Genomic DNA, 57671 nt, shown 5'->3' with positions numbered 1-57671 from the left:
TGAACACGTACGGCAGGTCCTCGGCCGCCCGCCGGTCCATGATCTCCGCGGCCTCCGCGCGCCGCTCTTCCTCCGGCCGGTCGTCGCCCGGGGCCCGGTGCGCGACGTGCAGGTCGATGACGTGCTGCCGGTAGTTGGCGCCGGACTGGAACACCTGGCGCGGCTCGACCGGTGCGTGCACCCGGAAGTCCGCCAGCGGCGCGCGTCGTGGCGCGCTGTCGCCGGCCAGGGCCGTCAACCGGGGCAGCACCGCCTCCCAGTCGTTCAGGAGGTCTCGCGCGCTCAGGTCGGCGTCGTCCAGGGCGTCTCGCAGGTCGATCACCTGGGCGTCGGAGGTGACGAGAGCGGGGAAGGCGGCCCCGTCGAGGGCCGAAAGGGTGGCGAGGGCGAAGGGTCCGGCGAAGAGGGCGGACGCGGCTTCAGGTTTCACGGACATGTCCTCCTGATTGCGATGGCACTAATCTGGACTCGCCACCCGCGATCAGGGAAATAGATTCCATGGATGACAGTCATCCATAAGTCAAATTTCCGCAGGTCATCGCCGAACAACGAGAAAAGTCGCCGTGAATCTCAGCCGCCTGGACCTCAACCTCGTCGTCGCCCTGCGCGCTCTCCTCGAAGAGCGCAACGTCACCCGCGCCGGACAGCGCGTCGGCCTCAGCCAGCCGGCGATGAGCGCGGCCCTGTCCCGGCTGCGCCGGCACTTCGACGACGACCTGCTGGCCCGGGTCGGCGGCCACTACGAACTCACCGCCCTCGGACAGGTCCTCCTCGACCGCGCGTCCACCGCCTATGACTTGCTGGAACGTCTCTTCGCCAGCCAGGCGGACTTCGACCCGGCCAAGGAGAGCCGTGAGTTCAAGCTCGTGGCGTCCGACTACGCGGTCGCCGTCTTCGGTGCCGAACTCGCCCGGGTCGTGCACCGGGAGGCCCCCGGTATCCGGCTGCGTTTCGCGCAGACGCCGACCACCGTGGTGGATGCCACGGACACCCTGCTGAGCACCACCGACGGTCTGCTCATGCCGCACGGCGTCATCAGCGACTTCCCCGCCACCGACCTCTACCAGGACCGCTGGGTCTTCCTCGTCGCCGACGACCACCCGAGCGTCGACGAACGGCTGACCCGGGAAGACCTGGCCCGGCTGCCCTGGGTCACCTACCAGCGCACCTACGACGCCCCGGCCGTGCGCCAGCTCGGCATGCTGGGCATCGAGCCCCGCGTCGAGGTCTCCGTCGACAGCTTCCAGATCATGCCACTGCTGGTCAGCGGAACCCGGCGCATCGCCCTGATCCAGGCACGCCTCGCCCGGCTCCTCGCCCCGCTCGCCGCCGTGCGCGTGGTGGAGCCACCCTACGAGGCCGTGCCGCTGAGGGAGGCGTTGTGGTGGCACCCGGTACACACCCACGACGCGGCCCACATCTGGCTGCGCGAGACTGCCGCCCGGGTCGGCAGGCGGATGGCCGACGATCCCGGGGGTGAGCGCCCCCGCCCGTGAACGGAGGACGTATTCACGTTACGGATGGAATCCATCCGTAACGTGAATGACGGTGGGGGTGGGCAGGGCCGCCCGGCAGGACGCATGCTCGGACGGATCCCGTCGGTGCGTTCTCGCTCGACGTCTCTCTCCGACAGCCGGAGATGATCATCATCTCCGCGGTCGCCCCTCCCGTACCGCCGGCCGGAGTTTCGCCGTGCTCATTTTCCATGCCGTACCCGTCATCGGTCCCACATACGTTCCCCACGGCCCCGAGCCGACCTGGTCAGCGCGCAGGAGCCGCCATCGTCGACCGGCGTACGACCAGTTCGGGTTGCAGCACGACGTGGCTGTGCGCGTGCCCAATTCCGTGGGCCGTGTCCTCGATGAGCAGGCGGCCGGCCTGCCGTCCCATGGCGGATGCCGGTCGTCGTACCGAGGTGAGCGGCACCACGGCCGACGCGGCGAACTCGATGTCGTCGTACCCGACCACCGCGATGTCGTCCGGCACTCCGAGGCCGGCCTCGTACAGGGCCTGCAGGACACCGAGGGCGAGCAGGTCGTTTGCGCAGAAGACGGCGGTGGGCCGCTCGGACAGGCCGAGGATGCGGTGCCCGGCGTCCTTCCCGGCCGTCACGGTGAGGGCGTCGCAGGGCAGTTCCCTGAGCGCGGTGGACGGCAGGCCGGCCTCGCAGATCGCGGCCAGCGCGCCTCGGCGACGGTCCCGTACCTGCTGGAGTCGGTCGGGTCCGCTGACATAGGCGAGGGAGCGGTGGCCCCGCTCGACCAGGTGCCGTACCGCGGCCCGTCCGCCCGCCACGTCGTCGATCCCGACGGAGCACGCCGCGGGCTGGGGCGCGTACTGGTCGGCCACGACGAAGGGCACGGCGTTGCGGCGGAAGGCCGCGACGGTGCGCCCGACTCCTTCACCGGAGACCAGCACGGCACCGCGAACCTGGTGCGAAGTGATCAGCGACAGGTGACGTGCCGCCTCCGCCGGATCGTGGGCGCCCGTGCAGACCATGACGCCGAGGTCCGCCTCGCGGGCGGCCTGTTCCACCCCGGAGGCGAGCGCAGTGAAGAACGGGTTCGCCATGTCGAGCACCATGACGGCGATCACCCGGGAGGCCCATCCGCGCAACTGCCGGGCGCCCTCGGCCCGGACGTAGCCGAGGGAGTCGATCACTTCCAGGACGCGCGAGCGCGTTCCCTCGGACACGATCTCGGGCCGGTTGAGGACGTTGGAGACGGTACCGAGCGAGACGCCTGCCTGCCGCGCCACGTCCTTGATACCGACCCGGGGACGTGGGCGGCCGACAGGTCCGGCCACCGCCGTTGCTCCGCCGGAGCTACGTTCGCGGTGAGCCGTGGGCGCGGCAGCCGGCCGCCGGTCCACGGCCTAGCGCCCTTGCGGTGCGCCGGTGGTGGAGCGCACCACCAGACGTGGGGTCATCGTGGTCTGCATGGGTCTGTCCCTTCGGCTTTCGACGCGCTCGACGAGCATGCGGGCGGCGGCGGAGCCCATGGTGTGTCCCGCCTGGTCCACGCTGGTGAGTTGCACGGGTGCCAGGGCGGCGAGCGCGGTGTTGTTGTAGCCGACGAGCGACAGGTCCTGGGGGATGCGCAGGCCGAGTTCGTGTGCGGCGCGGTAGACGCCCAGTGCCGCGACGTCTGCACCGGTCATCACGGCGGTCGGCGGGCGGTCGGCCGTCAGCAGTGTCATGCCCGCTTTGAAGCCGCCGTCGTCGGAGTAGGCGGTGTGGTGGACCCGCGCGAACCGGTCGAGTCCGTGCCGTTGCATCGCGTGCAGATAGCCCTCGCTCAGTACGGCCTCCGGTGTGCGCTTCCACTTGTTGGCCCGGGTGCCCGGAGCCGAGACCAGGGCGATGTCACGGTGGCCGAGCGAGACCAGATGATCCACCACCAGACCGGCGCCGAGGTCGTCGGCGTCGACGACCGAGTCGTAGGCGTCCGAGGCGTCGTGGTGCCCGATGACCACGGTCGGCGTCGAAGCGGCCGTGTCCAACACCTCCGCGCGTGGCGTGCCCGGGGCGATGAGGATCAGTCCGTCCATCTGCCGGTCCACCAGGGAACGGATGGTCCTGGCCTGTTCCTCGGGGTCGAAGCCGGCCGCGCCGATCAGCACCGTGTAGTCAGTGTGGCGCAGTTCGTCCCGGATGCCGTCGAGGATGTCGGCGAAGAACGCGTTGCGCACGTTGTCCAGCAGTACGCCGATGGTGTAGGTCCGGCCGCGCATCCCGCGTGCCGCGGCGTGCGGACGGTACCCCAGGTCGGCGATGGCCGCCTGGACCTTCTCCCGCATGGCTTCGCTCACGCCGTAGGCATTGCGCATCACCTTGGAGACGGCGGCCGTGGACACCCCGGCGTGCCGGGCGACATCGGTGATGGTCACGCGCTTGTTTGGCTTGGCTGCGGAAGCCCCGTCCATGGTCCACGTCCCGGAGTGAGTAGTCGTAGGTATAACGGTCTACACGCTACTCCCTGCCATCAGTCAAGCCCTTCACTCATCACCACGGTGTTACCTGCTTGTGTCTTGACGGTGGCGGGGGAGCGGTGCAGGGTGTTGCCCACTCGTTGTGAAGAACGTTTTACACGACTCTGCCGGGTCGCTGCCCGCGTGCTGCCAGGCCCCGTACTTCGCCCCTGGCGCTGTTTCCCGCACCTCGCCCGCTCGTCATGATCATTTGGGAGTCCTCCGTGCCCCTTCGTACCTCCCGCGCCCGTCGTGCGCGACTGAGCCTGCTCACCGCCGGTGCCGCCTCGCTCGCGCTCCTCGCCACCGCATGTGGCGGCAGCGGGGGCGGCGGCTCCTCCTCTGCACCCGAGAACTTCGACTACCTGAGCGTCACCGAGAACACCACCGTGAAGACGGCGCTGACCACCATGTCCAAGGGCCCCTGCAAGGCCGCGAACGACGCGCTGCCGCTGAAGGTGGAGACTGTTCCGCAGGCGAGCCTGGACCAGAAGCTCCAGTTGCTGGCCGGCCAGGACGCGCTGCCGGTGCAGTTCGCCGCGGGCAACGCCCCCGCGCTCACCCAGGAGCTGGCCAAGTCCGGCAAGGTCGCCGACCTGGAGGCCAAGCTCAAGGAGCTGGGCGTTCTCGACCAGCTGGAGCCGGCCGCCGTCTCGACCATCAAGGCGCTGTACGGCGGAGAACTCCAGGTCCTGCCGTACGAGTACAACATCGAGGGCATCTTCTACAACAAGAAGCTCTTCGCGGACAACGGCCTGAAGGCCCCCGGCACCTGGGAGGAGCTGGTCGCGGCCGCGGCGAAGCTGGAGTCGAAGGGCATCCAGCCGTTCTCCGCCTCCGGCCAGCAGGGATGGCCGCTGACCCGCCTGATCAGCGGCTACCTCTACCGCAGCCTGGGCCCCGACGCCCTGCAGAAGGTGGCCGACGGCAAGGCGAAGCTGACTGACCCGGAATACGTGAAGGCGGCCGAAGAGGTCGCCGCCCTCGGCAAGAAGGGCTACTTCGGCAAGGGCGTCGGCTCCATCGACTACGACACGGCGATGAACCAGTTCCTCACGGGCAAGGCCGCCATGTTCTACATGGGCAGCTGGGCACTGGCGAACATCTCCGACGACAAGCAGAACAAGATCGGCGCGCAGAACACCGGATTCATGCCCTTCCCGGCCGTGACCGGGGGCAAGGGCTCCGCCGACCAGTACCCGTCCAACGTCGGCCTGGGCATCACCTTCGCCTCGAAGTCCTTCGACGAGAAGACCGGCGACTGGGTCTCCTGCATCGCGAAGAACTACGGCTCCACCGCGCTGAAGGACCACGGCTCCATCTCCGGCTTCAAGGTGAACACCGAGGTCAAGGACGCCAACGAGGTCACCACCCAGGTGCGCGACACCATCAGCGCCTCGAAGCAGAACGTGCTCTGGTTCGAGGCCCTGTTCAGCACCAAGGCCACCACCGTCAGCCAGCAGAACGCGGCGGGCCTGGTCAGCGGCAGCACGAGCCCCGAGCAGTTCATGCAGACCGTCCAGGACGCACTGGCCGCCCAGTGACCGGCCGGGGGCGGCCCGCACGCTCCTGCCCGCCCCGCCGCGCGCGGGCCGCCCCCGTCCCTCCGAAGAAAGTGGACACCACCACCCATGCACCGCGTACTCGGTGACCGCAGGGCCATCGCGATCCTGCTCGGTCCCGCCCTACTCGTCTACTCCCTGATCATGCTGGTCCCCATGGTGTGGTCACTCGGGTACTCCTTCACCAAGGGCAACACGATCAACGGCTTCACTGGCAACGGTGTAGCCAACTTCTCCCGCCTCCTCGACGACCCGGCTGTCCACGACGCCCTCTGGTTCACCCTCAAGTACGCCGTCGTCGTCACCGCCGGCCAGGTGGTCGCCGGGTATCTGCTGGCGCTGCTCTACGTCTTCTTCCTCAAGCGCGCCTCGGCGCTCGTCCGCACCCTGGTGTTCTTCCCGGTCGTGCTGCCCACCGTCGCCGTCGGCCTGCTCTTCCAGAAGTTCTTCCAGGTGGCCCCGCAGACCGGCCCGGTCAACTCCCTCCTCAACGCCGTCGGCATGGACTCCGTCGACTTCTTCGGCAGTGCCGGCAGCGCCTTCTGGGTCCTGATCGCCATGGACATCTGGCGCTCCATGGGCTTCTACGCCGTCCTGCTCTTCGCCGGCCTGGTCGACATCCCCGACGAGGTCCTGGAGTCGGCCCGCCTCGACGGGGCCACGGGACTCAGGCTGGTCCGCCACATTGTGCTGCCGCTGTCCCTGCCCGTCCTGATGTCCTCGCTGATCTTCAGCATCAATGGCACGCTCAAGGTCTTCGACTCGATCGTCGCCCTGACCAACGGTGGCCCCGGCACGGGCACCACCCCGCTGACTCTGTACATGTTCCAGACGTCGTTCACCTACAGCGACTACGGCTACGGCAGCACCATCGCCCTGCTGCTGACCGTCGTGTGCCTGCTGGTGAGCCTGGTCGTCTACCGCGTCTCGCGGCGCGACCTCACGGAGGGCTGAACCACATGGCCACCATCGACACACCCGCGAAGACCTCCGCGCTCGGCTCCGGGCACGCGCCCGCACGCGCTCCCCGGGCCCGGCGCGGCCGTCGGGGAAGCCGCCTCTGGGTCAAGATCGTCGTCGCCCTCCTGCTGGTCGTCGAGATCTACCCGATGATCTGGATGTTCCTCACCTCCCTGAAGTCCAACGACGACTACCTCAACAACTCCACCTGGTCCCTGCCCACCACCTGGGAATGGGGCAACTACACCGAGGCGTGGACCACCGGCCACATCGGCCTCTACGTCCAGAACAGCCTGCTCGCCGTCGTCCCCGCACTCGCGCTGATGCTGCTGCTGGGCACCGCCGCCGGGTTCGCCCTGCAGGTCATGGTCTGGAAGGGCCGCAACCTCACTCTGCTGATCTTCCTCGCCGGCATGATGGTCCCGCCGCAGATGATCCTGCTGCCCCTGTTCACGGTGTACTTCCAGACCGGCCTGTCCGGCACCCTGTGGCCGCTGATCCTCACCTACACCGGCACCGGCCTTCCCCTGACCGTCTTCATGATGGCCACCTACTACCGCAGCGTCCCCCGCGAGCTGTTCGAAGCCGCCACCATCGACGGCGCCGGCATCCTGCGCGCCTTCTGGACCATCAGCCTCCCCCTGGTCCGCAACGCCCTGCTCACAGTCGGCCTGGTGCAGTTCTTCTTCATCTGGAACGACCTGCTCATCGCGCTGACCTTCACCAACAACCAGGATCTGCGCACCATCCAGGTCGGCCTGCTCAACTTCACCGGCGACTTCGGCGCCACCCAGTACGGCCCTCTCTTCGCGGCCATCTGCATCAACGTCTTCGGCACCCTCCTGATCTACCTCTTCCTCAACCAGAAGGTCATGAAGGGCCTCACCTCGGGAGCGTTGAAGGGCTGACCCAGTCATCGCCCCGGCCTGCCGTCTCCCCGGAACCCGGCTCCGGGGAGCTCGCCGCGCCCACCCGTCACGCTCCCGAATGTGACCACAAGTGAAAGAAGGGTCACCCCTTGCTCCCCCCTCAGCCCTCCCCGGTCAGCTTCGAACACCTGCCGGACGGACTCGGCATCGGAGTCGCCTCCCCCCGCCTGACCTGGACCCTGCCCGCAGGCACCGGCCGCCAGGTGTCGTACGAGCTGGAACTCGAACGCCGTGGCGGCATCCGCCGCACCGGGCGCGTCGACAGCGCCGAGCAGGTCCTCGTGCCGTGGCCCGGCGACCCCCTGACGTCCCGGGAACGCGCCACCGTCCGCGTCCGCGTCTGGACCCCCGACGCCGCCAGCCCCTCGGAGTGGAGCACACCGGCGGACGTCGAGGCCGGTCTCCTCGACGCCGCCGACTGGCAGGCCGTACCCGTGGGCGCCGACTGGGACGAGGACCCCGAGGGCGAGCGCCGCCCCGCCCGCATACGCAAGAACTTCCGTATCCATCGGCCCATCGCCCGCGCCCGCCTCTACGTCACCGCCCACGGCCTCTACGAGGTCGAGATCAACGGGCACCGCGTCGGCGACGAGGCCCTCGCACCGGGCTGGACCGTCTACCCGCACCGGCTGCGCTACCGCACCCACGACGTCACCACCCACCTCACCGAGGGCCCGAACACCGTCGGTGCCTGGCTCGGCGACGGCTGGTACCGCGGCAAGTACGGCTTCGACGGCGGAACCCGCAACATCTACGGCACCGACCAGTCCCTCATCGCCCAGCTGGAAGTGGAGTACGACGACGGCACCACCCACGTCGTCGCCACCGACGAAACCTGGAAAGCAGCACCCGGCCCGATCCTCACCTGCGGCCTGTACGAAGGGGAGACCTTCGACGCCCGCCTGCACGACCCCGCCTGGGCCACACCATCCGCGGCCGGCACGGGCGACTGGACCCCGGTCCGCACGGGCGTACGTGACCCTGCCACGCTCGTCGCGCCCCTCGGACCGCCCGTACGCTGCACCGAGGAGATAGCCCCGGTCGAGGTCACCCGCACTGGCGACGGGCGTCACCTGCTCGACTTCGGGCAGAACCTCGTCGGCCGTCTCCGCATAACCGTCGACGGCCCGGTCGGCACCACCCTCACCCTGCGGCACGCCGAAGTCCTCCAGGACGGCGAACTGGCCACCCGGCCCCTGCGCGAGGCGACGTCCGTCGACACCCTGATCCTCTCGGGGACAGGCCCCCTCACGTGGGAACCCCGCTTCACCCTGCACGGATTCCGCTACGCCGAGATCACCGGCTGGCCGGGCGATCTGGCAGCCGGTCAGGTCACCGCCCGCGTCTATCACACGGACATGCGCCGCACCGGGTGGTTCGAGTGCAGCGACCCGCTCGTCAACCGCCTGCATGAGAACGTCGTGTGGAGCATGCGCGGCAACTTCGTCGACCTGCCCACCGACTGCCCCCAGCGCGACGAACGCCTCGGCTGGACCGGCGACATCCAGGTCTTCGCCCCCACGGCGAGCTTCCTCTTCGACTGCGCCGGCCTGCTCGACTCCTGGCTCACCGATGTCGGCATCGAACAGCTCCCCGACGGCACGATCCCGTGGTACGTCCCCGTCATCCCGGGCGAGCCGATGTGGACGCCGATCCACCCCGGCGCCGCATGGGGAGACGTCGCCACCCTCACTCCCTGGACGCTCTTCCAGCGCTACGGCGACCTGGAGCTCCTGCGCCGCCACTACCCCATGGCCAAAGCGTGGGTCGAGCTGGTCGAACGCCTCGCCGGTCCTACCCGCCTGTGGGACACCGGCGTCCAGTTGGGGGACTGGCTCGACCCGGCCGCCCCACCCGACGACCCGGCCGCGGGCCGCACCGACCGCTACCTCGTCGCCACCGCCTACTTCGCCCACTCCGCACGGCATCTCGCCCTGGCCTCAGCAGAGTTGGGGTTCGACGCGGACGCCGAACGGTACGCGGCACTCGCCGCCGAGGCAGCCGACGCCTTCCGGCACCGGTACGTCCTGCCCTCGGCTCACCTCACCAGCGACAGCGCCACCGCGTACGCGATCGCCCTCGCCTTCGACCTGCTCACGCCGGAACAGCGCGGACCGGCTGCCGACCGCCTCGCCGAGATCGTGCTCGCCGACGGCGCGCGGATCTCCACCGGCTTCGTCGGCACCCCGCTCATCTGCGACGCCCTCACCGACCACGGTCACCTCGACGTCGCCTACCAGCTGTTGCTGCAGACCGAATGCCCCTCCTGGCTCTACACCGTGGCCATGGGCGCGACCACCATCTGGGAGCGCTGGGACAGCCTGCGCCCCGACGGCACCCTCAACCCGGGCGGTATGACCAGCTTCAATCACTACGCGCTCGGAGCCGTTGCCGACTGGCTGCACCGGGTGGTCGGCGGTATCAGCGCCATCGCCCCAGGCTACCGCCGGCTTTCCTTCCGCCCACGTCCGGGCGGCGGCATCAGCTGGGCCCGTGTCCGCCATGACACTCCCTACGGGACGGCCGCACTGTCCTGGGAGCTCACCGCCACCGGCATGACGGCCGACATCACGGTGCCGGAAGGCTGCACGGCCACAGTGGAACTCCCCGGCTGCGCACCCCTCGCCCTCGGGCCGGGCGACCATGTCCTGGACACCGCAGAAATCGGAGCGGCGGCCTGACCGTCTCCCACACGCGCAGAAGGACAGCCCGACGCGTCACGCGATGCGTCGGGCTGCTATTTGTCTTGCGAATTCAGATCATCCAGGGCGTCGATGACGGAGGATTTAATCGGCCCGTTCAATTGAAATTTCAGGGCGCCATTGAAATTCCAAGGAAGGAAAACCGCTGGTGAGGGCCTATTTTAAATAGGAGGTCCCGGAGGGTTGACCTTGCATCGGAGAAGGCCATAGTTTCCAGCCTGCTGGGAAGAACTTCGTGGCCGAATACGGCCATGGCGCCGAGAGCTCACCGTGGGACGCGGCGAGCACTCTGCCGCCGAGAAGTGACAAAGGGAATGCGATCCCTCGGAGCTCCGCGACCACGCGGCTGCTCCCAGAGCCCCATCGAGCCGGGGCCGGCCGTGACCTGACCCCTCGGCCGGCCTCACCTCCCCCCAACCCGCGGCGGCGCGTTGTACAGCCGCCATCTCAGTCCGGAGAGCCGCTGTGAACCGACGAACGTTCCTATCCGCCGCAGCCTTCACGGCCCTGGCAGCGAGCATGGCCCCCGCAGTCACCGACCGAGCGGTCGCCGCGCCGGATTCCGCAGCCCAGGACCGGGCCGCCGAACTGCTCGCCCGCATGACGGCCGCCGAGAAAGAAGCCCTCGTACGCTGCGACTTCGCTGCCGTGGCCCACCTGGGCATCCCCGCCCTCACCATGGTCGACGCCTCGGCGGGGCTGCGCGGCGAGACGGGCGTCACCGCCTTCCCCGTGCCCGTGGCCCAGGCCGCCACCTTCGACGAGGCACTCGCGGGCCGGATCGGCAAGGCCATCGGCACCGAGGGACGGGCCAAGGGCTACAACAACGCCCTCGGACCCACCATCGACCTGACCCGCACCTGGCACTTCGGCCGTCAGGCCGAAGCCATGGGCGAAGACCCCGTGCTCGCCGGACGCCTGGGCGCCGCCCTCACCGTGGCCATCCAATCCCAGCACATGGCGGCCACCCTCAAGCACTTCGCCGCCTACACCCAGGAAGTCAACCGCTTCTTCATCAACACCGCGGTGTCCGACCGAGCGCTCCACGAGTACTACCAGGCGCCCTTCCGCCGTGTGATCGCCGCCGCCCCCGCCACCTCGGTGATGATGGCGTACCCGAAGATCAACGGCACCTTCGCGACACGGCACCCCGGCCTGTTCGACGACCTGAAGAAGTCGATGGGCCTCCAGGGCTACACCGTGCCCGACTTCTGGGCCGGGGACGACCAGGTGGCCGCCGCCCGGGCCGGCATGGACCTCGCCGGACTCGGCCCCGGCGGTGTCCAGATCCCGGCGGGCTCCCTCACCGGCGGTGCGATACCGGCCGCGCGGCTCGACGACGCGGCCCGTCGCATCCTCGTCACCATGTTCGCGAACGGCCTCTTCGACCACCCCGTCCCCGCCCCCGCGGGCAACGTCAGCACCCAGGCGCACAAGGACCTCGCGCACGAGGCGGCCGTCGCCTCGACGGTGCTCCTCGCCAACCGCTCCGCGGCCCTGCCGCTCACCAGCGCGGTGAAGTCGCTGGCCGTCATCGGCCCGGCCGGGCCCGACACCTTCACCGGCGTGTCCGGCTCCACCTACGTCGACCCCGGTTCCTGGACCACCCCGCTCGACGCGATCCGGGCACGTGCCGGAAGGTCCGTCAAGGTCACGCACGCCCAGGGAACCAAGGGTGACCTGCCCCTCACCACGGTCCCCTCCACCGTCCTGCGCACCCCCACCGGGGCGGCCGGGCTGCGGGCGAGCTACTACGGCACTGCCGACGGCACCGGCACACCGGTCACGACCCGGACCGAAGCGACCGTCGACTTCACCGCCGCGCCCGTCGAGGGCCTGCCGCAGGTGTGGTCGGCCAAGTGGACCGGCATGCTGACCCCGACCACCACGGGCCTGCACCGCTTCTCCCTGCTGCCCTCCGGGACGACCTCGCTGAAGATCGACGGCAGGACGGTCGTCTCCGGCACCCGGCAGATGGCCCGCTTCTTCCTCGGCCCCTACGACTATCCGCTCCAGGGAACCGCCGAACTGACCGCCGGCCGTGCCGTCAAGGTCGAGATCACCTACACCAACGCCACCGCGGAGCGCGGAACGTGCGGCCTGACCTTCGGCTGGCAGCCGGAGTCCCTCATCCCCGCCGCGGTGACGGCGGCCCGCGCGGCCGACGCGGCCGTCGTCTTCGTCAACCGGGTCGCCGGCGAGGGCATGGACCACGAGGGATACGCGCTGCCCGGAGACCAGGACCAGCTCATCGAGGCCGTGGCCGCCGCCAACCCGCGCACGATCGTCGTACTCAACACCGACGGCCCCGTCGCCACCCCATGGCTGAACGACGTGGAGGCCGTGGTGCAGGCGTGGTACGCGGGCCGCGGTGCGGGTACCGCCATTGCCGCCGTCCTCTTCGGCGACAGCGACCCGGCCGGCCGCCTCCCGGTCACCTTCCCCACCGACGCCGCCCAGGGCCCCGGCACCACCCCCGCCACCTACCCGGGCACGAACGGCATCGTCTCCTACGACGAGGGCATCGCCGTCGGTTACCGCTTCTACGACGCCAGGAAGCAGGAACCCCGCTTCCCCTTCGGCCACGGTCTGTCCTACACGACCTTCGCGCACGGCTCTCTGGAAGCCACCTACGACAAGGCCGCCCAGCAGGTCATCGTTCAGGTCACCGTGACCAACACCGGACGGCGCGAGGGCACCGAGGTCCTCCAGGTGTACGCCACCCTCCCCGCCTCGGCGGCCGCGGAGCCTCGCCGCCTGGTCGCGTTCCAGAAGGTCACCCTTCCCGCGGCCGGCTCCAAGCGACTGAGCCTGACGATCCCGGTCCAGGACCTCAGCGTCTGGTCGTCGGAAGCAATGACGCTTACCCCGGGTGTCTACACCTTCGCGACCGCGCGCTCGTCCCGCGTCGTCACCGCACAGCGGGTCCTCACACTCGGCTGACCACCGTCAGCCCCCTGGGTTGCCGGCGGCTCGTGTGACCGCTGCGCGGTCGAGTGAACCCACACGAGCCGCCGCCAGCCGACCCAGCCCTCACACCCCACGCCTCGCTCAACCAACCTCACTCCTCCTTCCCGCCCGGAGTCCGTCCGTGACACGCACCTCACACCTGCTCGGCCTCGCCATCAGCCTGGCGCTCGCAGCCACCACGACGACCGGATGCAGCCCGTTCGGGGCCGAACAGGACGAGCCGGTCGCGCTGTCAGTCAGAGCAAGCGCCACCGACAGGTCCGCGATGGACGCCGTTGTCGCCGAATTCCACCGCCTCAACCCCGACACACACGTCACGGTCGACTACTCCGACACCGGCGACCTCCAGCAGGAACTCCCGGGCGAGCTCCGCGCGGGTGACGGTCCCGACGTGTTCACCGTCTGGCCCGGCAACGGCAACCCCGCCTCCGTCACCGCGCTGGAGCACGACGACCTGCTGGAGAACCTGAGCCTTCGCCGCTTCAACCTCACGATGCCCATAGGCGTCAAACCGGTCACTGACGTGAACCACAGCACGTTCGCGGTACCTGTGACCTTCAGCGGCATCGGAGCAGTCTTCTCGATGGGAGCACTGGACGCCATCGGAGGAGCACCTCCCCGGACCTGGACAGAACTTCTGACCCTCTGTGACAAGGCTCGCGACCACGGCAAGGTCCTCCTCGCCCTGGGCAACGGCACCCCCTGGGTCACCCAACTCATCACCTACGCCCTGGTCGCGACAACCGTCTACGCCGACGAACCGGACTTCGACAGCGACATGGAACTCGGCAAGGAAACATTCGCCAACTCCGGCTGGCGAACCGCCCTGCGTAAATACATGGAGATGGACGGGCGCGGCTGCTTCAACGCCGACGCACTGGACACCACGTACGAGGAAACGCTCGACCAGGTGGTCACGGGCCGGGCCGTGGGAGTCGTCCAGGTCGCGAGCGTACTGTCCGAGCTACGTGCCGCTGCCCCCGGCCTGACACTGCGCATGGCCGCACTGCCCGCCACGGATGACCCCGACGACACGCGGATGCCGGGTGCCGTCTCGGCCGCCTATGGCCTCAATCCCGGCACTCCACATCGCAAGGAGGCCCTCGCTTTCATCGACTTCCTGGGATCCGCTCGCGGACAGAACCTGTACAACCGCTTCGGCGCCACCCTGCCCGCCATCCCGAACGCCTCCTTCACCGTAGACCCCGCGATCAGGGAGGTCGCGGAGCGACAGAAGGCCGGAACCACCGTTCCCTTCATGGATCAGCGCTGGCCGAACTCCGCCGTCCAACAAACGCATTTTGCCCAGGTCGAAGCTCTCTTCGCCGGTACCACGGACGTCGAAGCCGCCTTGGCCGCTCTCGACAAGGCTTATGAAGAGCGAACTTGACGCAGGAACGAGAAGTACATCCTTCACGGCCCAGTGCGTGGACATGGTCCAGGACCTTGTCGGGACCCCACTCATTCCGGTTCATCTTCCGACGAAATGCTCCGGGCTGTCACGCCCGGCCTTCACGACCAGCGCCCAGCCGTTCTTGTGATTGAACGGAGCAAGAGCCCCGCTGTACGCAAGAGTTGATTTCCGTGGCGCCGAGCACGATGGCTTCGTGGCCGTTCGTGCGACGGCCGAGGAAGCACTGCTGGCGAGGCGCACCACAGACTGTCTCTCAACGCCGGTCACGAGTGGGTGAGAAGCCGACTTCATGTCAACTCGTCCAGGTCAGCTTGAGCACCGGTTCGGACGAAGTCATCCGGCTGCGGTCGGGGCATACCGGTGTGCTGGGCCCAATGGGACGGTTGCGCGCAGTGCCGTCCCGGACGCGGTCTGACTCTTGAGATCTTTGACCGAAGTGTCCAGTCACAGGCTTGTCGACTGTCGTTGCGGGATGGTTTCTGCTGGTACCGAGCCACAGGGCGTGTCCCTATAGGGGCCTTGTCGAGTTCCAGGCGCCATCACGGTTCAGACCGCCCGAGCGGGCCGGTGCCATCCACCCAGCACGTGAGCACGTGGGAGGCGAACCATCATGACGACCAGAGAGCGCAGCACCTCCTCCAGCATGGATCCGCCCAATCGAGGTGAGGTGGTCCTGGGCGTGGACACGCACGGCGAGGTGCATGTCGCCGCCGTGGTCTCCCCGCTGGGAAAGGTCCTGGGAACCGAGTCCTTTCCGGCGACGGCGGCCGGCTACCGACAGCTGCTCGTCTGGGCCCGCAAGCGGGGGACGGTGCGCCGGGCCGGCGTGGAGGGCACCGGTACCTTCGGAGCGGGCCTCTCCCGGTACCTGCCAGCGCCCGGATCTACAAGCTCGCCAAGGACTCCGCGGTCAAGGCCCGCACCCAGGCGATCAACCAGCTCAAGGCCGTCCTGGTCATCGCCGACCCCGCGCTGCGGGAACGGCTGTCGAGCCTGGGCAATGCCGAGTTGTTCCGCACCTGCGCGCGCCTCGGCCCGCACGACGGTGGGGGAGACGAGGACGCGGTGACCCAGGCCACCCACATGACGTTGCGCATGCTCGCCGAGCGTATCGAACAGCTCACCGGGCAGATCAATGAGCTGAACCAACGCCTGACCCGGCTCGTCGAACACCACGCCCCACAGCTGCTCGAACCGGTGGGCATCGGCCCGGACAGCGCAGTCACCCTCCTGATCACCATGGGGGACAACCCCGAGCGACTGAACACCGAGGCGTCCTTTGCTGCCCTTTGCGGAGTCAGCCCCATCGAGTACTCCTCCGGCCGACGGCGCACGCGCCGGCTCAACTACGGCGGCGACCGGCAGGCCAACGCCGCCCTGCACCGCATCGTCTTCACCCGGCTGCGCCACGACCCGCGCACCCAGGCGTACTTCGAACGCCGCACCCAGGAGGGCAAGACCCGACGAGAGATCATCCGATGCCTCAAGCGATACGCAGCCCGCGAGGTCTTCAACCTGGTCAGACCGGTTTCCCGCGCCCCCGCGTTATAGGGGCGTCCGTGACAGCGCGAGCCCGCCGGGGGGCACGCTGGCGGGGCCTCTGGCCGGAGCCACTCGACGAAGCCCCACCGGAACACGTCCGGTGGGGCTTCGTCACGAGATCGACCGTGCTCGCGCGCATGACGCCCTCGGCTCCGCATGCAGTTCGTGTTCCTGCGATGCGCTCCGGGACGCCGAATTCGCGATCGCAGCCAGCAAGGCGGGGATCCGTGAGGAGACGCGCCCTGCGGGAAACCGGGCGGGTTCTGTCGTGTTGTGGGTTGATGTGGTGTGCCTGCTCGGCACGGGCTCAGCGGTATGCCGACTGTCGGTGGATGTGTGACGTCGTGGCCACCATTGACACGGCACCCGTGACGAAACCGGACCTGGTCGTGCGTGTGCGGACGTTCTGCGGTGACAGGGCACAATGGTCCGCACGCGGTGGTTGGGGGAGCGGCTCTGGGGAGGGCGTCGTGAAGTTCAGAAAGCGAACGCTGGAAATGCTTGGCGACCTCATTTGCGGGAACCTCGGTGTGGCTGATCCTCAGGTTGGTGCCGAGCCTGCATATTTCCCGTATCGATCAAGCAGCTACATCACCGAGTTCTTCGCCGAACTCGACATGATTGGGAGCACGACGGTTCGACGCGGTACCGCTGGGTCGCAGGGGTGCTGGAACAACTATTGGCAGAGCCGCACGAGGGGCCTTCACACCCACCGGAGTCCTTCTGCAGGGTGATCGACCACCTGATGAATCCGGCGGATGCCCTCAATGAAGGGCTCGACCGGCCCAATGCCCTGCGCTTGCTGAACAATGCGCTCGCCCGGGAAGGGTTCGAAGCCTTCTACGGGGAGGACAAGCATTGCTACCTGCGGCACATCGGAACGAGCACTGTCTCGATGCCGGCCAAGAACCCGCATCGTCCTCTGAGCGCCGCCGAGATGCAGCGGCGTACAGCACTTGCCGCGTTCCTGGACACGTGCAGTGAGGATGCTCTCATTGAACAAGTGCTGCTGCCGTTGTTCCGGCAGCTGGGTTTTCACCGGATCACGGCGGCCGGGCACCGAGACAAGGCGCTGGAGTACGGCAAGGACATCTGGATGCGGTACACCCTGCCGACTCAGCACTTTCTGTACTTCGGTATCCAGGTGAAGCGCGGAAAGCTGGATGCCACCGGTAGGTCCAGGGCGGGCAATGCCAACATCGCTGAGATCCACAATCAAGCTCTGATGATGTTGGCGCACGAGATCTTCGATCCCGAGACCAACCGGCGCGTCCTCGTCGACCATGCGTTCATCGTGGCCGGCGGGGAGATCACCAAGGCTGCACGCAACTGGCTGGGCAACGCGTTGGACGCGGCGAAGCGGAGCCAGATCATGTTCATGGATCGCGACGACATCCTGAACCAGTTCGTGATGACCAACCTGCCGCTTCTCGGGGGTGCACCAGATGCGGTGCCGCCCGGTGGTACCACGGCAGCGTCGTTCTGAGGCGCTGGCGCACGCGTCGCGCCGGAGAGGGCAGCAGGAACCTGCCACTAGCGCGGATGGACAGACTTCACCGAGAAGAGCCGTGGCTGCACGTTCGTCGCGATCTTGGCTGCCTGGTCCATATGGACGCGGGCCTCGGGGTTGTCGAGCATCGCCCTGTAGTGGCCCTCGGTCTCCCACTGGGCGTAGTTGATCACCCGTTCGCCGTCGAGTGAGGCGTGGAAGTTGGCGCAGACGAAGCCGGGCTGGTGCTTCATGGTCTCCTCGGTCGCACGGGCGAGCAGTTCGATCAGCTCGTCCTGACGGTCGGGGGAGACCGTGAACACGTTGATGAGGGTGGCCGCTGGGCGGGTCGTGTCGACCTGAACGGTAACAGTCATGCAGTCATATCTCCCCTTACCTTAGGAGACGTTGTCGCATTCGGCCGCGCGTTCGCTCGAACGGAGGCGAGCCGCGAGACCTCAGTGTTGGTGGAGAGTTGTCGATACCGACTCCAGGACGTGCCACAGACGGTCCGCGGACAGGCCGCCGCCCTGGGCCAGTTGCGCCGATCCGCCACCCTTGCCGTGCAGGAGTCGCTTGATCAGTCGCGCGGCGTGCAGTCCCGACGCCTCGGCGGCCGCATTGACGGCGGCCACGAGGATCGACTTGTGGCCGGAGGTTGTTCCGATCACCACGACTCCAGGGCGCTCAGCGGGGAGCAGGTCGCGCACGGTGGCGGCCAGGGTCCTGGCGTCGTCCGTGTCGCTGTCCGTGGTCGCGGTGACCACCAGGACTCCGTGCGCGTCCTGTGCCTTGCCCGCCAGTTCGGCGGCGCGTGTGCGCGTGGCGGCCTGCCGCAGCCGCTGGTTCTCCCGGTCGGCCGACTTCAGCCGCTCCAGCAGCCCTGCGATGCGGTCGGGGAGTTCGGCGCGCGGTGCCTGGACCTGCTCGGCGATGCGGGCGACCAGGTCGCGTTCGCGGGCCAGGTAGCCGAAGCCTTCGACGCCGACGGCGGCCTCCAGGCGGCGCATGCCCGCGCCGACCGAGGACTCCGACGTCAGCGCGACGACGCCGATCTGCGAGGCGTGCTCGACGTGCGTGCCGCCGCACAGCTCCCGTGACCAGGCACCGCCGATCTCGACAACGCGGACCTTCTCGCCGTAGGTCTCGTCGAAGAGAGCGAGAGCGCCCAGCTCCTTCGCCTCCGGCAGGGTCATCCAGCGGACGCCGACCGGTAGGTCACGACGTAGCGCCTGGTTGGCGGCCTCCTCGATCTCGCTGCGGACGGTCGGGGACAGGGCGCCCCGCCAGGGGAAGTCGAGGCGGAGGTAGCCGGGGCGGTTGTAGGAGCCGGACTGCAGGGCGGTGGGGCCGAGTGTCTGGCGCAGGGCCGCGTGCAGGACGTGGGTGCCGGAATGGGCCTGGCGGGCGCCGAGCCGCCATTCGGGATCCACGGCCGCCGTGACCTCGTCACCGACGGCGAGTGCGCCTGCCGTGACGCGTACGTGGTGCACTACGAGTCCGGGCAGCGGGCGCTGCACGTCCAGCACTTCGGCCTCCACCGACGCGCCGGAGAGGTGGCCGGCGTCGCTGTCCTGGCCACCGGACTCGGCGTAGAACGGGGTGCGGTCCAGGACCGCGGTCACGATCTCTCCCTCGCTCGCCACCGGGGCCGGGCCGGCAGCGGACAGCAGGGCGAGGATGCGGGACCGGGTGGTCAGGGTGTCCCACGCGCGCCAGTCGGTAGGACCGTGCTCGCCCAGGACACCGCGCAGTGCAGCTGTGTCCGTGCCGCCTGATTTACGGGCGCGCGCGTCGGCTCGGGCGCGTTCGCGTTGCTCGCGCATCAGGGCGATGAATCCCTCGCGGTCGACCTCCACGCCCTGTTCGGCCGCCATCTCCAGGGTGAGGTCGATGGGGAAGCCGTAGGTGTCGTGCAGCAGGAACGCCTGCGCGCCAGGAAGCCGGCGACCGCCGTTCGACTTGATCTCGGCCACGGCCGTGTCCAGGACGGTCGTTCCCTGACGCAGGGTGGCGCGGAAGGCGTCCTCCTCGCCGGCCGCCCGGTCGACGATCCGGTCGTAGGTGTCGGCGACCTCCGGGTAGCCGGGCGCCATGCAGTCGCGGGCCACGGCCAGCAGTTCGGGCAGCGCAGGGTCCTCGTACCCGAGCTGGCGCATCGAGCGCACGGCCCGGCGCAGGATGCGGCGCAGGACGTACCCGCGGCCCTCGTTGCCGGGAGTGGTGTTGTCGGCGAGCAGCATCAGGGCGGTGCGGACGTGGTCGGCGACCACCCGCAGCCGTACGTCGGCCCCGGCGTCCGCGCCGTAGCGGACACCGGCCAGCGCGGCGGCCCGGTCGAGGACCGGGCGGGTCTCGTCGGTCTCGTAGAGGTTGTCGACGTCCTGGAGCAGGGTGGCCATGCGCTCCAGGCCCATGCCGGTGTCGATGTTGCGGCGGGGGAGTTCGCCGAGAATGGGGTAGCCCGACTTGCCGGGGCCTTCGCCGCGCTCGTACTGCATGAAGACGAGGTTCCAGAACTCCATGTACCGGTCCTCGTCGACCGCGGGGCCGCCCGCGCGTCCGAGCGCCGGACCGCGGTCGTAGTACAGCTCAGAGCAGGGACCGCACGGACCGGGTACGCCCATGGACCAGAAGTTGTCCTCGTCGCCGCGCGCCACGATTCTTTCGTCGGGCAGGCCGGCGATGCGCCGCCACAGAGCGCGGGATTCGTCGTCGGTGTGGTGCACGGTCACCCAGATCCTGTCCGGGTCCAGGCCGTACCCGCCGTCCGACACCGGCGAGGTGGACAGCTCCCAGGCGAAGGCGATGGCCTCCTCCTTGAAGTAGTCGCCGAGGGAGAAGTTGCCGTTCATCTGGAAGAAGGAGCCGTGCCGGGTGGTGCGGCCCACCTCTTCGATGTCCAGGGTGCGCACGCACTTCTGCACGCTCGTCGCCCGCGGCCACGGCGCCGCCGCCTCGCCCGTCAGGTACGGCTTGAAGGGGACCATGCCGGCGTTGACGAAGAGCAACGTCGGGTCCGGTGTGGGCAGCGGGGCGCTGGGCACGACGGTGTGGCCGCGCTCGGCGAAGAAGTCGAGGAAACGGCGGCGGATCTCGGCGGTGCGCACGGTGGGCTCCGGGTGGCTACAGGGGCTGGGCGGCCAGGGTTCGGGCGGGGTGGCGGGGGCCGAGGAAGACGGCGATGCCGTGGCCGTCGGGGGAGAGGTGGGTGGCCTGGGTCCAGCCCTGGCGGCGGTAGAAGGCCACGGCCCGGGGTGAGCGCAGGGAGGTGAGCAGCCAGGCGCGGCCGTCGGGGGCGTCCTCGGTCACCGCCCGCAGGAGGCCGCCCGCGATCCCCCTGCCGCGGGCGGTGGGGCGGACGGCCAGCTCGTCGATCTCGCGGGCGCCACACAACCACTCCTCGGTACGGCTCAGGCCGAGACCGGCGGCCGCCTGCGGGTAGCAGCGGTCGACCGGGAAGGGGGTGGGCGTGGCCCAGGCGGTGGCGAGACCCACGACGTCCGGACCGTCGAAGGCGAGTGCTGCGGTGAATCCCGGGCGCCGTACGTCCGAGCCGAGCCGCGCGACGAAGGCGTCCGCCCTCTCCTCGTCCTCGTTCCAGGGCGGCGCGCAGAACGCGTCGGCGTAGACGGAACGCAGGGCGGCACTGTGCTCCGGGAGAGCTTCGTATGCGACGACACGGACGTCCATCACGCGGCCACCGCTCCGGCCGCCACCGGATGCAGGGCCGCGTACTCCAGAGGTGCCGACGGGTCGATCGACACGTCCAAGGGCGCCGGCTCGGCCCCGGCCCGTACGAGGAGGTCGCCGACGGCGGCGATCATCGCGCCGTTGTCCGTGCACAGTCTCAGCGGTGGTACCCGTAGTGCGATCCCGGCCGCCCGGCAGCGCTCCTCGGCCAGTGACCGCACGCGCGAGTTCGCAGCGACGCCGCCGACGACGACCAGCGTGCCCACCCCGTGGGCCGTGCAGGCGGTGACCGCCTTGCGGGTCAGGACGTCGGCGACCGCCTCCTGGAGCGACGCGGCCCCGTCGTGGACGGGCAGTCCGCGCCCGGAGTGGGATTCGGCCCAGCGGGCCGCCGCCGTCTTCAACCCGGAGAAGGAGAAGTCGTAGGAGCCGGGGAGGGGGCGGGGGAAGGCGACCGCGCGTGGATCGCCGTCGCGGGCGGCCCGGTCGATGGCCGGACCGCCGGGATACGGCAGTCCGAAGACCCGCGCGACCTTGTCGAAGCACTCGCCGGCGGCGTCGTCGAGGGTGTCGCCGAGGTGGGCGATCGGATCGCGGGCCAGGTCGCGCACGAGGAGCAACGAGGTGTGGCCGCCCGAGACGATCAGCACCATGCACGGGTCGGGCAGCGGGCCGTGCTCCAGAGTGTCGGCGGCGACATGACCGGCCAGGTGGTGCACGCCGTAGAGGGGAACGTCCAGCGCGTAGGCGATGCCCTTCGCTCCCGCGAGGCCCACCTGCAGCGCGCCGGACAGGCCCGGGCCCGTGGTCACGGCGACCGCCCCGATGTCGGAGAGCCGCAGCCCGGCCTGGTCCAGTGCCTGCCGCACCACCGGGCGCAGGGCGTGCAGGTGGGCGCGGGAGGCGATCTCGGGCACCACTCCGCCGAAGCGGGCGTGCTCGTCCATGCTCGACGCCACGGCGTGCCCGAGCAGTCGTCCGTCCCGCACGAGCCCCGCACCGGTCTCGTCACACGACGACTCGATCCCGAGCACGATCGGAGAGCCCATGCCCTCCCCTTCCTGCGACATCATAGTTATTGCGAACAGTGTGCAATAAGATCGCTCGGGATGTGAACCCGGACTCGGTCGCACGGGTGATCGCTTAGTAGAGTGCGCCCCTGTCTCCCCCTGAACTCCGAGGTAGCCCGCAGTGACCCCCGCCCGACCAGGCCCGCCCTCCGTCGTCACCGTCGTCGGGATCGGAGCCGACGGCTGGAGGGGCCTGGCCGAGCCCTCACGCGCGGAACTGCGCCGGGCCGAGGTCCTCGTCGGAGGTCCGCGCCAGCTGGACCTGCTGCCCGCCGAGTGCGCCGGCGAACGCGTCGCCTGGCCCTCACCCCTGCGCCCCGCCGTCCCGCGCCTGCTCGCCGCTCATGCCGGCCGGCGCATCGCCGTACTGGCCAGCGGTGACCCGATGTTCTACGGCATCGGACGCGCGCTCGCCGAAGAGGCCGACGCGGTGCGTGTCCTTCCCCACCCGTCGTCCGTGTCCCACGCCGCCGCCCGGCTGGGCTGGCCGCTGGAGGACGCCGAGGTCGTCACACTGGTGGGCCGCCCCACCGCCCGCCTCGCCGCCGCCCTCCACGACGGCCGGCGACTCCTCGTCCTCAGCGCCGACGCCACCACCCCCGGGCAGGTCGCCGAGTTCCTGCGCGACCGTGGCTTCGGGCCCAGCCGTATGCGCGTGCTGGAACAGCTCGGCGGCGACCGGGAGCGTACGACCGCCGAGACCACCGCCGACGACTGGGCACGGACACAGCAGCCCGGCGACCCGCTCAACATCGTGGCCGTCGAATGCCGCCGGGCACCGGACGCCCTGCGACTGGGCGCGGTGCCGGGCCTGCCGGACGAGGCTTACGAGCACGACGGGCAGCTCACCAAGAGGCACATCCGCGCCGCCACCCTCGGAGCGCTCGCCCCGGCTCCGGGAGAACTCCTGTGGGACATCGGCGGCGGATCGGGCTCGATCGCCATCGAGTGGATGCGCACCCACCCGTCGTGCCGGGCCGTCACCGTCGAACGTGACCCCGTACGAGCCGAACGCATCCTCCGCAACGCGGAACGCCTCGGCGCGCCCGGACTGAAGGTCGTCACCGGCGCCGCCCCCGCCGCGCTCACCGGACTCCCCACGCCCGACGCGGTGTTCGTCGGCGGCGGGCTCACCGCCCCCGGCCTCCTCGACGCCTGCTGGGCGGCTCTGCCCCGCGGCGGCAGGCTGGTCGCCAACACCGTCACGCTGGAATCCGAGGCATTGCTCGCCGACGCCCACCGCCGGCACGGTGGCGAGCTGGTGCGGCTCGCGGTGGCGCACGCCGTGCCCGTGGGCGGCTTCACCGGCTGGCGGCAGGCCATGCCGGTCACCCAGTGGGCCGTACAGAAGACCGACAACCCCTCACCAGGAGCAGACAGATGACCGTGTACTTCATCGGCGCCGGCCCCGGCGCCGCCGACCTGATCACGGTGCGCGGCGCCCGGACGCTCGCCACCTGCCAGGTCTGCTTGTACGCGGGCAGCCTCGTCCCCCGCGAACTCCTCGCCGAATGCCCGCCGGACGCACGCCTGGTGGACACCGCCCAACTCGACCTGGACCAGATCACCGCCGAGTTGGTCCGCGCGCACGAGGAAGGGCACGACGTGGCCCGGCTGCACTCGGGCGACCCTTCCGTGTTCAGCGCGGTCGCCGAACAGATGCGGCGGCTGGACGCGGCCGGCGTGCCCTACGAGGTCGTCCCCGGCGTTCCCGCCTTCGCCGCCGCGGCCGCCTCCCTCAAGCGGGAGCTGACCGTGCCCACCGTCGGCCAGACCGTCATCCTCACCCGCGTCGCCAACCGCGCCACCGCCATGCCGGAAGGCGAGAACCTGGCCACGCTGGGCCGCAGCGGTGCGCTGATCGTGCTGCACCTGGCCGCCAAGTACGTGGACCGTGTGGTCGAGGAGCTCCTCCCGCACTACGGCGCCGACTGCCCTGCCGCGGTCGTCGCCTACGCCTCCCGCCCCGACGAGCTGATCATCCGGGGCACCCTTGACGAGATCGCCCAGAAGCTGAAGGAGGCCGGCGTCCTGCGCACAGCCGTGATCATGGTGGGGCGGACGCTGGGGGCGGAGCAGTTCCGCGACAGCCACCTGTACTCGCCGGAGCGGGAGCGCCATCTCTGCTGAACCAGACATCGGGGCCTGTTCATCAGGCCCCTCGCCTCCCGCGGGGGAAGTCCGGTGAGAGTCCGGCGCTGACCCGCAACGGTGTGCACGGCACCTGATCCGACGGTTGTCGTGCGAGCCCGATCGCCTGCGGGGGCATATCGACCCGTTGACTGCTCGCCGTGGACTGCGAGAGGGGGACCGTACGGCCGACCACGGCCACACGGGCTGCTCCTGCTCGACGTCCAGCAGGCGGCCCGTTCGAAAGGCCCCCAGGTGCGCCGAAGCACGGCCCCCCGTCGCATACCCGTGTTGCCGCTCAGCCTGGCTCTGGTGCTGCTGCTCCTGTTGTCCCTCGTCGGCGGGGTGGGGCTCGGTGCCGCCGGCGTCGGCTGGGCGGACGTACTGCGCTTCCTGTGGGCCGGACTCACCGGTGGGACCGTGCATGCGCGGGACACGGCCGCGTACACCATCGTCTGGGAGATCCGGCTGCCGCGGGTGCTGCTCGGTGCCGTGGCCGGAGCGGGCCTCGCGGCCGTCGGGGTGGCGGTGCAGGCCATGGTGCGCAACGCGCTGGCCGACCCGTTCGTCCTCGGTATCTCCTCCGGCGCGGCGGTGGGTGCCAACGCCGTCATCCTCCTCGGCGCGTTCGCCGGGCTCGGCGTGTGGGCGCTGTCCGCGTCGGCGTTCGTCTCCGCGCTCGCGGCGATGGCGCTCGTGTACGCCGTGGCCCGCTCACCGCACGGACTGACGCCCCTGCGGCTGATCCTGACCGGCACGGCACTGGCGTACGGCTTCGAGGCCGTCACCACGGTCATGGTGTTCGGTGCTGCACGGGGCGAGGCGGCCCGGTCCGCGATGATGTGGCTGCTGGGCAGCCTGGGCGGCGCCACCTGGGCCCGACTGCCGCTCGCCGCCGTCACGGTGGCGGCCGGATGGACCTTGCTGAGGTTGCGGGCCGAGCCGCTCAACGCACTCGCCATGGGCGACGAGACAGCGGCCGCGCTCGGCGTCGGACCGGCCCGGCTGCGCCGGGAGCTGTTCCTCGTCACCGCGGCGGTGACCGGGACGGTGGTGGCGGTCAGCGGGGCCATCGGGTTCGTCGGCCTCATGGTTCCGCACGTCGTCCGGATGCTCGTCGGCGCCGACCACCGGCGAGTGCTGGCGGTCGCCCCGCTCGCCGGGGCCGTGCTGCTGGTATGGGCGGACGTACTGTCCCGGCTGCTGTTCGCGCCCGCCGAGCTGCCGGTCGGAGTGATCACCGCGGTGGTCGGTGTTCCCGCGTTCCTGCTGCTGATGCGGCGGGGCGCTTACACGTTCGGAGGGCGCTGAGCATGCGACTCGACATCGATGACGTCACGATCGAGGCGGCCGGAATCCGGCTGGTCGAGCACATCGACCTCACCGTGGGCAGCGGGGCGTTCGTCGGACTCGTCGGTCCCAACGGCAGCGGCAAGTCGACCCTGCTGCGCTCCCTCTACCGGGCGCTGCGGCCGGCCGGGGGAGTGGTGCGGCTGGACGGGGACAACCTGCACGCCATGGCCGCACGGGCCGCCGCCCGGGTCCTGGCCGCACTGCCGCAGGAGTCCTCGGCCGAGTTCGACTTCACCGTCGCCGAGGTGGTCGCCATGGGCCGGCTGCCGCACCAGGGCCGTACGGCCGCCTCGGACCGGGAGATCTGCGCACGGGCGATGGCACGCACCGGCGTCGCCCACCTGGCCGACCGCGGATTCCTGGGCCTGTCCGGAGGCGAGAAGCAACGGGTCCTCATCGCCCGGGCGCTGGCCCAGCAACCGAAGATGCTGGTCCTCGACGAACCAACCAACCACCTCGACATCGCTCACCAGCTGGACGTGCTGTCCCTGGTCCGCGACAGCGGCCTGACCGTGCTGGCCGCGCTGCACGACCTCAACCTGGCGGCGGCCCACTGCGACGTGCTGTACGTCCTCGACGGCGGCCGGATCGTCGCCTCCGGACCGCCCCAGGACGTCCTCGAACCCCCGCTGCTCGCGAAGGTGTTCGGCGTCCGGGCCCACACCGTCCGGCACCCCGAGACGGATGCCGTCCAGCTCCTGTTCGACCTGCTTCCACCCACTGCCTGAAGGATGCCCATGCGTAAGCAGCTTCTAGCCGCCGCCCTCTGTCTGGCCGCGACCGCCACCGGGTGCGGCGCCACGGTGGAGCCGGCCCAGGACGCGAAACCCTCCTCCTCGGTCACCCTGACCAACTGCGGTCGCCAGGTGACGTACGACAAGGTCCCCGAGCGGGTCGTCACCAACGACGTCGGCATCACGGAGCTGATGTTCGCCCTCGGGCTGGAGGACCGCATGGCCGGCTTCGCCATGCCCGACGACAAGGGCGACCTGCGCGGTGTGCCCTGGAAGGACGGCTACGGCAAGGTGAAATGGCTGTCGAAGGACCAGCTCACCAAGGAGAACGTCCTCGACGCCCGTGCCGACCTCGTCTTCGCGGGCTGGAACTACGGTTTCCGTGAGGACAGCGGCTTCACCCCCGACGCCCTGGAGAAGCTCGGTATCCCCTCGTACGTCCTCACCGAGTCCTGCCGCAACGGCCGCACCAAGTCCTCCCGCGGCATCATGCCGCCCCTGGACGCCCTGTACGCCGACCTCACCAACCTCGGCCATCTTTTCGGCGTCGAGAAGCGTGCGGCCACGCTGATCGCCAACTTCAAGCAGCAGATCGCCGACGTACGGGCCAAGGCGCCCAAGGGTGCCGCCCGTCCTTCCGTCTTCCTCTACGACAGCGGCCAGGACACCCCCTTCACCTCCGGCCGCTACGCGGCTCCGGAGCAGATCATCACCGAGGCGGGCGGCGTCAACGTGATGCACGACGTGGCGGACTCCTGGACCACGGTCGGCTGGGAGAGCGTCGTACAGCGCGACCCGGACGTCATCGTCATCTGCGACTACGGCGACGTCAGCGCCGAGCAGAAGGAGAAGTTCCTGCTCTCCTACGCCCCGCTGCGCGACGTCTCGGCTGTCAAGCACCGGCGGGTCATCTCCCTGGACTACGCCGACCTGGTCGAAAGCCCTCGCAACCCGTCGGCGATCACCCGGCTCGGCGCCTATCTGCGGACCGTACCGGCCGCCCGGTGACGGGGGCTCAGCGGATCGTGCTGCGGCCCACGACCGTGCCCGCTCGGTCGATGCAGATGACGTCCACGGCGACCGGTGCTCCGCGCAGCACGGCAAGTGCCTCGTCCCGGGCGGCCTGCGCCACCAGGTCCCCGAGCGGCACTCCGGCTGCCTGGCACAACTGCAGCGCGGCGAGGCCGGTGTTCGCGGCGGCCACTTCGGCGGCCAGCGGCTCGTCCGCGCCGCCGCCGCGGGCCAGTTTCGCCAGGAAGCCCTTGTCGACCTGGGAGCGGCCGGAGTGCAGGTCCAGATGGCCCGCCGCGAGCTTGGAGAGCTTGGCGAAGCCGCCGCAGATGGTGAGGCGGTCCACCGGGTGGCGGCGGATGTACTTCAGTACGGCGCCCGCGAAGTCGCCCATGTCGAGCAGGGCGTCCTCGGGCAGGCCGTACTCGGCGACGACCGTCTTCTCCGACGTCGACCCGGTGCACCCGGCGACATGGGTCCGTCCGGCCGCGCGGGCGACATCGACGCCCCGCCGGATGGAGTCGATCCAGGCCGAGCAGGAGTACGGCACGACGATGCCCGTGGTGCCGAGGATGGACAGGCCGCCGAGGATGCCGAGCCTTGGGTTCCAGGTGGAGCGGGCGATCTCCTCGCCGTGGTCGACGGAGAGGGTGACCTCCACGTCGCCGCTGCCGCCGTGCCGCGCGGCGACCTCGGCGACGTGCTCGGTCATCATCCGCCGGGGCACAGGATTGACGGCCGCCTCACCGACGGGAAGCGGAAGGCCGGGCCGGGTGATCGTTCCCACGCCGGGGCCCGCCTTGAAGACGACGCCACTGCCCGCGGGCAACCGCCGGACCGTCGCCCGGACCAGCGCGCCGTGCGTGACGTCCGGGTCGTCTCCCGCATCCTTCACGATCCCCGCCATGGCGCAACCGTCGGTCAGCTCCTCGGCGGCCAGCGCGAAGGACGGCATCTGCCCCTTGGGTAGCGTGATCGTCACCGGGTCGGGAAACTCACCGGTCAGCAGGGCGGTGTACGCGGCCGTCGTGGCCGCCGTCGCGCAGGCCCCCGTGGTCCAGCCGTGCCGCAGCCCCGTGTGCTCCAACTGGGCGCGACGCCCGCCCTTCACCTGACCGGAACTCCGCGGCCCGCCCCCTGCGTTGTCACCCACGCCTCGACCCTCACTACTCCTCATGAACGGACCCGCCACTCCCATGCACGTACTGATCCTCGGCGGCACCACGGAAGCCCGCCGCCTCGCGGAACTGCTGCACGGCACCCCCGGTCTGAAGCTGACCAGCTCCCTCGCGGGGCGGGTCGCCAGTCCTCGGCTGCCCCCGGGCGAAACGCGCGTCGGTGGCTTCGGAGGGGCTGAGGGACTGGCCGCGTGGCTGCGTGACCACGCGGTCGACGCGGTCGTCGACGCCACGCACCCCTTCGCCGGGACGATCAGCTTCAACGCGGCACAGGCCGCTGCCATCAGCCATGTTCCCTTGCTCGCCCTGCGCCGGCCCGGCTGGGTCCCCGTAGCGGGCGACCGGTGGCACGAGGTGGGGTCGCTCGGGGAGGCGGCCCGGTTGCTGCCCGCACTCGGCCGACGGGTGTTCCTCACCACCGGGCGGATGGGGCTGGACGCCTTCGCGGACCTCGACGCCCTGTGGTTCCTCGTACGATCCGTCGACGCACCCCAGCCACCGCATCCGCCCCGCATGGAGGTACTGCTCGACCGCGGCCCCTTCAGCCTCGATGGTGAGCGAGAGCTGCTGCGGCACCATCGCATCGACGTCGTGGTCACCAAGGACAGCGGCGGGGCGGCCACGGCGCCGAAACTGGCGGCTGCCCGCGAGGCGCGGCTGCCCGTCGTCGTGGTCCGTAGACCACCCGTTCCCGAGCGCGTACCGGTCCTCCCCGACCCTGAGAAGGCGTCCCAGTGGGTTCGCGAGCATCTTGAGAAGCGGTCTTTTCCGGCTGTTGACTGAGACCGGGCTTGTTGTTTACGGCACTTATGTTGTAGTTGCGAACTTATCGCAGAAACCTGGGAAGCGCGGCTGAAAAAAGCCACTTGCCGATAAGCAAGGGTCACGCCCCATGACCACCGCTCCTGATTCCGCTTCCACCGGGCCGCCCGCTCCGGCCACCGGACGCGGCATCTCGTGGCACCGCATCCGCACCTCGATGACCCGGAAGGAATGGGCCAGCGCCGGTGGCATGGCCGCCTTCATCCTGGCTCTGCACGTCATCGGCTGGTTCACGCTGGTCGCGATCGTCGCTCCCCAGCACTACAGCCTCGGCACCAAGACCTTTGGCGTAGGCATCGGAGTCACCGCGTACACCCTCGGCATGCGTCACGCCTTCGACGCCGACCACATCGCCGCCATCGACAACACCACCCGTAAGCTGATGAACGAGGGGCAACGTCCGCTGTCGGTCGGCTTCTGGTTCTCTCTCGGTCACTCGTCGATCGTCTTTGCGCTCGCTTTCCTGCTGTCCCTGGGAGTCAAAGCGCTGGCAGGCCCGGTGGAGAACGACAACTCCACGCTGCACAGCATCACCGGCTGGATCGGCACGACCGTCTCCGGGACTTTCCTCTACGTCATCGCGGTCATCAACCTGATGATCATGGTGGGCATCTGGAAGGTATTCCGCCAGATGCGCACCGGCCACTTCGACGAGGCGGCTCTGGAGGAGCAGCTCAACAACCGCGGCTTCATGAACCGCCTCCTCGGCCGCCTCATGAAGTCGATCACCAAGCCGTGGCAGATGTACCCCCTGGGCGTCCTCTTCGGCCTCGGCTTCGACACCGCCACCGAGATCGCTCTCCTCGTCCTCGCCGGTTCGGGCGCCGCCTCCGGCCTGCCCTGGTACGCGATCCTGTGCCTGCCGATCCTGTTCGCGGCCGGCATGTCGCTGCTGGACACCATCGACGGCTCGTTCATGAACTTCGCCTACGGCTGGGCGTTCTCCAAGCCGGTACGCAAGGTCTACTACAACCTCATCATCACGGGCCTGTCCGTCGCCGTCGCCCTCATCATCGGCACGGTCGAACTGCTGGGTCTGGTCGCCGAGAAGGCGGACCTGCACGGAGTGTTCTGGGACTGGATCTCGGGACTCGACCTCAACATCATCGGCTACGTCATCGTCGGTCTGTTCTTCGCCACCTGGGCCGTCGCCCTGCTGGTGTGGAAGGTGGGCCGCATCGAGGAGAAATGGACGGCGGGGTTGGCCCAGCCGGACACCGCTCAGGAGCACGGCGAGTAGAGCGGGAGGCGGTGCCGCGCGCGGCGCGGCACCGCTCATCTCACGCCTCCGGATACCGGCGCGGCGTCCAGACGATCTCCTCGCCGTCGGCCCGCCGTACCACCTGGGTCTGCGAGGAACCGACCAGCAGGATCGTGCGCATGTCGACCTCGGCCGGATCCAGCTCGCCCAGCCGCACGATCCGCACCCGCTCATCCGGGCCGCCGACGTCCCGGGCGACCACCACCGGCGTCTCGGGGGCACGGTGCTCCAGCAGCAGCTCCTGTGCCTTGCCCACCTGCCAGGTACGGCTGCGCGAGCCGGGGTTGTACAGGGCCAGTACCAAGTCCGCTGAGGCCGCTGCCTGCAACCGCTCCGCGATGACCTCCCACGGCTTGAGCCGGTCGGAGAGGGAGATGGTGGCGTAGTCGTGTCCGAGCGGGGCGCCGGCCCGTGCCGCGGCCGCGTTGGCGGCGGTCACGCCCGGCAGCACGCGCACCGGCACATCCAGGTACTCGGGCCGGGACGCGGCTTCCAGGACCGCGGTCGCCATGGCGAACACACCCGGGTCGCCACCGGAGACCACGGCCACCCGGCGACCCTTCCGGGCCAGTTGCAGCGCGAACTCGGCGCGCTCGGCCTCCACGCGGTTGTCCGAGCCGTGCCGGGCCTGGCCCGGTCGCTCGGGCACCCGGTTCAGGTAGGTGGTGTAGCCGACCAGGTCGTCGGCGGCGGCCAGCGCGCCCCGCGTCTCGGGCGTCAGCCACAGCGGACCGGCCGGACCCGTGCCGACCACGACCACCTGGCCCCGCTCCCGCACGGGCCGCCCGGCATCCACCTGGCTCGGCAGCACGGCCACCGAGAAGTACGGCACCGACTCCGCGTCCACATCCGCCAGTTCGGCGAGGCGCTCCTTGCTCATGGTGGCCCGCTCCACATACCGGGCCTCCTCCAGCCGTCCCGCGCTCTCCAGCGCACGGCGCACCTTGGGGAAGGTCCGGCCGAGCTTCATCACCACCGCGGCGTCCGTCGTGGCGAGGCGGGCGGTCAGCTCCTCCTCGGGCAGGGTGCCCGGCAGGATCGTCAGCACCTCCTCGCCCTCAGCGAGCGGTGCGCCCAGACGCGCCGCGGCGGCCGACACGGAGGTGATACCGGGGATGACCTCGGTGTCGTAGCGGTCGACGAGCCGCTTGTGCATGTGCATGTAGGACCCGTAGAAGAGCGGGTCGCCCTCGGCGAGCACGGCCACGGTGCGGCCGGCGTCGAGATGGGACGCGAGCCTGGCCGACGCCTCGGCGTAGAACTCCTCCATGGCGCCCTCATAGCCGCCGGGGTGGTCGGTGGTCTCCGTTGTGACCGGGTAGACCAGCGCTTCCTCGATGTGGTCTTCGCGGATGTACTGCGCCGCGATCGAGCGGGCGATGGACCGCCCGTGCCGGGCGCTGTGGTACGCGATCACGTCCGCTTCGGCGATGACCTCGACGGCCCGTACGGTCATCAGGGAGGGGTCGCCGGGGCCGAGGCCGACCCCGTACAGCTTGCCGCTCACTCTTCCTCGCTCGCGATCGCGTTGAGCGCGGCGGCCGCGATGGCGCTGCCACCGCGGCGGCCGCGCACCGCCAGGTACTCCAGGCCGGAGGGATGAGCGGCCAAGGCGTCTTTGGACTCGGCGGCGCCGACGAAGCCGACCGGGACACCGATGACGGCGGCGGGCAGGGGAGCGCCCTCCTCGATCATCCCCAGGAGCCGGAAGAGGGCGGTGGGTGCGTTGCCGACGGCGACGACCGCCCCTTCCAGCCGGTCGCGCCACAGCTCCAGCGCGGCGGCGCTGCGCGTGGTGCCCATCTTCGCGGCCAGCGACGGGACGGCCGGGTCGGACAGGGTGCAGAGCACGTCGTTGCCGGCGGGCAGCCGCTTGCGGGTCACGCCGCTGGCCACCATCTGCACGTCGCAGAAGATCGGGGCACCGGAACGCAGGGCCTCGCGCGCGCGGGCCACCACCGCGGGCGTGTAGGACAGGTCCTTCACGAGGTCGACCATCCCGCAGGCGTGGATCATGCGGACCGCGACCTGGCTGACGTCGGCGGGCAGTCCCGCGAGGTCCGCTTCCCCGCGGATGGTGGCGAAGGACTGGCGGTAGATCGCCGCCCCGTCCTTCTCGTAGACGTAGGTGGTCACGGTGCTCTTCTCGCTGCTCTCGGTCGTCTTGCGGATCATGAAGTGATGGCCGCCAGGGCGGCGCCTGTCTGGGAAGGACCGGCTGCGGAGGCGGTTCGCGTGCTCCGGCCCGCCGTGGCGGCTGAGAGGCGGTAGCCGCCGTCCGGGGTCGCGAGCACATCGACGTGGTCACCACTGGGGTGCCCGCAGCGCCGTTCGCACCCGGACCAGTACAGGGGGAGGGCAGGGCGGCCCGTCACGTCGAGTGCCCGCGCCGCGTCCGCCCGTACGTCCGCGTGTGCCTTGGCGCATCCGGGGCGGCCGATGCAGGCGCCGACGTGGAGCCATGGGGACGCGGGGTCGGTGACCAGTCCGGCCGCACGGAGACGTTCGAGCGCCCCGGTGATCTGCGCAGCGGTAGCGCCCAGGGTCGGGACGACCACGCCACGCCAGGGGGTCAGCCGGAGCTCGGAGTCCGCGGCATCGGTCAGTGCCTCCCACTGGAGAGACGAGAGCCGCCCCAGGGGCACGTGCACGGACAGGGCATCGCCGACGACGCCCGGCGACGGTCCTTCGGCAGCACCGACCGGCTCGGGACGATCCTCGTGCTCGATGCCCTTGGCCGTCAGCCGGTCACGCACGAGCAGGCCCAGCTCGTCTTGCGTCAGGGGGAGTTCGGACATCCTCCAGGTCCGCGTCCCGTGCGACCGCGCGGCCTGAAGGAAGGTCTCGGCGGCCACCATCGCGGCGAGTGCCGCGTCAGCGGCGGCCACCCGGACCGACCCGAGGGTGAGCCATGCTCCGCCGTCCCCGGTCGCACGCACCGTGACGTCGGCGCCGAGGCCGGCCACATCACCGCGCCCGTCGTCTAGGGCGAAAAAGAATCGACCCGACAAGCCCTTGGCGGTTTCACTCGCGCACAACGCGGCGTCCAGGGCCGTCAGCCAGGGCCGTACGTCCTGCAAGCCGCCGCCGTCGAGGCCGGACAGAGGGGAGGCGACGATGTTGCGTACCCGCTCGTGCTCTGGCGAGGGAAGCAGGCCAGCCGCGTCCAACGCCTCTGCCAACTCCGCGCCGCACCCGGCTGCCAGACCGCGCAGCTGCACGTTGCCACGCGATGTCAGGTGCAGGTCGCCGTCGCCCAGCCGCCGGGCGGCACGGCCGAGCGCCCGGGCCTGATCCGTGGTCAGAACGCCGCCGGGGAGTCGGATGCGGGCCAGAGCCCCGTCGTCCGCCTCGTGCAGGCGCAGCGCTCCGGGGCAGGCGTCACCGCGGTCCCGTCGGGCCGGGGTGGCCTGGGGCGATGGAGGAAGGGCTGCCGTGGGCATGGCGGTGAGCATACCCACGATCACGAACGATGTATGCCCCGCGCTCATCCTGTGACCCTTACTATGCTCCCCAGTGGATCACCCGGTCCACGAACCGCCACCACGGCGACAGGAGAGGAAGCCGGTGTGAATCCGGCGCGGTCCCGCCACTGTGAATTCGGCCTCACCAGGCCGGATGAGCCAGGAACTCCCTTCCCTCACCTTCGGCTTCGTCCGAGGGGAGACCATTCCGACACTGCCCGGGGCGCGGACCCCGAGGAAGGCCAGGCGACGCATGCCCACTCCGACCGGGGAGCGAGCCCCGCACGCCCACGAGATCCTGCTCCTGTCGACGTCCGACACCGACCTGCTCAGCGCCCGCGCGGCTGGCGGCCCGGTCGGCTACCGCTTCGCCAACCCCGCCCGCCTCGCCCTGGACGACCTCCCCGCCCTCCTCGACGGCGTCGCGCTGGTGGTCGTACGCCTCCTGGGCGGCATCCGCGCCTGGCAGGACGGCATCGACCTGCTGCTGGCGGACGGGCGCCCGGTCGTCGTCCTCACCGGTGAACAGGCCCCCGACGCCCAGCTGATGGCCGCCTCCACCGTCCCCGTCGGCATCGCCGCCGAGGCCCACGCCTACCTCGCCCACGGCGGCCCCGCCAACCTGGAACAACTCGCCCGGTTCCTGTCGGACACCGTGCTGCTCACCGGCCACGGCTTCGACGCGCCGACGCCGGCTCCGACCTGGGGCCCACTGGAGCGCCCGGACCGGCCGGTCAGCGGGCCGACCGTCGCGGTGCTCTACTACCGCGCCCACCACATGAGCGGCAACACGGCTTTCGTTCATGCCCTGTGCGACGCCGTCGAGGAGGCGGGTGGCCGGCCGCTGCCCCTGTACGTCGCCTCCCTGCGGGCGCCCGAGGAGGAGCTGATCGCCGAACTCCGGGCCGCCGACGCCATCGTCACCACGGTCCTGGCGGCCGGCGGCACCAAGCCCGCCGAGGCATCGGCCGGCGGCGACGACGAGTCCTGGGACGCGGGCGCGCTCACCACCCTCGACGTCCCCATCCTCCAGGCCCTCTGCCTGACCGGCTCCCGCACAGCCTGGGCGGAGAACGACGAAGGCGTCTCCCCGCTGGACGCGGCCAGCCAGATCGCGGTCCCCGAGTTCGACGGCCGTCTGATCACCGTGCCGTTCTCCTTCAAGGAGATCGACGCCGACGGTCTCCCTGCCTACGTCGCCGACCCCGAGCGTGGGGCCAGGGTCGCCGGAATCGCCGTACGCCACGCCCGCCTCCGCCACATCCCACCGGCCAGCAAGCGCCTGGCCCTCGTCCTGTCGGCGTACCCCACCAAGCACTCCCGGATCGGCAACGCCGTCGGCCTGGACACTCCTGCCAGCGCCGTCGCCCTGCTCAGGCGCCTGCGCGACGAGGGCTACGACTTCGGCTCCGACACGGACATCCCCGGCCTGGCCTCCGGCGACGGCGACGAACTGATCCGCGCGCTCATCGAGGCGGGCGGCCACGACCAGGACTGGCTCACCGAGGAACAGCTCGCACGCAACCCGGTGCGCATCCCGGCAGCCGACTACCGACGCTGGTTCGCCACGCTGCCGAAGGCACTGCGCGAGGCGGTGGAGGAGCACTGGGGCCCGGCGCCCGGCGAGATGTTCGTCGACCACAGCCGCAACAAGGAGGGCGACATCGTCCTCGCGGCCCTGCCCTTCGGCAACCTGCTCGTCCTCATCCAGCCCCCGCGCGGCTTCGGCGAGAACCCGATCGCCATCTACCACGACCCGGACCTCCCGCCCTCCCACCACTACCTGGCCGCCTACCGCTGGATCGCCGTCCCGCAGTCGGAGGGCGGCTTCGGCGCGGACGCGGTGATCCACCTCGGCAAGCACGGCAACCTGGAATGGCTGCCCGGCAAGAACGCCGGCCTGTCCGCCGCCTGCGGCCCCGACGCCGCCCTCGGCGACCTTCCGCTGATCTACCCCTTCCTCGTCAACGACCCCGGCGAGGGCACCCAGGCCAAGCGCCGCGTCCACGCCACCCTCGTCGACCACCTCGTCCCGCCCATGGCCCGCGCCGACTCCTACGGCGACATCGCCCGCCTGGAACAACTCCTCGACGAGTACGCGCAGATCTCCGCCATGGACCCGGCCAAGCTGCCCGCCATCCGCGCCCAGATCTGGACCCTCATCCAGGCCGCCAAGCTGGACCACGACCTCGGCCTGGAAGACCGGCCCGACGACGACGGCTTCGACGACTTCCTCCTCCACGTCGACGGCTGGCTCTGCGAGGTCAAGGACGCCCAGATCCGCGACGGCCTCCACGTCCTTGGCACCCCGCCCGCCGGCGCCGACCGCGTCAACCTCGTCCTCGCCATCCTCCGCGCCTGCCAGATCTGGGGCGGCGCCAAGGCTCTCCCCGGTCTCCGGGAAGCCCTCGGCCTGGACGAGTCGTCCGCGACCCGCACGACGGCCGACGCAGCGGAGGCACAGGCCCGCGCCCTGGTACAGGCCATGGAGGACGCCGGCTGGGACCCGGCCGCCGTACCCACCGAACACGGCGAACAGGTCCGCGCCGTCCTCGACTTCGCCGCCCGCGAAGTCGTCCCGCGCCTGGCGGCGACCACCGCCGAACTCGACCACACGGTCCACGCCCTGGCCGGCGGGTTCGTCCCGGCAGGGCCCTCCGGCTCGCCGCTCCGCGGCCTGGTCAACGTCCTGCCGACCGGCCGCAACTTCTACTCCGTCGATCCCAAGGCCGTCCCCTCCCGCCTTGCCTGGGAGACCGGCCAGGCCCTCGCCGACTCCCTGCTGGAGCGCTACCGCACCGACAACGGCGACTGGCCCACCTCCGTCGGCCTGTCCCTGTGGGGCACCAGCGCCATGCGCACCGCCGGCGACGATGTCGCCGAGGCCCTCGCCCTGCTCGGCATCCGCCCCGTATGGGACGACGCATCCCGCCGCGTCACCGGCCTCGAACCCGTCCCCTACGACGAGTTGGGCCGCCCGCGCATCGACGTCACCCTGCGCATCTCGGGCTTCTTCCGGGACGCCTTCCCGCACACCATCGGGCTTCTGGACGACGCCGTACGCCTGGCCGCCTCCCTGGAGGAACCGGCCGAGATCAACCACGTCCGGACCCACGTGCAGGCCGACCTGGCGGCCCACGGCGACGAGCGCCGGGCCACCACGCGCATCTTCGGCTCCCGCCCTGGAACGTACGGCGCCGGACTGCTCCAGCTCATCGACTCGCGCGACTGGCGCACCGACGCCGACCTCGCCGAGGTCTACACCGTCTGGGGCGGCTACGCCTACGGCCGCGACCTCGAAGGCCGCCCTGCCCGTGAGGAGATGGAGACGGCCTACAAGCGGATCGCCGTGGCCGTGAAGAACACGGACACCCGTGAGCACGACATCGCCGACTCCGACGACTACTTCCAGTACCACGGCGGCATGGTGGCCACCGTCCGCGCCCTGCGCGGCACCGCACCCGAGGCGTACGTCGGCGACTCCACCCGCCCGGAAACGGTCCGCACCCGCACCCTCGTCGAGGAGACCTCACGCGTCTTCCGGGCGCGCGTGGTCAACCCGAAGTGGATCGAGGCGATGCGCCGCCACGGTTACAAGGGCGCCTTCGAACTCGCCGCCACCGTGGACTACCTGTTCGGCTACGACGCCACGACCGGCGTGGTCGCCGACTGGATGTACGACAAGCTCACCGAGACATATGTCCTAGACCCGACCAACCGTGAATTCCTCCAGCAGGCCAATCCATGGGCGCTGCACGGCATCGCCGAGCGGCTGCTGGAGGCGGAGTCGCGCGGGATGTGGGCGAAGCCCGATCCGGCGCTGCTGGCAGAGCTGCGGCAGGTGTACCTGGAGACCGAGGGCAACCTTGAGGGCGACGGGTGACACCTCCGCTTATTGCGAATGACTCGCAATAAGGACTAGATTCGCGGAAGGCTGGCCGGTTGGGGGTGCTGAAGCGGTACTCCCACCGTCGGCTGGGTGCGGGGCGTCGTCATGCCTTGACAGCGTCCGTTCCGAGGCGGCGTCCCGTACCTGTGGCAGCAACTTGCTTACTCGCTGCACTGTGCGCATCGGCCGTACAGCAGTAGCGAGCCACCGGCGCCGGCGCGCAGTCCCGTCAGTTCGGTGATCCGTTCCACGGCCTCCCTCATGTCAGCGATCGCCAGATCCTGTACGCGACCGCACTCCTCGCACACGGTGTGGTGGTGCGGTTCGGAGCTGACGCCGTAGCGCTTGGGGCCTGGGCCGTGCACGGCGTGCGCCAGCCCCACGTCCGTGAGGGTCTCCAGGGTCCGGTAGACGGTCGCCTGATCGAACGGCAGGTCGAGTTGCCGCAGTTCAGTACAGACGTCCGTGGAAGAGAGATGTTCCCCGGAGGTGGACAGCAGTCTCAGAGCGCACAGTCGTGCGGGGGTACAGCGGAGGCCATGGCGTCGTAGCACTACAGAGTGGTCCGGCGCCGTCGCCTCGCCAGGGTGTGCCGACGGCGGGGTCGTGGTCACGTGCCTGCCTTTCCTGCCGCCGTGGACGAGTCCGGGTCGCGAACTGCCGTCACCTGACCGGCGCGACATGGGGGATGGGTCCTAGGTCCAACGCCTGATCGCAAGGTACCGTTCTTACTGCTAGCGTGCACCTGCATACGACTCGCAATAACGTCGGAGGACGTTGGACATGGCGCTTTACACGCTCCCGGAACTTCCGTACGACTACTCGGCGCTCGCCCCGGTCATCAGCCCGGAGATCATCGAGCTGCACCACGACAAGCACCACGCGGCGTACGTGAAGGGCGCCAACGACACGCTGGAGCAGCTGGCCGAGGCGCGGGACAAGGAGACGTGGGGCTCGATCAACGGCCTGGAGAAGAACCTGGCCTTCCACCTGTCCGGCCACATCCTGCACTCGATCTACTGGCAGAACATGACCGGCCCGAAGGACGGCGGCGGCGAGCCCCTGGCCCAGGACGGTGTCGGTGACCTGGCGGACGCGATCACCGAGTCCTTCGGTTCCTTCGCCGGCTTCAAGGCCCAGCTGTCCAAGGCCGCGGCCACCACGCAGGGCTCCGGCTGGGGCGTGCTCGCCTACGAGCCGCTGAGCGGCCGCCTCATCGTCGAGCAGGTCTACGACCACCAGGGCAACGTCGGCCAGGGCTCCACCCCGATCCTCGTCTTCGACGCCTGGGAGCACGCCTTCTACCTCCAGTACAAGAACCAGAAGGTCGACTTCATCGACGCCATGTGGGCCGTCGTCAACTGGCAGGACGTGGCCAAGCGCTACGCCGCCGCCAAGGAGCGCGGCGACAGCCTGCTGCTCAAGCCGTGACGCCGTAACACACCCCAGACGTCCTGCCTCGTGATCGTCTTCTCACCCTTCACGCCGGCAGGCGGCACAACGGAAGGCTCCCGCGAGGACGTGCTCGCGGGAGCCTTTCTGTCGTCGGCGCACAGCTGCGTGTCGGCCGCCCGTGGGGGAACATCGCCCGGACGACGAAAGGCCGACGATGACGTGGCCGATGTCGTCCAGGTCCGGGTCGGTGATCCAGCCGGTGACGCCATCACGCAGGTCGAGTTGGTCGAGCAGGGCGCCGAGCCCTCGGGGGGGAACGAGCGGCGGAAGCTGTCGGGCTGCCCTGACTTCGTCAGGCCGGACGCTCTTGTGGGGCGGGCGTTCAGTAGGTGGGGCCGTAGGGGCTCCAGTGCCCGAGGAAGGGTTTCAGGTCGTCGGCTCGTGGCTTGGGAATGTCGGGCAGCCGGGGCGGTGTGTTCACTGGGTCCAGGCGCTCCACGGTGGCTGCTGCCCAGCTGATCCATGCTTCGGCTTCGGTTCTGGTCTGCCCCGGTGGCATGGCCTCGACTCTTGTGCGTACCGCGCTCACGTATTCGGTCAGCCGGGTGGCGTGGCGCCATGCCGTTTCCTGGGTTTCAAGGTGCTTGACGCGGTACGCCTCCGCGTACCGGATGCGGGCTTGTTCCATGGCGGCTTCCCAGCGGATGCGCTTCTGGCGTGCCGCTTCGGCCTCGTCCTGGCGTCTGCGTTCGGCGGCTTGGCCGCGAAGCGTGACCTCCTGTGCGATCTCGGCGAGCTGCTCTTCGAGGGCGCGGCCGGGAACGTCGGCCCATTCGCTCGCCCGGTGTGGCTGGCCGCCGCTGACGATGAAGCGGAGGCGTTCGGACGGGGTGTAGTCGAAGCGGGGGATCCTGATCCAAGAGTGCTTCTTGGCCTCGGCGAGTTCCTTCTCGGTAGCGACGTGTTCGGCTCGGTCCTGCTCCTGGAGGACAAGAAACCCCACGGTCTGGCCCTGGGCGGTGATGGTGAAGTGAGGATGTGCCCTGCGGCGGCGATGAGACGGGGGTGCGAAGCCGGTCTGCCCGGCTGAGCAGGTGTGCCCTTCGGCCTCGGCGGCGGTGATCAGTGCCTGGATGAGCCGGAGAGCGCGTCCTTGGACTGGCTTGGTCAGGCCGAGCGGCTGGCGTTCGTTCTGCATGGCCCGTACCACGGCGTGCGGCTGAGTGAGCCGCGAGGGCACGGGGACGGGGCCGAGGACAGCAAAACGCCAGGCGGGGATGTCGACGAGCTTGATCTCATACCCGTCACGGCACCAGCTTCCGTACAGCTCCTTCGTCTCCGGAACCCTTCCGGACCTGCGTGCGGCGGCGACGCGGGACGGCCACTTCTCCAAGTCAGGACCGCTGCCGCTCTTGACGATCCTGCCGCCGGCCTCAGCGAGCTCCTGTAAGAGCTGCTCCGTAAACGTCACGCGAGGCTGTGATGGAGGGTTTGGCTTCCGCCCAGAGGCCGGAGTTTCCTGCGTTCGAGTGGACTGGGGTCGTGGAGCGGCGGCCAGGGTCCTCCGCGGGCGTGATTCTTTGGGAGGGTACGCGCCGTGCGCCAGGTAGTGCCGGCCGGCGCTCGTCAGGGCGACGCTCCACTGCCCGGCCTTCCGGGAGACCTTCACCAGGCCCCGGTTGTGCAGCGCCTGACAGGTGGTCTTGTAGGAGCTGGTCTCCCATACGCCGGCAGGGCACCCGTCTCTCACCCACTGCAACACCGAGAGCTGCCGCTCATTGACCCGCCGTTCCAATGGCCCGCCTTCGACTCGCAGTGACGTACGACGGCGGCATGCTGTCAGTTCCGTTGGCAGGCGACCAGCGCTTCGACTCGATTCGTCCGAACGAGCGAGCTGACGTGGGTGCAAGCCCGCTAGACATCACGTGGCTACGCGGCACCCACGCCACCCTGCAGACGCACCTCGCAACCAGCAGCTATTCCAACGGCATGAACCCGGAACCCTCGACGGTTTTGCCGCCCTCCGCCCGCGGACATGGCCACCCGGTCGAGACTGTCCGGCGGGGACCGGGCGGTCAGTCATTGCCGGTCATGACTGGGTGGGGAGTCGACTCGTTCTCAGCCTGCTTCGGCCGCGTTGGGCACTGGTTCGGGCGAAGCTTTCCGGCTGTGGTCGGGAGGTGCCGATGCGCCGGGGTCGATGGGACGGTTGCGCGATGCCGTCCCGGACGGGGGTCTGACTCATGAGATCTATGACCGAAGTGTCCAGTCACAGGCATGTCGACTGCCGTTGCGGAATGGCGCTTGCCGGTACCGAGCCACAGGGCGTGTCCCAATAGGGGCCTTGCCGCGTTCCAGGCGCCATCACGGTTCAGACCGCCCGAGCGGGCCGGTGCCATCCACCAGGAGTCACGTCATCACGTGGGAGGGAATCATCATGACAAGCCGACAGCACAGCGCCTCCTCAAGCACGGATCCTCCCGTTCGGCGCGAGGTCGTCCTGGGCGTGGACACGCACGGCGAGGTGCACGTCGCCGCCGTGCTCTCCCCGCTCGGGAAGATCTTGGCGACCGAGTCCTTCCCTGCGACGGCAGCCGGCTACCGGCAGCTGCTCGTGTGGGCCCGCAAGCGGGGAACGGTGCGCCGGGCCGGCGTGGAAGGCACCGGCACCTTCGGCGCCGGCCTGTCCCGCTACCTGCTGGCCCAGCAGATCCAGGTGTTCGAAGTGAATCGGCCCGACCGCTCGGCACGCCGGCTGCTCGGGAAGTCGGACCCGCTCGACGCTCAGGCCGCCGCGCGGGCCGTGCTCAGCGGTCGCGCTCGAGCCCAGGCCAAATCCGGCGATGGGCCGGTGCACAGCGCCCGGATCTTCAAGCTCGCCAAGGACTCCGCGGTCAAGGCCCGTACCCAGGCAATCAACCAGCTCAAGGCCGTCCTGGTCATCGCCGACCCCGCCCTACGGGAACAACTGTCCAGCCTCGGCAACCGCGAGCTGTTCCGCACCTGCGCACGCCTCGGCCTATCCGACAGTGGGGGAGACGAGGACGCGGTGGCCCAGGCCACCCACCTGACGTTGCGTATGCTCGCCGAGCGCGTTGAGCAGCTCACCGGGCAGATCGATGAGCTGAACCAGCGCCTGACGCAGCTCGTCGAACACCACGCCCCACAGCTGCTCGAACCGGTGGGCATCGGCCCGGACAGCGCCGTCACTCTCCTGATCACCATGGGAGACAACCCCGAGCGACTGAACACCGAGGCATCCTTTGCTGCCCTTTGCGGAGTCAGCCCCATCGAGTACTCCTCGGGCCGGAGGAGCACACGCCGGCTCAACCACGGCGGCGACCGCCAGGCGAACGCGGCCCTGCACCGCATCGTCTTCACCCGCCTGCGCCACGACCCGCGCACCCAGGCGTACTACGAACGCCGCACCCAGGAGGGCAAGACCCGACGTGAGATCATCCGATGCCTCAAGCGGTATGCCGCCCGCGAGGTCTTCAACCTGGTCAGACCGGCTTCCCTCGCCCCCGCGTTATAGGGGCGTCTGCGACGAGAAGCCCCGCAGGTGCGGCCTAGAGTCTGTCCGGTGGATCATGTGACCTTCTGACTGGTCACTCGTTGGTTCGGTCATGGGTCGGGGGGATCTGACGAATCGCGAGTGGTCGCTGTTGGAGCCACATCTGCCGCCTGCGGGTGGCCGGGGCGGCCGGTGGAACGACCACCGCACGGTGGTCAACGGGATCCTGTTCCGGATCCGGACCGGTGTCCCCTGGCGTGATCTGCCGGAACGCTATGGCTCGTGGAAGACCGTCTACGAACGGCACCGCCGCTGGTCTGCGGACGGAACCTGGGACCGGATCCTGCAGTCGGTCCAGGCCGACGCCGACCTCGCAGGGCGGATCGACTGGTCGATGATCGGCGTCGACTCGACGTCCTGCCGAGCCCATCAGCACGCGGCCGGCGCCCGCAAGATGCGGCCGCGGGTCCCGAAAAAAGGACGACGCCTCGGCACCACCGCCCCGACGAGGGACTCGGACGGTCCCGGGGCGGCCTGACCTGCAAGATCCACCTAGCCGGCGAAGGCGGCTGCCGCGGGAGGGCCGGGTTGACCGCGCTGGGGGTGAGATTGCTCAGGCAACCGGGCTGGCGCCTTGCGAGGCTGCGGAGTTCGTTGGCGGCGCTTGCGGGGATTCGGCCCGCGAGCAGATGGGGTGGGCCGCCGGCGGGGTGGGGCACGGCCTAGCGGGGCTTCCGAACGGGTGGGTTGCAACGGCGGCGCGGCGCGGTTGCACGCGGTTGTCCTCTTGGGAGCCACCCGAAGCAAGGGGCACAACGACGGCACGTCTCGTACGACCGATGCGCAACACACGACCTAGGGACTTCACGCGATCGACCAGGACACGGTTGTTTGCTTGCGTGAAATCTAGCGCCTCCTGGTACGACGCACGAGGCCGCCTGAAGTCGTCCTGCACGGGCTGCCCCTCGCTGCGGCAGGCCCAGGGGCAGCAGCGGCTGACCACGCCGTTCTCCGGCTCGTACGCAGCAGTTCGGGCGCCCCAGTTGCTGTCGTCGGGCGGCCGATGCGCCGATTTGATCGACCAGGTCCTGGGCAGGCGGTTCCCGGGCGCGGTGCGGGGATTCCGGCAGCCGACCCGCCGCGCGGCACGCATCGGTTGCAATCCGCCACGTTGGAGGGCTGACGGGTTCACACCTCAGTGAGCCCGGGGCGGATGGGGCCGCCACCACAGCCTCGAGCGGAGGCCGTGGTGGTCGGCGGTCATGGTGTCGTGGTGGCTACGGGATTGAGTCCAGGTAAGGGCACGCGTGTTCCCTCATCATTCGGATGGCGTGTTCGTGTTCGTCGTCGTCCTCGATTACGAGAGCCTGACGCGTCATGGTGTTGTAGATGGCGCCGGGACCGTTCTTCGTCCGGACAACCACCCAGCCTTCTTCCGACCCGTCCCAGAGGAATTCGTACCCGCCGGTCTTCTGTGTCACTTGAGCTGGCTCCACTCTGAGATTCCGTCCTTAGTGAAAGTAGTTACCAACCCATTCCTTCCGACGGGAATGACCATTGAGGAGCGCATCGGTGACCCGGCGCTCTCGAACAGTTCCAGGAGCGCCTTGTCCGCACTGCTCGGCCAACGGGTTCCGCCCGGATGGGTGTGGTAGATGAGGATGGTATCCGCCGAGACAGGCACTCTCACTGCGGCGACCTCACCGGAGTAGAGGAAGTACTGCCCCCCGGCGCCCTTGGGGCCTGGCCCCAGCTTGTAGGTGACGGCGAACTCGACCCCGTGCTTGATGGTCAGATTCTCCAGTTCTGTCACCGTAGGACGGCGGTCAATCGTCACGCCTGCAGAGCCGGGAAGCCCCTCGCCCTTACGGGCCCCGTAGAGGAGCCGTGTAATCGCACTTGCTCCCGCCTCTGCGGCAATGCCGCTACTGGGGTTGACCGCAGTTCGTCGCCACCCCGTCAGGCCGCCGATCCCAACGAGGGCGATTTGCTGGGTGAGTTCCTCCGCGGTCTCGGCGTAGAGGTCGGCGAGGGCGTCGCAGCCCTGCTGGCGGAGCATGTATTCGGCGCGGTAGAGGCGGTAGGCGGGGCGGACGGGGAGGTACTTGTCGACGAAGGCGCCGGCGCCGCCGTTCTGGCCGGTGAACGCGTCGTACGCGTCTCCGAGGAAGACGAAGGGGGACTTGAAGACGTCGACGAAGGCGTCGCCGAAGATGCCCGCTGCTTCGCCGAGGCTGTCGACGCGGTCGTTGTTGGGGTCGTCGGGGGTCAGTCCGCTGGGGTCGGTCAGGAGGGTGGGGACGTTGTCGGCGTAGGCGTAGGGCGAGTTGTACGGCGTGGTCTGGGCGCGGGCGGCGGGGTCGGGTCGGGTGAAGCGGCCGGTGGTGGTGTTGTACTGGCGGGCGTGGAGGTCGAGGTTGCCGGTGGTGGTTTCGTGGCGGGCGCCGGTGTAGGCGGGAGGGCTGGCGGGGGCGCCGCCGGTGACGGTGCCCAGGACCCGGGTGCCGAACGGGTCGTAGGCCCAGCGCTGGTAGAGGGTGCCGGTGCTGTTGGTGACGTCGACCGGGGAGCCCTGGGTGTCGTGGTGGTAGTAGAAGAGCGCACCGGTGCCGGTCCTGACGGAGGTGGGCTGGCCGAGGGGGTCGTAGCGGAAGGACTGTTTGATGGTCCAGGCGCTGTCGTATTCGGTGGCCAGGATCGGCAGCGGGGCGTTGGGGTCCCACTGGGTGCGGTGGGTGACCGCGCCGTCCTTGAGGGTGGCGACCTGGTTGCCGCTGGCGTCGTGGTCGTAGGTGTAGGCGGTGCCGCCGACGGTGGCGGCGGAGATCTGCCCGGCCAGGTCGTAGGTGTAGGTGTCGGCGCCCTTCTTGGTCTGGTTGCCTTCGGCGTCGTAGTCGTAGGCGGTGGTCGTGGTGCCGGTGGTGGTGGAGGTGAGCTGGTCGGCCGCGTCGTAGGCGTAGCTGGTGGAGGTGGTGCCGAGGGTGGAGGTCAGGCGGTTGCCGACCTTGTCGTAGGTGTAGGACGTGGCGCGGCTCGCGGCGCAGCCGGCGACCCAGGGCTGCGGGAAGCAGCCGGAGGTGAGACGGCCTGCGGTGTCGTAGGTGAGGTCGTAGCCGGTCGTGCCGACGCCCGCGCGGGTGATGTCGACGTGGGTGGGCAGGCCCGCGGGGGAGAGGGTGTGCGCGGTCTTGGTGACCGTGGTGCCGGCCTTGGCCGAGGTGACGGTGGTGAGGCGGCCGGCCCGGTCGTAGGCGCGGTCCTCCGTCTCGGTGTTGGGCAGTGCGGACCTGGTGAGGTTGCCGGCCGGGTCCCAGGTGTAGGTGGTGGTCTTGCCGTCGGCCAGCATCGTGGCGGTGCGGCCGTCGTTGTCGTAGGTGTAGGTGATCGTGTTGCCGTCGGAGTACTTGCGGGTGAGCATCTGCCCGGCGGCGTCGTAGGTGTAGGCGAAACCGCGCGTCTTGGTGAGGTTGCCGACCGCGTCGTAGACGAAGTCCTCGGAGATCTTGGAGTTGGCGCGGGCAGTGATGTGGCCGGCGTCGTCGTAGCCGAACGTCGCGTCGGGGGTGGAGTCGGAGTAGTCGACCTTGGTGAGCAGGCCGCGCGGGTCGTAGATGTAGCCGGTGGATCCGCGGGGCGTGGTCTTCTTGGTGAGGTTGCCGGCGGCGTCGTAGGCGTAGGTGGTCTCCCGCTTCAGCGGGTCGGTGACCGAGGTGAGGCGGCGGGCCGCGTCGTAGCCGTACGTGGTGACGTGCCCGTTGGCGTCGGTGCGCTCGGTGACGTTGCCAGCCGTGTCGTGGCCGTACGTGGTGACCGCGCCGTCCGGAGCGGTGACTTCGGTCAGCCGGTCCAACTTGTCGTATCCGTAGGCGGTGGCGCGCTTGTCGGCGTCCGTCTGCTTGACGACGTTGTTCACGGCGTCGTAGGCGGTGGTGGTCACGCCGCCGAGCGGGTCGGTGACCGTGGTCGGGTTGCCGGCCGGGTCGTAGCCGTAGGTGGTCGTGTACTGGGCCGGGTCGGCGCCGGTGGCGTTGCCTCGCGGGTCGACGGCGGTGGCTTGGCGGCCGTCGGCGTCGTAGGTCCAGCTCTCCTTGTGGCCGAGCGGGGAGGTGCGGCTGAGGAGGTTGCCGTCGGCGTCGTAGGCGTAGGAGGTGGTCTTGCCCAGCTGATTGGTGCTGCTGGTCAGCCGGTTGTTCTTGTCGTAGACGGAGCTGACCGTCTCGCCCGCGGCGTCGGTGACCTTGGTGACGTTGTCGTTCGCGTCGTAGGTGTAGCCGGTGGTGTGGCCCAACGGGTCGGTGACCACCAGCGGACGGTTGATCGCGTCGTAGGTCGTGGTGGTCGACGCGCCGGTGGGCCCGGTGACCTTGGTGCGGTTGCCTGCCGCGTCGTAGGTGTAACTCGTGGTGTGGGCGGCCGGGTCGGCGCCGGAGACGTTGCCGCGCGGCGAGACGCTGCTCAGCAGGCGTCCCACCTTGTCGTAGGTGTAGGTGGTCTTGCCGCCGGCCGCGTCGGTCTCGGAGGCCAGACGCCCGCTTGCGTCATAGGTGCGGGTGACGGAGTTGCCGGCCGGGTCGGTGGTCCGGGTGAGGTGTCCGGCGTCGTCGTAGGTGAACGTGGTGGTGTCGCCCGCCGGGTTCTTGGCCGAGGTCAGTTGCTCGGCTCCGTTGTACTCGTAGGTCGTGGTGCGGCCCAGGGGGTCGGTGGCCGAGCTGAGCAGGCCGCGGCCGTCGTAGGCGTACGTCGTGGTGTGGTCGGCCGGGTCGGCGCCGGTGACGTTGCCGCGCGGGTCCGTCTTCGTCAAAATCCGGCCGGCCATGTCGTAGGTGAACGTCGTCTTCTCACCCAGCGGCGTGGTGACCGAGGTGCGGTTGCCTGCCGTGTCGTAGCCGTATGTGGTGACCTTCCCGCGCGGCGTCGTCACGGTCTCCAGCGCACCGAGCGGGGTGTACGTGTAGGCGGTCTTGCCGCCCAGTGGGTCGGTGGTCGATGTCAGCTGGTTCGATGTGTTGTAGGTGTAGGTCGTCTTGTTCTTACGGCCGTCGGTGTGGCTGGTGATGTTGCCCGCACCGTCGTAGGTCCAGCTCTCCGCGTAGCCGAGCGCAGAGGGTGCGCTGCGGGTGAGCATCCGCCCGGCGCTGTCGTACGTCATCTCGGTGGTGTTGCCGCGCTGGTCGGTGATGGCGACGGGCCGCAGATGACGGTCGTAGTCGTAGGTGATGCTCTTGCCGTACGGGTCGATCGTCTCCATCAGGACGTTGCCGGCGTACACGTCGGTCCACACGCCGCCGTCGGGGGCCGTGGTGTGCGACTCGCTCTTGCCGTCCCAGGTGAACGTGGTGGTCTTGCCGTTCTGGTCGGTCTGGGACTTGATACGGCCCGCGGTGTCGTAGATGTTGGTGACCTTGCCGCCCGCCGGGTCGGTGTAGGACGACAGCCGCTTGTTCGCGTCGTACGCGTACGACGACGCCTTCCCGGCAGGGTCGGTCACCGAGGTCAGCAGACCGCCGGTGTAGCCGTACGACACCGATGTACCGTCGGGCAGGCTCACCTTGGACAGCAGTCCGTCGGTGCCGGGCGTGAAGGTGGTGGTGCGGCCGGCGGCGTCCTTGACGGAGGCAAGAACGCCGGACGCGTACGCCAGGCTCAGGCCCTTGCCCACCTTGTCGACCACGGAGGTGAGCCGGCCGCTGCTGTCGAAGGTCCGCTTGGTGTGGTCCGGCGTGGTGATCGTGTAAGTGCTCGTGCCCTTGACCAGTTTGGCCGCCGACCCGGCCGGTGCGGCGTACGTGCCGTCACTGTTCTCTGTGAAGACGAACGACGCCCCGTCGTCCGTCCGGTAGGTCACCTTCCCCGTCGCCGCGATCAGCTTGGCGTCGAACGGGGTCGCCCAGCCGCGCCCTAGCAGGCCGACGGCACTTGAGTCGGAGCGGTAGATGCGCTCCAGGGCCAGGGGCACGCCGGGGCTCACCAGGGAGGCGTCGGTGAGTTGTTCGAAGAACATGCCGGTCGCCGTGTTGACCGGGTCGGCACGGTGCGCCTGTGCGTAGCAGGTGCAGATGCCCGCCTGCGAGCCGGGGATCACCGGGGTGTAGAACGCCTCCACGAGCGGTGAGGTGGTGCCGCCCGGACTCGAGGTTCCGTCGGCGCTGTTGAGGAAGACCCAGGCGTAGTACTTCTTGCCGTCCTGGAGGATTCCGCCGAGCTCGCTGCCGGTCCACCAGAAACATTGGTCGGTGGGGTAGGAGTTGCTCGTCCACCAGTCGTAGCACCAGGCCCCGGTGTCCGGGGTGTCTCCGCTGGGATCGTCCGTGGCCTTCTTGATCTCCTGCTGCACGACGGGGTAGCCGCCCTCGTCCAGGACGTACAGCCACATCCCGGTGTACGAATCCCCCCGCTTGGGCAGCTTCACCTGCCCGCCGATCGACAGCATCCCGGGATACGCGGTGGCCCAGGATGACACCCAGGTGGGGTTCTCGGCCGCCGCGGCAAGGGGTTGGAGGGGCACCTCCGACCCGGCGGCGGGCCCGCGTTCGATGCGGTTCCTGTCCGGCCGACTGTGGGGCTTCCCCTTGGTCCCCTTCTCCGGCGCGTCCATGTACTCATGCATCGGCGACCGTTCGTGCCGGTCCTCGTCGATCTGCCTGCGCCGCTCGGCCAGCGTCATGGCCTCGGGGGGCTTGGGCAGGTCGGCGGCTGTCCGGGCCTGCGCCTGTGTGATGGTCGCGGTGGCCGTGGAGGGCGGACGGTCTCGGGGCGACGCCCAGGAGGGGACGACACCTGCTGTGGTCAGTAGAGCCAGGGTCAGAAAGGCCGTGACGAGTCTTCGCGCTTGTGTGCGCACAGTGCATCACCTGCGGGTCAGGAGTGAAGAAAGGTCGCGGGAATGCATGATCAGGAGAACCCTCGAACTAACGTGCTGCGGGAATCGGGGCCGAAACGCGACGGGGTCCCCCCTCGCCCTGGCCATGGGTCTGCTGGCTGAGTGGACGAAGGACTCCGCTGGGCCGCTCGATTTGGCGCGAAGGTGATCCCGAGCGCGAGACGGTGTGGGTAAACGGACCCTCGACGGTGAGTTAAGGGCAGGCAGGGGGCCGGAAAGAAGGGGCTGTTTGAGCGGGGCGAATACGTCATCGTTTGCCAGTCGGTAGCGGACGCGCGCCCTCGCGTCGAGAGGTGACGACCCCAGCGTGCGGGCCCTGCCGCTCGTCGCCGTGGACGACGTCCAGGTAAAGCCGGCGAAGATCTCGCGCAGCCGCTATAGGACTTGTGGCCGGCCGCTTACCGACCGAGGGTTCGAGGCCGTTCGTTCCGTGGTCGATGAAGGACTGCCGGTAAGGCGGGTCACAGGCTGTCTGTCAATGCCGGTCACGAGTGGGCGAGAAGTCAACTCGTTGTCAGTCCGTTCGGGGCAGGTTGAGTGCCGGTTCGGACGAAGCCATCCGGCTGTGGTCGGGTCATGCCGTTGTGCCGGGAGCAGTGGGACGGTGGCGCGGTGCCGTCCCGGGCGGGGTCTGACTCATGAGATCTTTGACCGACGTGTCCAGTCACAGGCGTGTCGACTGTCGTTGCGGGATGGTTTCTGCTGTCACCGAGCCACAGGGCGTGTCCCTATAGGGGCCTTGCCGAGTTTGAGGCGCCATCACGGTTCAGACCGCCCGAGCGGGCCGGTGCCATCCACCCAGCACGTCACCACCCGGGAGGCGAACCACCATGACGACCAGAGAGCGCAGCACCTCCTCCAGTACGGATCCGCCCAGTCGGGGTGAGGTCGTGCTGGGCGTGGACACGCACGGCGAGGTGCATGTCGCCGCCGTGATCTCCCCACTCGGGAAGATCCTGGGAACGGAGTCCTTTCCGGCCACGGCGGCCGGCTACCGACAGTTGCTCGTCTGGGCCCGCAAGCGGGGTACGGTGCGCCGGGCCGGCGTGGAAGGCACCGGCACCTTCGGCGCCGGCTTGTCTCGCTACCTGCCAGCGCCCGGATCTACAAGCTCGCCAAGGACTCCGCGGTCAAGGCCCGCACCCAGGCGATCAACCAGCTCAAGGCCGTCCTGGTCATCGCCGACCCCGCCCTGCGGGAACGCATGTCGAGCCTCGGCAACGCCGAGCTGTTCCGCACCTGCGCGCGCCTCGGCCCGCACGATGGTGGTGGGGGAGACGAGGACGTGGTGGCCCAGGCCGCCCACATGACATTACGCATGCTCGCCGAACGCATCGAGCAGCTCACCGGACAGATCAATGAGCTGAACCAGCGACTGACCCGGCTCGTCGAACGCCACGCGCCGCAACTGCTCGTACCGGTGGGCATCGGCCCGGACAGTGCCGCCACTCTCCTGATCACCATGGGGGACAATCCCGAGCGACTGAACACTGAGGCGTCCTTTGCTGCCCTTTGCGGAGTCAGCCTCATCGAGTACTCCTCTGGCCGACGGTGCACGCGTCGGCTCAACTACGGCGGCGACCGTCAGGCGAACGCTGCCCTGCACCGCATCGTGTTCACCCGCCTGCGCCACGACCCGCACACCCGGGCGTACTACGAACGCCGCACCCAGGAGGGCAGGACCCGACGCGAGATCATCCGATGCCTCAAGCGGTATGCCGCCCGCGAGGTCTTCAACCTGGTCAGACCGGTTTCCCACACCCCTGCGTTATAGGGGCGTCGGTGCAGGAGACCTGGCTCCGCTACGACGCCTCGACCACCCGGCCGGTGTCGGTCAAGGCGTACCTGTCGGCCACGGTGACGCGGATCGCCATCGACGTGCTGCGCTCCGCCCGGGTGCGGCGGGAGGAGTACGTCGGTCCGTGGTTGCCCGAGCCGCTCCTGGACGATCCGTACGAGGAGCCGGCACGCGCGGCGGAGCTGGCCGACTCCGTGTCCATGGCGGCGCTGCTGCTCCTGGAGCGGCTCAGCCCGCTGGAGCGGTCGGTGTTCGTGCTGCGGGAGGTCTTCGCCTTCGGCTTCGACGAGATCGCCGCGGCCGTGGGGCGCTCGGAGGCGGCGTGCAGACAGCTGCTCGTACGGGCCCGCCGCCACATGAACGAGGGACGGCCTCGCTTCGAAGCGGACCGTCAGGAGCGGCAGGAGCTGGCGAGGCGGTTCTTCGAGGCACTGGCGCGGGGAGACGTGGATGGACTGCAGAGTCTGCTGTCGGCCGATGTCCAGCTCGTCGGGGACGGCGGTGGCAAGGCCCCGCAGCTGGCCAGGGCCGTCGCCGGCGCTGAGAACGTGGCCAGGCTGCTCGCCACCGTCTACCCGCTGATGGCACAGGTCGACATCACGTGCGAACCGCGCGGGGTCAACGGGCAGCCGGGCGCGCTCTTCCGCGATCGCGACGGCAAGGTCCTCCACGTCCTCGCCCTCGACATGCTCGACGGGCAGATCCAGACCATCCGCTCGGTCATCAACCCCGACAAGCTCGGCCACCTCGGTCCGGTCGCCGACGCCTGGGCCGTTGACCGAGAAGTGAAGCAGACTCGTAAACAGCCCAGGTGACCTCCCAGGTGGCAGGACCTGAATCAGAGCAGTCGCAGGTCAAAGCCACCGGAAGTTTGCTTTACCGCCTGGCCGGGACCAAGGCGCATAAGATCGACGGCGCGAAGCACACCCTCACGATGTCACGGAGTAGCTGAGATCCGTCGCGGTGAGCGAGGCGGGCACCAAGCGCAACCACATCGTGCCTCGCTCGCCCGGGTCATCATGCAGGTAGTGCACGAAACGCTCGTCCCACAAAGCCTCGTCCGCACCCAAGTAACGGGCAAGCTTGCGCCGCCCTCTGGGCACGTCGAAAGGCACAAGTTCGGCTTGGCCTCGAGCGATCACCTGTTGGACGCGCCCCGTGGCGAGATCGCACTCGTCCACCGTGAGGGCGACGCTCGGGTCGTCCTTCACGCGGTCGAACAGCCGGGCCCATGGGCCTGTCAAGATCCAGAAAGCGCCCTCTTCCCAGAGGAACCAGACAGGACGCACCGTCGGCCCGCTCGTCGCGATACGAGCGGTGAGCGGCTGCTGCAGGAAAGCTTGTACATCAAAACCAGGAGATTCCACGTCCTCAATCCTCTGTTGCCGCCGTTCACTCCGCCACCGACTTGCGACCTACGACCAAAGCCTCAGACGCCTCAACCCCCCGGAAGAGAAGGCCGAATTGCCCTCCGGTGGCCTCGACGCGGACCAATCCCCGGGGCCGCTGAACGATGTGACGCCAGGGTCACTGGACAACGTCACAGCAACACAAGGGCGCCCAGCCAGCAACGACGTTGGACGAGTCGGTCGAGGTGCACAAGACCCGGAAGCGGATCCGGCTGCTGGAGCAGGAAAACGAGGTGCTGTGGAGGGCTGCGGCGTATCTGTCGTAGGCGCACCTGCCAGCACAATGATGTACCCGCTAAGGTCCGTCCCGTAGTTGATGACCAGGCGTACCGGGTAGTCCGCGGCTTGTATGCGGGGCGCGGATCACCTGCTGCCCGACTTGATCCACGGCCATTTCACGATGCAGACCACGACAGGGGCGACGAGTAGGGCCAATAGCCACAGGCCCACGCTCGCTGGAGAGTAGATATAGTAGTGCCAATGCTCTGGCAAGAGCGACGGCGCGAGTAGGAGCAAGATCAGCGTGGCCCATGTGGCCAGCACGGCGGCTGTCATGCGTACTGCGGTCATCTCTATCGGCTCCCCGAACGATGCTCTTCATTATGGAACGGACAGGCCGAGCAGGCTGCGGTCCACAGACATCACCGAACATCCCACCGGTGAGGTGAACGCACCGGAAGTCATAGTCGCCCCCCGCCAGGAGCCCGGAAGGTGGTGCACATGGACTGCGGCTGGCGAAGTGAACGCCGGTTACGGAAATTGATCTCCGCTCGTGTGCGTGAGGGGCCTGATCGGCTCACGGGGCTGGCCCTGTGCGACAGGTGACAATGCCGCGATGGAGGCTTCTTTACTCTCCTGCGCCTCTGGGAGACCTGGCGACACCACCGAGTACGGGCCGGCGCCGGAACCGAGACATTTCCTCAGCTGTGCAGGCTTCAGGGGATGAAGAGGGCAATCAACAGTGCCAGAGGAAGGAAGAGCAGGGGAACCGACATCATCCAGCCCATGCGCTGGGACGTTCTCGAACCGACGAGAACGCAGAAGGGCAACATGATGAGTGCGTAGAGCAAGTAGAGGACAAACACTACGGATCCGAGTCCAGTCCCCATGGTTCCTCCGACTCCAGACGCCGGAATGGCGTCGTTCAGTGGGTCTGTCCGGTTTGATCACGTGGTGGCGAGGCTGGCCAGGGCCCGGCAGGGCGGCGGATCGGCCGCCGTTGGTGCCGGATCCGTTCACCGGCGTGCCCCAGGACCGCGTCTGACCCGTGTGCGTACCCGGCGCACCAGCTCATCCGCGGCCTGCGGCCACTGTGTGTACTGAAAGTTGAAGCTTGCCTGGTCCAGTCGGCCTGGGACGACTCGGCGGCTCTTCAGCAGCAGTTCGGTGTCGGTACGCAGAGCGAACGCGCCGACCTCGGCCATCCACTTGGTCGCGGGGAGACCCACCGGTACACCCCACGCGGAGCGCAGGGTGCGCATGAATGCGCGCTGTGGCAGGGGATGGGGAGCCGCCAGGTTCACCGGCCCCGCGATGTTTTCCTGGTCGATCAGGAATTCCACCGCGCGCACGAAGTCGTGTTCGTGGATCCACGAGACGTACTGTGCGCCACCGGCGACCGGGCCGCCGAGACCCAGGCGGGCCAGTCCCAGCAGGACGGCGAAGACCCCGCCGGGGTCGGGGCTCATCACCATGGCCGAGCGCAGAGCGACCTTGCGCGTGGCCGGCGTTTCCGCCTGCTGCTGAGCCTGCTCCCAGGCTTTGGCGATCTCGACGCTGTACGCCCAGTAGTCCGGCACGCCCGGTTCGGTACCGCCGATCACACCGGTGGCCTCGTCGTGGGGGGCGTCGAAGCGGTGCGCGTACACCGTCGCGGTGCTCATCTGCAGCCAGACGCGGGGCGGCCGGGCAGCACCCGCGATCGCGGCGCCCACGACCCCGGCGGAGTCGACCCGGGAATCCATCATTTCCTGCAGATTAGCCGTCGTGTACCGGCAACTCACGGAGCGTCCGGCCAAATTGATGACGACATCGCTGCCGTCAACCGCAGCCCTCCACGGCCCCAGGGTCCGACCGTCCCACTGGACCTCGCCCTCGCACCTGGGCCGTCTGGTGAGAATCACGACCTCGTGGCCGGCGCCGGCCAGTGCACGCGTCAGGACAGTGCCGACCTGTCCGGTGCCGCCCGGAATCACGACCTTCATCGGCTCCCCCTCCTTTGTCTCTTATGAGCTTAGACCAAAGAGTTGAACGCGTTCAAAACTATCGTGCGGTCCACCCTTTCAGCCGGCCCCGCCATGAGACCAGGGCGCTGGACTTCAACTGGGAGCGTTGTCCGTCTGATCCCGCAATGCCGAGAGTGGTCCGGGGACGGGTGGCGTTGCGTGTGCCGGGGGGGGCGAGCATCGCGGACTTCGAGACAGCCGTCGGCTCGCCATGAGCAGGTCACACAACCGCCCGGAAGCCTGGCTGGCTGCTGGTCATAGCTGATCTCCGCACCGTCAGATGCGATGACCTCGGTAGCGGTCATGACAGGAGATCGACGATTGCTCCCCTTCCTGTTTCCTCGGCGCGCTGGAAGACCAGCCAGCTCAGGGCCAGGTCCTGCCAGGGCAGGCCGACGGGAGCGTAGGCGGTGAGTTCCCGGCTGTGGTTGCGGGCGAGGGCATCGCCGCGGATGACCTCTCCGAGAGAGGCGGCAGCTGTCGAGGAGGGCAAGCCGGCGTTGGCGAGGGCGCCATGCGTTGCGACAAGTGTGGTGTCGTCGACGATCAGCCGGGCGGAGAGCAGTACCTCGGGGGCGAGTTCCTGCTTGCCGGGCTCGTCGGCACCGAGCGTGGTCAGGTGCTGTCCCGGCCGCACGTCCTTCAGATGCAGCAGGGGTTCATGCGACCAGGTGGCCAGGACCACCACGTCTGCCGCGGCGGCTACCTCCGCCGGCGTCGACGCCACGGTGCCGCCGTGCCGCTGGGCGAAGGCGGCCGCCCGCCGTGCGTCGACATCGTGGACGACCAGACGGCCCCATGATCTCAGCGCGCGAAGTCCACGGATGGTCAGTCCCGCCTGGGCTCCTGCGCCGATCACCCCGACCGTGCATGCGCCCTCGCCCGTCGGCCGGGCGATCAGATCGGTGGCCAGGGCCGCGGCGAGGCCCGTCCGCCAGGCCGTGATGGTGGCGGAGTCGATCAGAGCCAGCAGTTCGCCGTCCGTGCCGCTGTGGAGACAGATCACACCCCGCAGGGACGGGACCGCTCCAGGAAACTTCGCATTGACCTTGACGGTATAGGCGTCCGTCCTCGGAAGCAGTCCGGGCAGCAAGGCTGTCGCAGTACCCGGGAAGGGAAGATCGGTGCGCACCCGCTGGCCTGGCGGAGAACTGTGCACGGACGCGGCAAACCCTTCTCGAAGCACCCTGATGCAGTCCGAGGGATCCAGCAGTTCCAGCAGGTCCGTGCGCGTCAGAATCCGGGTCATGCGCCTCAGGGTTTCACGCAGTTCTCCGGCGGCCAGTAAAGGGGACGATGCCACGCCTGGTCCCAGACGTGTGGTGAACCTCCCCTCGGGCAGCATGCGCAACCAGCCTTTCAGGGGGATGTCGGTAGAGAATGGGCGTGATCGGTGGCCGTTGGGGTGCCAGCGACAGCGAAATCCTGCTGTCGCTGCCCATCGAAGCCTTCGTCACTGGATCGATAGCCTTGGCCGACGCTCGCCTCGCCAACTGCTAGACCTCCCCCGAGCCTCGAGCAGGGCAAAGCCCATTGCCACTGGCGGGCGCCAGCTTGTCGGTTCGTCTCGGTCGAACCGGGCAGGCAGCTGACGGACGCCATTATGGGTGCCTTTTTGTCTTACGTCCTTGTGTGCCTGACTCGCGACACGACGCGTCCGCTGCTCAATATCGTCATGCTAACCAGCCGCCGGGTGGCCATTGGCCTGACGATTGGCGATGCGGTCATGGCTCGACATCGGACAACAGCTCACGGGATGCGATACCGAAGGAAAGCGACTTCTCGCATCGAATTCATTCGTACCGCAGGCGCAGTGACTCCTGTTCGGCCTCCTCGACCTGGTCCAGGGTCAGGCCGGGCAGGTTCAGCTGGGCCAGGGTCACCTCGGCGCTGCTCGGCTGGGCGTCGGCGGGCAGCCACTGCTCCGGTCGCCAGGCGTTGGCGCGCATCAGTGACTTCGGGCAGTGCGGATAGACCTGCTCGACCTGAACCACGAGCGCTGTGACCGGTGGCTTTCCCACAGGGGTGAGTTGGGCCAGCAGTTCCGGGCGTGCCGACACACAGGCGCGGCCATTGACCCGCAGCGTGGTAGGGCGACCGGGGATGAGGAAGAGCAGCCCGACGCGTCCGGTCTGCAGCACGTTGTGCATCGTGTCGAGCCGCTTGTTACCGGTCGCGTCGGGGATCACCAGGGTCTGCTCGTCCAGCACCGAGACGAACCCGGCGGCACCGCCGCGTGGAGTCACGTCCGCCCGGCCCTGGCGGTCCGCACTGCCGATGAACACCAGTGAGGAACAGCCGATCAGCG

The 57671-nt window shown here is 69.3% G+C and carries 41 protein-coding genes, 2 pseudogenes and 2 riboswitches (2 of these 45 cut by a window edge); of the genes and pseudogenes, 24 read left to right on the top strand and 19 right to left on the bottom strand.

The annotated features are described in order from the left end of the window. On the bottom strand, positions 1-436 hold the 5' portion of the coding sequence (locus IH50_RS0102330) for a fumarylacetoacetate hydrolase family protein (protein ID WP_030856623.1). Its footprint begins 566 nt before the window's first position; only the first 436 of its 1002 coding nucleotides appear in the window; it begins with the start codon at positions 434-436; its stop codon lies beyond the left edge, outside the window. A gap of 127 nt (positions 437-563) precedes the next feature. On the opposite strand from IH50_RS0102330, the gene IH50_RS0102325 reads away from it, so the two are divergent. After that, positions 564-1496 (top strand): LysR family transcriptional regulator, encoded by a 933-nt coding sequence (locus IH50_RS0102325; protein ID WP_030856621.1) that lies wholly within the window; start codon positions 564-566, stop codon positions 1494-1496. Positions 1497-1761: 265 nt separating this feature from the next. Here IH50_RS0102325 and IH50_RS0102320 read toward each other — a convergent pair whose 3' ends face one another. Continuing rightward, positions 1762-2805 (bottom strand): LacI family DNA-binding transcriptional regulator, encoded by a 1044-nt coding sequence (locus IH50_RS0102320; protein ID WP_030856619.1) that lies wholly within the window; start codon positions 2803-2805, stop codon positions 1762-1764. Positions 2806-2874: 69 nt separating this feature from the next. Beyond that, positions 2875-3888, bottom strand: coding sequence for a LacI family DNA-binding transcriptional regulator (locus IH50_RS0102315; RefSeq protein ID WP_037871803.1), 1014 nt, complete (start codon positions 3886-3888; stop codon positions 2875-2877). 305 nt (positions 3889-4193) lie between these two features. On the opposite strand from IH50_RS0102315, the gene IH50_RS0102310 reads away from it, so the two are divergent. The 9 genes from IH50_RS0102310 to IH50_RS37380 all read left to right on the top strand — a co-directional run bounded on the left by IH50_RS0102310 (position 4194) and on the right by IH50_RS37380 (position 17534). Continuing rightward, the gene (locus IH50_RS0102310; RefSeq protein WP_030856615.1) at positions 4194-5513 is read left to right on the top strand and encodes an ABC transporter substrate-binding protein; all 1320 of its coding nucleotides are present in this window, start codon (positions 4194-4196) and stop codon (positions 5511-5513) included. A gap of 87 nt (positions 5514-5600) precedes the next feature. Next, the gene (locus IH50_RS0102305; protein ID WP_030856613.1) at positions 5601-6485 is read left to right on the top strand and encodes a carbohydrate ABC transporter permease; all 885 of its coding nucleotides are present in this window, start codon (positions 5601-5603) and stop codon (positions 6483-6485) included. Between the two features lie 5 nt (positions 6486-6490). After that, positions 6491-7399 (top strand): carbohydrate ABC transporter permease, encoded by a 909-nt coding sequence (locus IH50_RS0102300; RefSeq protein WP_030856611.1) that lies wholly within the window; start codon positions 6491-6493, stop codon positions 7397-7399. Positions 7400-7509: 110 nt separating this feature from the next. After that, complete coding sequence (locus IH50_RS0102295; protein ID WP_030856609.1) at positions 7510-10101, top strand: alpha-L-rhamnosidase; 2592 nt, start codon at positions 7510-7512, stop codon at positions 10099-10101. Positions 10102-10641: 540 nt separating this feature from the next. Beyond that, a complete protein-coding gene (locus tag IH50_RS0102290; protein ID WP_234328065.1) occupies positions 10642-13065 on the top strand; it encodes a glycoside hydrolase family 3 protein in 2424 nt (807 codons plus the stop codon). 148 nt (positions 13066-13213) lie between these two features. After that, positions 13214-14482, top strand: a complete 1269-nt coding sequence (locus IH50_RS0102285) for an ABC transporter substrate-binding protein (protein WP_107061958.1) — start codon at positions 13214-13216, stop codon at positions 14480-14482. A 634-nt stretch (positions 14483-15116) separates the two neighbouring features. Continuing rightward, the gene (locus tag IH50_RS43460) at positions 15117-15575 is read left to right on the top strand and encodes an IS110 family transposase (RefSeq protein WP_420708984.1); all 459 of its coding nucleotides are present in this window, start codon (positions 15117-15119) and stop codon (positions 15573-15575) included. Continuing rightward, entirely contained in the window at positions 15515-16057 is a 543-nt protein-coding gene (locus IH50_RS43455; protein ID WP_420708983.1) for a transposase, read from the top strand. The genes IH50_RS43460 and IH50_RS43455 overlap by 61 nt, the downstream gene beginning before the upstream one ends. Before the next feature lie 721 nt (positions 16058-16778). Continuing rightward, the gene (locus IH50_RS37380; protein WP_234328064.1) at positions 16779-17534 is read left to right on the top strand and encodes a restriction endonuclease; all 756 of its coding nucleotides are present in this window, start codon (positions 16779-16781) and stop codon (positions 17532-17534) included. A gap of 47 nt (positions 17535-17581) precedes the next feature. Here IH50_RS37380 and IH50_RS0102270 read toward each other — a convergent pair whose 3' ends face one another. The 4 genes from IH50_RS0102270 to tsaD all read right to left on the bottom strand — a co-directional run bounded on the left by IH50_RS0102270 (position 17582) and on the right by tsaD (position 22279). After that, on the bottom strand, positions 17582-17914 hold the full coding sequence (locus tag IH50_RS0102270; RefSeq protein WP_030856600.1) for an antibiotic biosynthesis monooxygenase family protein: 333 nt from the start codon (positions 17912-17914) through the stop codon (positions 17582-17584). 81 nt (positions 17915-17995) lie between these two features. After that, the gene (gene alaS, locus IH50_RS0102265) at positions 17996-20647 is read right to left on the bottom strand and encodes an alanine--tRNA ligase (protein ID WP_030856598.1); all 2652 of its coding nucleotides are present in this window, start codon (positions 20645-20647) and stop codon (positions 17996-17998) included. 16 nt (positions 20648-20663) lie between these two features. Beyond that, positions 20664-21230 (bottom strand): GNAT family N-acetyltransferase, encoded by a 567-nt coding sequence (locus IH50_RS0102260; RefSeq protein ID WP_030856596.1) that lies wholly within the window; start codon positions 21228-21230, stop codon positions 20664-20666. Next, the gene (gene tsaD, locus IH50_RS0102255) at positions 21230-22279 is read right to left on the bottom strand and encodes a tRNA (adenosine(37)-N6)-threonylcarbamoyltransferase complex transferase subunit TsaD (protein ID WP_030856594.1); all 1050 of its coding nucleotides are present in this window, start codon (positions 22277-22279) and stop codon (positions 21230-21232) included. Before tsaD ends, IH50_RS0102260 begins: the two co-directional genes overlap by 1 nt. Positions 22280-22421: 142 nt before the next feature. Between tsaD and IH50_RS0102250 the strand changes: the two genes are divergently transcribed. From IH50_RS0102250 to IH50_RS0102230, 5 genes are all read left to right on the top strand, one after another. Further along, positions 22422-23684 (top strand): bifunctional cobalt-precorrin-7 (C(5))-methyltransferase/cobalt-precorrin-6B (C(15))-methyltransferase, encoded by a 1263-nt coding sequence (locus tag IH50_RS0102250; protein ID WP_030856592.1) that lies wholly within the window; start codon positions 22422-22424, stop codon positions 23682-23684. Beyond that, complete coding sequence (cobM, locus tag IH50_RS0102245; protein WP_030856590.1) at positions 23681-24430, top strand: precorrin-4 C(11)-methyltransferase; 750 nt, start codon at positions 23681-23683, stop codon at positions 24428-24430. Before IH50_RS0102250 ends, cobM begins: the two co-directional genes overlap by 4 nt. Before the next feature lie 14 nt (positions 24431-24444). After that, positions 24445-24580: riboswitch (cobalamin riboswitch) on the top strand. 138 nt (positions 24581-24718) lie between these two features. After that, entirely contained in the window at positions 24719-25741 is a 1023-nt protein-coding gene (locus IH50_RS0102240) for a FecCD family ABC transporter permease (protein WP_199822028.1), read from the top strand. A 2-nt stretch (positions 25742-25743) separates the two neighbouring features. Next, entirely contained in the window at positions 25744-26511 is a 768-nt protein-coding gene (locus tag IH50_RS0102235) for an ABC transporter ATP-binding protein (RefSeq protein ID WP_030856581.1), read from the top strand. 9 nt (positions 26512-26520) lie between these two features. Next, entirely contained in the window at positions 26521-27525 is a 1005-nt protein-coding gene (locus IH50_RS0102230; RefSeq protein WP_030856577.1) for an ABC transporter substrate-binding protein, read from the top strand. A gap of 7 nt (positions 27526-27532) precedes the next feature. On the opposite strand, the gene IH50_RS0102225 is transcribed toward IH50_RS0102230, so the two are convergent. Next, positions 27533-28705 (bottom strand): cobalt-precorrin-5B (C(1))-methyltransferase, encoded by a 1173-nt coding sequence (locus IH50_RS0102225; protein WP_030856575.1) that lies wholly within the window; start codon positions 28703-28705, stop codon positions 27533-27535. Between the two features lie 19 nt (positions 28706-28724). Here IH50_RS0102225 and IH50_RS0102220 point away from each other — a divergent pair, with 19 nt between their 5' ends. Both IH50_RS0102220 and IH50_RS0102215 read left to right on the top strand, forming a co-directional pair. Further along, on the top strand, positions 28725-29489 hold the full coding sequence (locus IH50_RS0102220; RefSeq protein WP_030856572.1) for a cobalt-precorrin-6A reductase: 765 nt from the start codon (positions 28725-28727) through the stop codon (positions 29487-29489). A 109-nt stretch (positions 29490-29598) separates the two neighbouring features. After that, complete coding sequence (locus IH50_RS0102215; protein WP_030856571.1) at positions 29599-30768, top strand: HoxN/HupN/NixA family nickel/cobalt transporter; 1170 nt, start codon at positions 29599-29601, stop codon at positions 30766-30768. Between the two features lie 40 nt (positions 30769-30808). Here the strand turns inward: IH50_RS0102215 and IH50_RS0102210 are convergent, their stop codons facing one another. The 3 genes from IH50_RS0102210 to cobG are packed head-to-tail and all read right to left on the bottom strand — an operon-like array spanning position 30809 to position 34244. After that, a complete protein-coding gene (locus IH50_RS0102210) occupies positions 30809-32296 on the bottom strand; it encodes a precorrin-2 C(20)-methyltransferase (protein ID WP_030856569.1) in 1488 nt (495 codons plus the stop codon). Next, positions 32293-32964: a precorrin-8X methylmutase gene (locus IH50_RS0102205; protein ID WP_199822027.1), complete on the bottom strand. Its 672-nt coding sequence runs from the start codon at positions 32962-32964 to the stop codon at positions 32293-32295. Before IH50_RS0102205 ends, IH50_RS0102210 begins: the two co-directional genes overlap by 4 nt. Then, the gene (cobG, locus tag IH50_RS0102200; RefSeq protein ID WP_030856567.1) at positions 32961-34244 is read right to left on the bottom strand and encodes a precorrin-3B synthase; all 1284 of its coding nucleotides are present in this window, start codon (positions 34242-34244) and stop codon (positions 32961-32963) included. The genes IH50_RS0102205 and cobG overlap by 4 nt, the downstream gene beginning before the upstream one ends. Before the next feature lie 101 nt (positions 34245-34345). Further along, positions 34346-34422: riboswitch (cobalamin riboswitch) on the top strand. Between the two features lie 84 nt (positions 34423-34506). Here cobG and cobN point away from each other — a divergent pair. Continuing rightward, positions 34507-38136, top strand: a complete 3630-nt coding sequence (gene cobN, locus IH50_RS0102195) for a cobaltochelatase subunit CobN (protein ID WP_030856564.1) — start codon at positions 34507-34509, stop codon at positions 38134-38136. Positions 38137-38303: 167 nt separating this feature from the next. Here cobN and IH50_RS39270 read toward each other — a convergent pair whose 3' ends face one another. Further along, positions 38304-38696 (bottom strand): Fur family transcriptional regulator, encoded by a 393-nt coding sequence (locus IH50_RS39270; protein WP_234328062.1) that lies wholly within the window; start codon positions 38694-38696, stop codon positions 38304-38306. A gap of 229 nt (positions 38697-38925) precedes the next feature. Here IH50_RS39270 and IH50_RS0102185 point away from each other — a divergent pair, with 229 nt between their 5' ends. Next, a complete protein-coding gene (locus tag IH50_RS0102185; RefSeq protein ID WP_030856560.1) occupies positions 38926-39573 on the top strand; it encodes a superoxide dismutase in 648 nt (215 codons plus the stop codon). A gap of 346 nt (positions 39574-39919) precedes the next feature. Here IH50_RS0102185 and IH50_RS42335 read toward each other — a convergent pair whose 3' ends face one another. Continuing rightward, a complete protein-coding gene (locus tag IH50_RS42335; RefSeq protein WP_234328061.1) occupies positions 39920-40930 on the bottom strand; it encodes a hypothetical protein in 1011 nt (336 codons plus the stop codon). 1044 nt (positions 40931-41974) lie between these two features. Here IH50_RS42335 and IH50_RS0102175 point away from each other — a divergent pair. Both IH50_RS0102175 and IH50_RS0102170 read left to right on the top strand, forming a co-directional pair. After that, entirely contained in the window at positions 41975-43072 is a 1098-nt protein-coding gene (locus IH50_RS0102175; RefSeq protein WP_030856555.1) for an IS110 family transposase, read from the top strand. A 91-nt stretch (positions 43073-43163) separates the two neighbouring features. After that, positions 43164-43654: pseudogene (locus IH50_RS0102170) on the top strand (IS5 family transposase); the annotation flags it as partial. 674 nt (positions 43655-44328) lie between these two features. Here the strand turns inward: IH50_RS0102170 and IH50_RS0102165 are convergent. Then, complete coding sequence (locus IH50_RS0102165) at positions 44329-44532, bottom strand: hypothetical protein (protein ID WP_030856548.1); 204 nt, start codon at positions 44530-44532, stop codon at positions 44329-44331. Next, positions 44529-49715, bottom strand: a complete 5187-nt coding sequence (locus IH50_RS0102160; protein WP_051767131.1) for a DUF6531 domain-containing protein — start codon at positions 49713-49715, stop codon at positions 44529-44531. The genes IH50_RS0102165 and IH50_RS0102160 overlap by 4 nt, the downstream gene beginning before the upstream one ends. A 1046-nt stretch (positions 49716-50761) precedes the next feature. Here IH50_RS0102160 and IH50_RS43290 point away from each other — a divergent pair. From IH50_RS43290 to sigJ, 3 genes and pseudogenes are all read left to right on the top strand, one after another. Beyond that, the gene (locus tag IH50_RS43290) at positions 50762-51241 is read left to right on the top strand and encodes an IS110 family transposase (RefSeq protein ID WP_324617111.1); all 480 of its coding nucleotides are present in this window, start codon (positions 50762-50764) and stop codon (positions 51239-51241) included. Then, entirely contained in the window at positions 51136-51705 is a 570-nt protein-coding gene (locus IH50_RS43285) for a transposase (RefSeq protein ID WP_324617110.1), read from the top strand. Before IH50_RS43290 ends, IH50_RS43285 begins: the two co-directional genes overlap by 106 nt. A 5-nt stretch (positions 51706-51710) precedes the next feature. Further along, positions 51711-52544 (top strand): annotated as a pseudogene (gene sigJ / locus IH50_RS0102150) (RNA polymerase sigma factor SigJ); the annotation flags it as partial. A 114-nt stretch (positions 52545-52658) separates the two neighbouring features. Here the strand turns inward: sigJ and IH50_RS0102145 are convergent. The 4 genes from IH50_RS0102145 to IH50_RS0102115 form a co-directional block, all read right to left on the bottom strand. Then, complete coding sequence (locus IH50_RS0102145) at positions 52659-53096, bottom strand: pyridoxamine 5'-phosphate oxidase family protein (protein WP_030856539.1); 438 nt, start codon at positions 53094-53096, stop codon at positions 52659-52661. A gap of 1277 nt (positions 53097-54373) precedes the next feature. Further along, positions 54374-55342, bottom strand: a complete 969-nt coding sequence (locus tag IH50_RS0102125) for a TIGR01777 family oxidoreductase (protein WP_030856533.1) — start codon at positions 55340-55342, stop codon at positions 54374-54376. Positions 55343-55664: 322 nt separating this feature from the next. Next, the gene (locus tag IH50_RS0102120; protein ID WP_030856531.1) at positions 55665-56612 is read right to left on the bottom strand and encodes an ornithine cyclodeaminase family protein; all 948 of its coding nucleotides are present in this window, start codon (positions 56610-56612) and stop codon (positions 55665-55667) included. A gap of 544 nt (positions 56613-57156) precedes the next feature. Continuing rightward, positions 57157-57671, bottom strand: partial view of an MSMEG_1061 family FMN-dependent PPOX-type flavoprotein gene (locus tag IH50_RS0102115; RefSeq protein WP_030856529.1) — the 3' portion only. It continues 151 nt past the right edge of the window; 515 of the gene's 666 nt are visible here — the last part of the coding sequence; its start codon lies off the right edge, out of view; it ends in the stop codon at positions 57157-57159.

This window comes from Streptomyces sp. NRRL S-37, from assembly GCF_000721605.1.
In the GTDB taxonomy this organism is placed as follows: domain Bacteria; phylum Actinomycetota; class Actinomycetes; order Streptomycetales; family Streptomycetaceae; genus Streptomyces.
Note: the sequence above shows the minus strand (reverse complement) of the source record. Positions and strands in the feature narration are given on the sequence as shown.

What these genes read in the sequence shown, in the direction of transcription:
- IH50_RS0102305 (WP_030856613.1), top strand. Translation starts at nt 5,601, where the DNA reads ATGCACCGCGTACTCGGTGACCGCAGGGCCATCGCGATCCTGCTCGGT.
- IH50_RS0102300 (WP_030856611.1), top strand. Translation starts at nt 6,491, where the DNA reads ATGGCCACCATCGACACACCCGCGAAGACCTCCGCGCTCGGCTCCGGG.
- IH50_RS0102290 (WP_234328065.1), top strand. Translation starts at nt 10,642, where the DNA reads ATGGCCCCCGCAGTCACCGACCGAGCGGTCGCCGCGCCGGATTCCGCA.
- IH50_RS43460 (WP_420708984.1), top strand. Translation starts at nt 15,117, where the DNA reads ATGACGACCAGAGAGCGCAGCACCTCCTCCAGCATGGATCCGCCCAAT.
- IH50_RS0102270 (WP_030856600.1), bottom strand. Translation starts at nt 17,914, where the DNA reads ATGACTGTTACCGTTCAGGTCGACACGACCCGCCCAGCGGCCACCCTC.
- IH50_RS0102260 (WP_030856596.1), bottom strand. Translation starts at nt 21,230, where the DNA reads ATGGACGTCCGTGTCGTCGCATACGAAGCTCTCCCGGAGCACAGTGCC.
- tsaD (WP_030856594.1), bottom strand. Translation starts at nt 22,279, where the DNA reads ATGGGCTCTCCGATCGTGCTCGGGATCGAGTCGTCGTGTGACGAGACC.
- cobM (WP_030856590.1), top strand. Translation starts at nt 23,681, where the DNA reads ATGACCGTGTACTTCATCGGCGCCGGCCCCGGCGCCGCCGACCTGATC.
- IH50_RS0102235 (WP_030856581.1), top strand. Translation starts at nt 25,744, where the DNA reads ATGCGACTCGACATCGATGACGTCACGATCGAGGCGGCCGGAATCCGG.
- IH50_RS0102230 (WP_030856577.1), top strand. Translation starts at nt 26,521, where the DNA reads ATGCGTAAGCAGCTTCTAGCCGCCGCCCTCTGTCTGGCCGCGACCGCC.
- IH50_RS0102225 (WP_030856575.1), bottom strand. Translation starts at nt 28,705, where the DNA reads ATGAGGAGTAGTGAGGGTCGAGGCGTGGGTGACAACGCAGGGGGCGGG.
- IH50_RS0102220 (WP_030856572.1), top strand. Translation starts at nt 28,725, where the DNA reads ATGCACGTACTGATCCTCGGCGGCACCACGGAAGCCCGCCGCCTCGCG.
- IH50_RS0102215 (WP_030856571.1), top strand. Translation starts at nt 29,599, where the DNA reads ATGACCACCGCTCCTGATTCCGCTTCCACCGGGCCGCCCGCTCCGGCC.
- IH50_RS0102205 (WP_199822027.1), bottom strand. Translation starts at nt 32,964, where the DNA reads ATGATCCGCAAGACGACCGAGAGCAGCGAGAAGAGCACCGTGACCACC.
- cobG (WP_030856567.1), bottom strand. Translation starts at nt 34,244, where the DNA reads ATGCTCACCGCCATGCCCACGGCAGCCCTTCCTCCATCGCCCCAGGCC.
- cobN (WP_030856564.1), top strand. Translation starts at nt 34,507, where the DNA reads ATGCCCACTCCGACCGGGGAGCGAGCCCCGCACGCCCACGAGATCCTG.
- IH50_RS0102185 (WP_030856560.1), top strand. Translation starts at nt 38,926, where the DNA reads ATGGCGCTTTACACGCTCCCGGAACTTCCGTACGACTACTCGGCGCTC.
- IH50_RS0102175 (WP_030856555.1), top strand. Translation starts at nt 41,975, where the DNA reads ATGACAAGCCGACAGCACAGCGCCTCCTCAAGCACGGATCCTCCCGTT.
- IH50_RS0102160 (WP_051767131.1), bottom strand. Translation starts at nt 49,715, where the DNA reads ATGACGCTGGCCGAGCGGCGCAGGCAGATCGACGAGGACCGGCACGAA.
- IH50_RS43290 (WP_324617111.1), top strand. Translation starts at nt 50,762, where the DNA reads ATGACGACCAGAGAGCGCAGCACCTCCTCCAGTACGGATCCGCCCAGT.
- IH50_RS43285 (WP_324617110.1), top strand. Translation starts at nt 51,136, where the DNA reads ATGTCGAGCCTCGGCAACGCCGAGCTGTTCCGCACCTGCGCGCGCCTC.
- IH50_RS0102125 (WP_030856533.1), bottom strand. Translation starts at nt 55,342, where the DNA reads ATGAAGGTCGTGATTCCGGGCGGCACCGGACAGGTCGGCACTGTCCTG.
- IH50_RS0102120 (WP_030856531.1), bottom strand. Translation starts at nt 56,612, where the DNA reads ATGACCCGGATTCTGACGCGCACGGACCTGCTGGAACTGCTGGATCCC.